Annotated in this window: 43 protein-coding genes; 28 read left to right on the top strand and 15 right to left on the bottom strand. The window is 62.0% G+C overall.

Annotation, left to right across the window (positions count from 1 at the left end):
* Window positions 1–32: 32 nt before the first annotated feature.
* The 3 genes from U873_RS35570 to U873_RS0130675 all read left to right on the top strand — a co-directional run bounded on the left by U873_RS35570 (window position 33) and on the right by U873_RS0130675 (window position 1,894).
* Complete coding sequence (locus U873_RS35570; protein ID WP_081818735.1) at window positions 33–194, top strand: DUF2986 domain-containing protein; 162 nt, start codon at window positions 33–35, stop codon at window positions 192–194.
* A 341-nt stretch (window positions 195–535) separates the two neighbouring features.
* On the top strand, window positions 536–1,288 hold the full coding sequence (lepB, locus tag U873_RS0130680) for a signal peptidase I (RefSeq protein WP_256245215.1): 753 nt from the start codon (window positions 536–538) through the stop codon (window positions 1,286–1,288).
* A gap of 105 nt (window positions 1,289–1,393) precedes the next feature.
* Window positions 1,394–1,894 carry a GNAT family N-acetyltransferase gene (locus U873_RS0130675; protein ID WP_025131890.1) on the top strand — a complete coding sequence of 167 codons (501 nt, stop codon included), beginning with the start codon at window positions 1,394–1,396 and terminating at the stop codon, window positions 1,892–1,894.
* 84 nt (window positions 1,895–1,978) lie between these two features.
* On the opposite strand, the gene U873_RS0130670 is transcribed toward U873_RS0130675, so the two are convergent.
* Window positions 1,979–2,524, bottom strand: a complete 546-nt coding sequence (locus tag U873_RS0130670) for an ATPase AAA (protein WP_025131889.1) — start codon at window positions 2,522–2,524, stop codon at window positions 1,979–1,981.
* A 270-nt stretch (window positions 2,525–2,794) separates the two neighbouring features.
* On the opposite strand from U873_RS0130670, the gene U873_RS0130665 reads away from it, so the two are divergent.
* The gene (locus U873_RS0130665; RefSeq protein ID WP_081818734.1) at window positions 2,795–3,490 is read left to right on the top strand and encodes a tRNA (adenine(22)-N(1))-methyltransferase TrmK; all 696 of its coding nucleotides are present in this window, start codon (window positions 2,795–2,797) and stop codon (window positions 3,488–3,490) included.
* 182 nt (window positions 3,491–3,672) lie between these two features.
* Here U873_RS0130665 and U873_RS0130660 read toward each other — a convergent pair whose 3' ends face one another.
* Both U873_RS0130660 and U873_RS0130655 read right to left on the bottom strand, forming a co-directional pair.
* Window positions 3,673–5,184, bottom strand: a complete 1,512-nt coding sequence (locus U873_RS0130660; protein ID WP_025131887.1) for an NAD(P)/FAD-dependent oxidoreductase — start codon at window positions 5,182–5,184, stop codon at window positions 3,673–3,675.
* Window positions 5,181–6,209: a LysR family transcriptional regulator gene (locus U873_RS0130655; protein ID WP_025131886.1), complete on the bottom strand. Its 1,029-nt coding sequence runs from the start codon at window positions 6,207–6,209 to the stop codon at window positions 5,181–5,183. The genes U873_RS0130660 and U873_RS0130655 overlap by 4 nt, the downstream gene beginning before the upstream one ends.
* A gap of 485 nt (window positions 6,210–6,694) precedes the next feature.
* On the opposite strand from U873_RS0130655, the gene U873_RS0130650 reads away from it, so the two are divergent.
* The 8 genes from U873_RS0130650 to U873_RS0130615 are packed head-to-tail and all read left to right on the top strand — an operon-like array spanning window position 6,695 to window position 26,218.
* Window positions 6,695–6,961, top strand: a complete 267-nt coding sequence (locus tag U873_RS0130650; protein WP_025131885.1) for an acyl carrier protein — start codon at window positions 6,695–6,697, stop codon at window positions 6,959–6,961.
* Between the two features lie 13 nt (window positions 6,962–6,974).
* Complete coding sequence (locus U873_RS0130645) at window positions 6,975–8,324, top strand: NAD(P)/FAD-dependent oxidoreductase (RefSeq protein ID WP_025131884.1); 1,350 nt, start codon at window positions 6,975–6,977, stop codon at window positions 8,322–8,324.
* A gap of 32 nt (window positions 8,325–8,356) precedes the next feature.
* Window positions 8,357–15,730 (top strand): type I polyketide synthase, encoded by a 7,374-nt coding sequence (locus U873_RS0130640; RefSeq protein ID WP_025131883.1) that lies wholly within the window; start codon window positions 8,357–8,359, stop codon window positions 15,728–15,730.
* Window positions 15,731–15,779: 49 nt separating this feature from the next.
* The gene (locus U873_RS0130635) at window positions 15,780–21,110 is read left to right on the top strand and encodes a type I polyketide synthase (RefSeq protein ID WP_025131882.1); all 5,331 of its coding nucleotides are present in this window, start codon (window positions 15,780–15,782) and stop codon (window positions 21,108–21,110) included.
* Window positions 21,111–21,160: 50 nt separating this feature from the next.
* The gene (locus tag U873_RS0130630; RefSeq protein ID WP_025131881.1) at window positions 21,161–22,795 is read left to right on the top strand and encodes an NAD(P)/FAD-dependent oxidoreductase; all 1,635 of its coding nucleotides are present in this window, start codon (window positions 21,161–21,163) and stop codon (window positions 22,793–22,795) included.
* 1 nt (window position 22,796) lies between these two features.
* A complete protein-coding gene (gene pltE / locus U873_RS0130625; RefSeq protein WP_025131880.1) occupies window positions 22,797–23,939 on the top strand; it encodes an L-prolyl-[peptidyl-carrier protein] dehydrogenase in 1,143 nt (380 codons plus the stop codon).
* Window positions 23,936–25,432 carry an L-proline--[L-prolyl-carrier protein] ligase gene (gene pltF, locus U873_RS0130620; RefSeq protein WP_025131879.1) on the top strand — a complete coding sequence of 499 codons (1,497 nt, stop codon included), beginning with the start codon at window positions 23,936–23,938 and terminating at the stop codon, window positions 25,430–25,432. Before pltE ends, pltF begins: the two co-directional genes overlap by 4 nt.
* Window positions 25,433–25,435: 3 nt before the next feature.
* Window positions 25,436–26,218: a thioesterase II family protein gene (locus U873_RS0130615; RefSeq protein WP_025131878.1), complete on the top strand. Its 783-nt coding sequence runs from the start codon at window positions 25,436–25,438 to the stop codon at window positions 26,216–26,218.
* 5 nt (window positions 26,219–26,223) lie between these two features.
* Here U873_RS0130615 and U873_RS0130610 read toward each other — a convergent pair whose 3' ends face one another.
* Window positions 26,224–26,859, bottom strand: a complete 636-nt coding sequence (locus U873_RS0130610) for a TetR/AcrR family transcriptional regulator (protein WP_025131877.1) — start codon at window positions 26,857–26,859, stop codon at window positions 26,224–26,226.
* A 111-nt stretch (window positions 26,860–26,970) separates the two neighbouring features.
* Here U873_RS0130610 and U873_RS0130605 point away from each other — a divergent pair, with 111 nt between their 5' ends.
* The 7 genes from U873_RS0130605 to U873_RS0130575 all read left to right on the top strand — a co-directional run bounded on the left by U873_RS0130605 (window position 26,971) and on the right by U873_RS0130575 (window position 35,284).
* Window positions 26,971–27,984, top strand: coding sequence for an HlyD family efflux transporter periplasmic adaptor subunit (locus U873_RS0130605; RefSeq protein ID WP_025131876.1), 1,014 nt, complete (start codon window positions 26,971–26,973; stop codon window positions 27,982–27,984).
* On the top strand, window positions 27,981–29,744 hold the full coding sequence (locus U873_RS0130600) for an ATP-binding cassette domain-containing protein (RefSeq protein ID WP_025131875.1): 1,764 nt from the start codon (window positions 27,981–27,983) through the stop codon (window positions 29,742–29,744). The genes U873_RS0130605 and U873_RS0130600 overlap by 4 nt, the downstream gene beginning before the upstream one ends.
* 3 nt (window positions 29,745–29,747) lie before the next feature.
* Window positions 29,748–30,896 carry an ABC transporter permease gene (locus U873_RS0130595; RefSeq protein ID WP_051586124.1) on the top strand — a complete coding sequence of 383 codons (1,149 nt, stop codon included), beginning with the start codon at window positions 29,748–29,750 and terminating at the stop codon, window positions 30,894–30,896.
* A gap of 4 nt (window positions 30,897–30,900) precedes the next feature.
* Window positions 30,901–32,019 (top strand): ABC transporter permease, encoded by a 1,119-nt coding sequence (locus U873_RS0130590; protein WP_025131873.1) that lies wholly within the window; start codon window positions 30,901–30,903, stop codon window positions 32,017–32,019.
* Window positions 32,020–32,030: 11 nt separating this feature from the next.
* Entirely contained in the window at window positions 32,031–33,527 is a 1,497-nt protein-coding gene (locus U873_RS0130585) for an efflux transporter outer membrane subunit (RefSeq protein ID WP_029978781.1), read from the top strand.
* 67 nt (window positions 33,528–33,594) lie between these two features.
* Window positions 33,595–34,194, top strand: coding sequence for a LysE family translocator (locus U873_RS0130580; protein WP_029978780.1), 600 nt, complete (start codon window positions 33,595–33,597; stop codon window positions 34,192–34,194).
* A gap of 40 nt (window positions 34,195–34,234) precedes the next feature.
* On the top strand, window positions 34,235–35,284 hold the full coding sequence (locus U873_RS0130575) for a type III polyketide synthase (protein WP_025131870.1): 1,050 nt from the start codon (window positions 34,235–34,237) through the stop codon (window positions 35,282–35,284).
* Window positions 35,285–35,339: 55 nt separating this feature from the next.
* Here the strand turns inward: U873_RS0130575 and U873_RS0130570 are convergent, their stop codons facing one another.
* The 3 genes from U873_RS0130570 to U873_RS0130560 all read right to left on the bottom strand — a co-directional run bounded on the left by U873_RS0130570 (window position 35,340) and on the right by U873_RS0130560 (window position 36,941).
* On the bottom strand, window positions 35,340–35,771 hold the full coding sequence (locus U873_RS0130570) for a hypothetical protein (protein ID WP_025131869.1): 432 nt from the start codon (window positions 35,769–35,771) through the stop codon (window positions 35,340–35,342).
* Window positions 35,772–35,797: 26 nt separating this feature from the next.
* Window positions 35,798–36,010: a hypothetical protein gene (locus tag U873_RS0130565; protein WP_025131868.1), complete on the bottom strand. Its 213-nt coding sequence runs from the start codon at window positions 36,008–36,010 to the stop codon at window positions 35,798–35,800.
* 139 nt (window positions 36,011–36,149) lie between these two features.
* The gene (locus tag U873_RS0130560) at window positions 36,150–36,941 is read right to left on the bottom strand and encodes a LuxR C-terminal-related transcriptional regulator (RefSeq protein ID WP_025131867.1); all 792 of its coding nucleotides are present in this window, start codon (window positions 36,939–36,941) and stop codon (window positions 36,150–36,152) included.
* Window positions 36,942–37,080: 139 nt separating this feature from the next.
* Here U873_RS0130560 and U873_RS0130555 point away from each other — a divergent pair, with 139 nt between their 5' ends.
* A complete protein-coding gene (locus tag U873_RS0130555) occupies window positions 37,081–38,184 on the top strand; it encodes a polyamine ABC transporter substrate-binding protein (protein ID WP_025131866.1) in 1,104 nt (367 codons plus the stop codon).
* A gap of 372 nt (window positions 38,185–38,556) precedes the next feature.
* Window positions 38,557–39,753 carry a contractile injection system protein, VgrG/Pvc8 family gene (locus U873_RS0130550; RefSeq protein WP_025131865.1) on the top strand — a complete coding sequence of 399 codons (1,197 nt, stop codon included), beginning with the start codon at window positions 38,557–38,559 and terminating at the stop codon, window positions 39,751–39,753.
* A 181-nt stretch (window positions 39,754–39,934) separates the two neighbouring features.
* Here the strand turns inward: U873_RS0130550 and U873_RS0130545 are convergent, their stop codons facing one another.
* The 8 genes from U873_RS0130545 to U873_RS0130505 form a co-directional block, all read right to left on the bottom strand.
* A complete protein-coding gene (locus U873_RS0130545; RefSeq protein ID WP_025131864.1) occupies window positions 39,935–42,412 on the bottom strand; it encodes a TonB-dependent siderophore receptor in 2,478 nt (825 codons plus the stop codon).
* A gap of 148 nt (window positions 42,413–42,560) precedes the next feature.
* Window positions 42,561–43,520, bottom strand: coding sequence for a FecR family protein (locus U873_RS0130535; RefSeq protein ID WP_029978777.1), 960 nt, complete (start codon window positions 43,518–43,520; stop codon window positions 42,561–42,563).
* 29 nt (window positions 43,521–43,549) lie between these two features.
* Complete coding sequence (locus U873_RS0130530) at window positions 43,550–44,083, bottom strand: RNA polymerase sigma factor (protein WP_025131862.1); 534 nt, start codon at window positions 44,081–44,083, stop codon at window positions 43,550–43,552.
* Window positions 44,084–44,397: 314 nt separating this feature from the next.
* Complete coding sequence (locus tag U873_RS0130525) at window positions 44,398–45,423, bottom strand: DUF2931 family protein (protein ID WP_157838131.1); 1,026 nt, start codon at window positions 45,421–45,423, stop codon at window positions 44,398–44,400.
* Window positions 45,424–45,630: 207 nt separating this feature from the next.
* Window positions 45,631–46,284: an epoxyqueuosine reductase QueH gene (locus tag U873_RS0130520; protein ID WP_025131860.1), complete on the bottom strand. Its 654-nt coding sequence runs from the start codon at window positions 46,282–46,284 to the stop codon at window positions 45,631–45,633.
* A gap of 179 nt (window positions 46,285–46,463) precedes the next feature.
* Entirely contained in the window at window positions 46,464–46,973 is a 510-nt protein-coding gene (locus U873_RS0130515; protein ID WP_025131859.1) for a flavin reductase family protein, read from the bottom strand.
* 115 nt (window positions 46,974–47,088) lie between these two features.
* Window positions 47,089–48,117: a methionine synthase gene (locus U873_RS0130510; protein WP_025131858.1), complete on the bottom strand. Its 1,029-nt coding sequence runs from the start codon at window positions 48,115–48,117 to the stop codon at window positions 47,089–47,091.
* A 27-nt stretch (window positions 48,118–48,144) separates the two neighbouring features.
* Entirely contained in the window at window positions 48,145–49,128 is a 984-nt protein-coding gene (locus tag U873_RS0130505; RefSeq protein WP_025131857.1) for a DUF1852 domain-containing protein, read from the bottom strand.
* Between the two features lie 725 nt (window positions 49,129–49,853).
* Between U873_RS0130505 and U873_RS0130500 the strand changes: the two genes are divergently transcribed.
* The 7 genes from U873_RS0130500 to U873_RS0130470 all read left to right on the top strand — a co-directional run bounded on the left by U873_RS0130500 (window position 49,854) and on the right by U873_RS0130470 (window position 57,591).
* Complete coding sequence (locus U873_RS0130500; protein WP_177330334.1) at window positions 49,854–50,465, top strand: transposase; 612 nt, start codon at window positions 49,854–49,856, stop codon at window positions 50,463–50,465.
* Window positions 50,466–50,539: 74 nt separating this feature from the next.
* Complete coding sequence (locus tag U873_RS0130495; protein WP_371261372.1) at window positions 50,540–52,183, top strand: ShlB/FhaC/HecB family hemolysin secretion/activation protein; 1,644 nt, start codon at window positions 50,540–50,542, stop codon at window positions 52,181–52,183.
* A 25-nt stretch (window positions 52,184–52,208) separates the two neighbouring features.
* Window positions 52,209–54,026, top strand: coding sequence for a DUF2341 domain-containing protein (locus tag U873_RS0130490; protein ID WP_025131854.1), 1,818 nt, complete (start codon window positions 52,209–52,211; stop codon window positions 54,024–54,026).
* An 11-nt stretch (window positions 54,027–54,037) separates the two neighbouring features.
* Window positions 54,038–54,463, top strand: a complete 426-nt coding sequence (locus U873_RS0130485) for a biopolymer transporter ExbD (RefSeq protein ID WP_011061113.1) — start codon at window positions 54,038–54,040, stop codon at window positions 54,461–54,463.
* A gap of 3 nt (window positions 54,464–54,466) precedes the next feature.
* Window positions 54,467–55,183 (top strand): energy transducer TonB, encoded by a 717-nt coding sequence (locus tag U873_RS0130480; protein ID WP_025131853.1) that lies wholly within the window; start codon window positions 54,467–54,469, stop codon window positions 55,181–55,183.
* A 39-nt stretch (window positions 55,184–55,222) separates the two neighbouring features.
* Window positions 55,223–56,926 (top strand): putative porin, encoded by a 1,704-nt coding sequence (locus tag U873_RS0130475; RefSeq protein WP_025131852.1) that lies wholly within the window; start codon window positions 55,223–55,225, stop codon window positions 56,924–56,926.
* Window positions 56,927–56,943: 17 nt separating this feature from the next.
* A complete protein-coding gene (locus U873_RS0130470; RefSeq protein WP_025131851.1) occupies window positions 56,944–57,591 on the top strand; it encodes a hypothetical protein in 648 nt (215 codons plus the stop codon).
* Window positions 57,592–57,671: the final 80 nt, after the last annotated feature.

The raw sequence follows: 57,671 nt of genomic DNA, 5'->3' as shown, positions 1-57,671 counted from the left end.
TTCGACGAATGCAAAAAGCCGAGTAGAAACCCATGAACCGCCGCAAAAAGATCAAGCAGCTATTAGAGGCCCACGCCAAAAAAGCCAGTGCCAAACTGGCGCCGAAAAACAAGCCGAAGTACATCAGCAAGGCGGACCGCTTGAAGCTGGCGGCCGAGTCCGCTGAAGATTCGCTCCAGTCCTCTGAAAGCTGATCCGGGGGTACAGGCCGCAGCGGCATTCGTGCCTCTGTCAGCGGCAGGCGGGCCAACGACCCATGCCGCGAGGATGGGGCCTTGGCACCTGCCCGGGTCGAGAACATTTGCCGTTCGCCCCCCCAAGGCACAGCAGATTGGCCACAGTTGGCCGATCACTGCCTTTGCACCAGGGCGGTGATGGATGACCCGCCTGTCGAGACGGTCATGCTCCTTTGCCACGAAACCTCTCTGTTCGAGCCGTCCCATCAGGCTTTTGCGTTGCCACATCGGTGGTGAAACCTCAATCAAGCACAGTGAACCTTATGCCTTCTCCTCGATTGCCCTCTGCTGCCTTTGTCATGTCCTGCCTGATCGCCGGCTGGGGGCTGGTGTATGTCGGACGGGTCAAATGGGCGCTGCGTGTCGCCGCCGTGCTGTACGGGGGACTGATCCTGGCGGGCGTGCTGGGATGGCTGGCAAGCCCCAAAGGGCTGTATGGGCTCCTTGCGTTCATTGTGCTGGTCAAGCTGACGTCGGCCATCGCCGCGGCAGTGCTGTGTCGTCGAACCGATGCGGCAACGACGCTGCCCAGCCTGGGCTGCCATCTCCTTTATGTGGCCGCGCTCTCTGTCATCACCCTGGTGCTGCTCTATCCGCTCAGGTCGCCGGTGCTGGGTTATCAGCTGTACCACATCCCCAGTGGCTCGATGGTGCCGACCTTGGAGATCGATGATTACATCGTCACGAACACCCGCTACAGCCAACCTAAGGTTGGCGACATCGTGGTGTACCGGTTCAACGCTACCGAGGCGACCAAGCGTATTGCCGCCGTGGCAGGCGACACCCTGCAAATCGCCAACGGCGAGTTGATCGTCAACGGGCAGAACCTCGGGCTGTTCTTCGCGCCTGCCGACCGGGTTAGAAAGGACTACTCGCTGGACCTGGCGCCGCTCAAGGTTGAATCGGGCCATGTTTATCTGCTGGGCGACAACCGCGATGGCAGTAACGACAGCCGCTTCATGGGCCAGGTCGCACTGGCCGATTTAACCGGCAAAGTGACGGGGATCTGGTTCTCCAAGGACACTGCGAAGATCGGCCGTACGTTTGAGTGAGTGCAGTCATCGATGATTAAGTCGTGATGCTGTGCTGCGCAAGTTCCTGGCGCTGACACCATCAGGGTGTCCGGCTTTCGAAACGCGGTAAAGGAGAGGGCACCCATGGCAAGATTCAAGGTGCGTGAGTTGCGAAGCACCGATGTCGATGGATTGTTGGCATTCGAAGTGCGTAACCGCGAATGGTTCGAATCCCAGATCGATGCGCGTGACCCTGCGTTCTACTCTGTGCAGGGCGTCGGCGAGCACATAGAAGAATATCTGTGCGGCCTGGCGCAGGGGGCCTGGCACCCCTTTGTCATCGAGGACGCCGATGAGCGGATCGTCGGCCGCGCCAATCTGAAAAGCATCAACCCAGCGCAGGGTGTGGCACAAGTCGGCTATCGGGTGGATCAGCAGCTCTGTGGCCAGGGCCTGGCGACGCTGGCGCTGAAGCACCTGATTCAGCAGGCCCAGGTGCGCTGGCAACTGAGGCAACTGGTGGCTTATGTCTTCAAGGAAAATATCGGCTCCAGAAAAGTGCTCGACCGCTGTGGGTTCCTGCTTGAAGAACCTGCTGCGAATCAGCCTGCGCAAAGCGAATACTGCCTCGTTCTTGCGCTTTAGCAGCGGCCTTGCAATGCGCAGGGCAAATCGCTTCCGGAGCGAACACAGGGATGGTGTTGCCGCAGCTGGCGTAACTGCAACGCGCTAGGGTTGCCGCTGGGCGGTGACCTGGGTGCGGGTGGGCAGGCCATTCAGGAATCCTGACAACTCTTGAGCACTGCGTAGATGGATCACCGGAACCTGCGGCCCGATGGCCAGGCGCACCGCCTCGATGCCAGGGCGGTTTACCCGGTCGAAGTTCCAGATGAAGTTGAGGAATTTCAAGAACTCCCGGTCCAATTTCTCGATACAGCCGCAAGGCAGATCCGCACGGGGCCGGTTCAACGCACTGCGCAGCATCACTCGTCTCAAGCAGGTGGCTCGGTGGGTATCGAGCCAAATGACCAGGTCGGCACGAGGCAAGCGCAAATCGAAGGTTCGCCGCGAATAGTTGCCCTCGCAGATCCATTCATCCTCGCAGAGGGCTTGTCGAACCCGGCTGCGGAAAACCTCGCTATCGGCTTCGACCCAGCCAGGCTCCCAGAACAACCTGTCCAGGTGGACCACGGGTAATCCCAGGCGGCTGCCTAGTTTGCGCGCAAGGGTCGACTTGCCGCTTCCTGCGTTGCCCAATATCACGATGCGCCGCATGGTTCAGGTCCTTGCTGTAAACGCGCCAGATTATCAACAACCGGCTGTCCCCGGTATTCAATTTCAAGCCCAGAACTCCTTGGTTCCTGGCAGCTGTCGCCGGCGCTCTATGCGCCAGCCAAGCGGGCAAAATGAGCGTGTGAGGGATGATTGCGACGGATCGAAGCATGAGCTTGATCACATAAAGTTGAAATGCGCGGCGTTGATCGACAGAATCGCCCCCCGATCCGGCCATCGGTGCCGGACGTTCGTAGTGACAAGGGTTAGCAGTTGAATCGACAGACATTGTCCATGCGCCTGGAGCGCGTGGCGGCGCACGTACCCCCAGGTGCACGCCTGGCCGATATCGGTTCGGACCACGGCTACCTGCCGGTGGCGTTGATGCAGCGTGGCCTCATCACCGCGGCGGTGGCGGGTGAAATCGCACTGACGCCGTTTCATGCGGCGCAGCGCACGGTCGGCGCAAGCGGGCTGGCGCAGCGGATCAGCGTGCGCCTGGCCAATGGCCTGGCGGCGATTGAACCAGGCGATGCGGTCACGGCCATCAGCCTCTGTGGCATGGGTGGCGAGACCATTCGCGACATTCTCGACAGCGGCAAGGCACAGTTGAGCGGTCAGGAACAACTGATCCTGCAACCCAACGGCGGCGAGCAGCCATTGCGCCAGTGGCTGATGGAAAACGGCTACCGCATCGTCTTCGAGGAAGTGCTGCGGGAGAACCGCTTCGACTACGAAATCATCGTCGCCGAACGCACTGGGCCTGTGACCTACAGTGCCCGGGAGCTGTACTTTGGCCCGTTGCAGATGCAGGTCCGCAGCCCGGCGTTTCTGGCCAAGTGGCAGCGGCTGCTGCGAGTCCGGCACAAGACCCTGGCCCACTTCGCCCGGGCGCAACAACGGGTGCCCGAGGACAAGGTGCAAGACATTCGCCGACAGGTCCGCTGGATCACCGAGTTGCTGGCTTGATCCCCGCCCCGGGGGAGGTGCTTGCTGGCCTATCGACCCATGCCCGGCGTACAAGCATCAATGGCCGTGCGGGTTCGGACCTGTATCCGGCCCGGCAATTCACGCTGGGGGGCAGGCTTGCAGCCTGCTGGCTGGCGCGGTGTGATGCCGATCACTGACCGGCATCGAGCCCGGCTGGGCATTCAGGTCTTGACGATAAAGCGATTGGAAATCTGCGAATAGCCGAAGGGCAGTAATTCGGACTCATGCTCCTTGATCAGCTCATGCAGCTTCCTGGCCGTGTCCGCCACTGGCGCAGCCAGTTCCCTGGCGCGTTGAACCACCTGGCACGACTGTGCGAACAGGCTTTCGTAGGCCGGTGAGTTCAAGGACAGGCACCCAGGAAAGCGTGCGGCCTGTAGCGCGGCGTCGAACTGATCACAGTCACCGCTGTGTTCCAGGTCACGCAGCAGGCCTTGCAGGAACGCACTGCCCAGGTTGGAACCGCTGAGCCACACCCGATGCCAGACGTTCCACAGGTGAAAGTCGCTGAAGGCCTCATAGGAGCAGGAAACCAACTGGTCATTGGTGCTGACCGCATTCAGGCAATGGCGCTCGACCTCGATGAAATGCTCCCGTTGCCAGCGCTGGGTGCGTGCGGCCTCGAGTACCTTGGGAGCCAGCCGCAGGATTGACTCGAAGGTGGTGATCAACCCTCTGGAGAACAACGGGTCGATGAACCCCGTGGCCTGGGGGAGCAGGCAGAAACGATCTCCAACACTCTGTACGCTGCGGTAGTTGATTCGCGGGGCGTAGATCCATTCCCTGGCATTGACTGCATCCTTGAAGTGCTCGGCGATGGCCGGGTATTTCTTCAGCAGTTTGCGAAACTCGATCTCGGGCGCCTCGGTGGGGCGATACTTGGCGTTGTTGAACTGAAAGCCGACGCTGCACAAGGGGTTGGTGCCCTGTGGGTGGTTATTGAACGGGATGACCCACAGCCAGCCTTCCTCGAAGATGTGATGCAGGGTGCTCTGGAACAACGCAATGGGCGCGCGGCTACGAGACAGGGGGGCAAGCGCGTCTTCGTAGCTCTTGACGTTGAGCATGTGGGTGAAGAACGAGCAGGTGTCGGTCGCCAGCCCCTCGGTGGTGCGCACCCCCAGTTGCCGGGCCAGCGGGGCGCCCTGGGCCGCCGCATCGATGATGAACGCCGCCTGCACCGGGGCGGCATTGGCCAACGCCACCTCGACGCCATCGGAGGTGAGGGTGATGCCCTCGATCTTGATGTTCTGCCGTGATTCAGCCCCATATTTCAAGGCAATCAGCAGGGCGAAATAATCGATGTCCTGACGGAAGAGGTGCGCTTCCGGCACTTTCAGCGGCGGGGCAACCAGATGCTCGGGGGAAGACGCCGCTCCCTGTTGATGCCAGGCAAAGCTGAACCCCAGCTTGATCCCGCAGGCGCTCGAGCCAACATGCTCGATGATTTGATCGGGGGAGGACAGGTGGGCGATTTCAGGGATGTCGAAACGCCGCGAGAGCAGGCGCAACAGCACGCCGCTTTCCGGTGTCGTGGCTTCACCAATGGAAAACCTCGGGTGCTGGGCCGAGTCGAGGATCAGCACGCTCAACCCGGACCTCGCGAGGATCGCGGCGGTCAGCGCGCCGCTGATGCCGCTTCCGATGATAATCACGTCGTACTTGTTCATCATGGCCGGCTCTTTTCCTGCATCGTGATGGATCTGGAATGTGACGCATGTAGCGCGCCGTCGAAATGCAGGGCCGCCAGGGGCCGAGGTGTTTCCTTGTCAAAGGGCAGTTCCCAGTAGGGTGTGCTGCCGATCGAGCGCTTCAGCTCATTGATGAACAGACTGGTCTTTGCCGGTACCACGCTGCTGCGCGCCCGCAGAGCATAGATCGCCCCCTGCCGCGGATCGGCGACGCAATACTCATCGAGAATGGACACCAGTTGGCCGCTGGCAATCTGCTCATGGACCAGCCAGGTGGGTGCATGAATGATTCCGATGCCCTGAAGGGCGCCATCCACCAGCAACTCTGCACTGTTGACCGAAAGCCGGCCGTTGGGGATCAGCTTCTTGATCTGCCCGTCCACCATGAATTGCCAGGTCAGGGAAAAGTTGCTGCAGGTGCTGTGGATCAGGCAGGCATGTTCGTACAGGTCATCCAGGGTCTGCGGGCAGCCGCGCTGGCGGATGTACTCCGGACTTGCACAGAGTACGCGTCGCATGTCTGCAAGTTTCGATGGGATCAGGTCACTGTCCGGCAATATGCCTAGTTTGATGCACACATCGACATTGTCGGTGCTCGGGTCGAGAACTTTGTCATTCAACGAGAAGTCGATTTTCAAGCCGGGATGATGATTCAAGATCCGGCTCAACAAGGGCGCAACATGACGTCGGCCAAACGCCACGGGGGCTGATACTTTAAGAACGCCCAAGGTCGAGGCGGTATGTTCCTTGACGTCAGACCTGGCATGCCCGATGCATTTTGAAATGCTCTTTGCGTGCTCGAGAAAGAGCAGGCCTATTTCGGTAAGAACCAGGCATTTTGTCGAGCGATTGAATAAACAGGTCTCCAGCTCCTTTTCCAGGCTGTTTATTCTGCGCATCACTGATGAGGGAGGGATACCAAGTAGTCTTCCTGTTTCGGAGAAACTACCCGTCTTGGTAACGGAGATATAAAGGTCTATGTCATTGACAACGCCTAGCGCCTTCATTTCTAAATCCTTTTAGATTTTGCTGTGTCTTATTTTTGTAAAGGCAAATTACAAATAGATCAGGACAACCTCCTTAGTACGGCTAGGCTTTTTGTTTGTCAAGCCATGCCGAAGGCCCCGTTTCGCTGCTCCTGAAAAAATTAATTCATAACGTTTCAGTTGCCGGGTGGTCATTTTGACGCAGCCCGTAGCGGCGTTAAGTGCCAGGCTGAGGTTGCGCTATCCGGATGCGGACATAGGTCAAGAGACTAATTGCGCTGGATGGCAAAACTATGCTTGGCCCCCCCTAAAGCATCAGTCGGCGGGTGACCGTCATTGATGTGAAACATTGTTAAGTTCTCTGGCGCCCATGTAGCTGGGGGCTCTTTGCCTTTGCAATTCTGCAAAGGCGCTTTGCAAAACAGGCTATTCACAAGTGCGCTCTTATTGCGGAAGGTGGACGGGTTTTTCCAATCCACGGTTGTTGACTTAAGGAGCGAACGTCTATGGAAAGAGATGAAGTAAAAGAAAAAATTCGTCGGTACATCATGGAAGATCTGATCGGGCCAAGTGCAAAAGACGATGAGCTTAATGACCAGACTCCACTACTTGAGTGGGGCGTTCTGAACTCCATGAATATCGTCAAACTGATGGTTTACATTCGGGATGAGATGGGTGTTTCGATACCAAGCACGCATATCACCGGCAGGTACTTCAAAGACCTGAATGCAATAGTTAAGACCGTCGAACAACTAAAGGCCGAGTGCGCATAACAGGGAGTGTGCAATGAACGATCATGATTATGATGTAGTGATTATCGGGGGAGGCCCGGCGGGTTCGACCATGGCCTCCTACCTGGCAAAGGCGGGTGTCAAATGCGCTGTCTTCGAAAAGGAGTTGTTCGAGCGCGAGCATGTCGGCGAGTCCCTGGTGCCGGCCACCACCCCGGTGCTGCTGGATATCGGGGTGATGGAAAAGATTGAAAAGGCCAACTTCCCGAAGAAGTTCGGTGCTGCCTGGACGTCGGCGGACTCTGGCCCGGAGGACAAGATGGGGTTCCAGGGGCTGGATCACGATTTTCGTTCAGCGGAAATCCTCTTCAATGAACGCAAGCAGGAAGGCGTGGATCGCGATTTCACCTTCCACGTCGATCGCGGCAAGTTTGACCGGATCCTTCTGGAGCACGCCGGGTCCCTGGGGGCCAAGGTGTTCCAGGGGGTAGAAATTGCCGATGTCGAGTTTCTCAGTCCGGGCAATGTCATCGTCAATGCGAAGCTGGGCAAGCGCAGCGTCGAGATCAAGGCGAAGATGGTGGTCGATGCCAGTGGGCGAAACGTGCTGCTGGGGCGTCGCCTGGGGTTGCGGGAAAAGGATCCGGTCTTCAACCAGTTCGCGATCCATTCCTGGTTTGACAACTTTGACCGCAAGTCCGCGACCCAGAGCCCGGACAAGGTCGACTACATCTTCATTCACTTCCTGCCGTTGACCAATACCTGGGTCTGGCAGATCCCGATCACCGAGACGATCACCAGTGTCGGCGTGGTTACGCAGAAGCAGAACTACACCAACTCCAACCTCTCCTACGAGGAGTTCTTCTGGGAAGCGGTCAAGACCCGGGAAAACCTCCATGACGCCCTGAAAGCCTCGGAGCAGGTTCGTCCGTTCAAGAAAGAGGCGGACTACAGCTACGGCATGAAGGAAGTGTGCGGTGACAGCTTCGTGCTGATCGGCGACGCCGCCCGGTTTGTCGATCCGATCTTCTCCAGCGGTGTCAGCGTTGCACTCAACAGTGCACGGATTGCCAGCGGCGACATTATCGAGGCGGTCAAGAACAACGACTTTTCCAAGTCCAGTTTCACTCACTACGAAGGCATGATCAGAAACGGTATCAAGAACTGGTACGAGTTCATCACGCTCTATTACCGACTGAACATCCTGTTCACCGCGTTCGTTCAAGACCCGCGCTATCGCCTGGACATCCTGCAATTGCTCCAGGGCGACGTCTACAGCGGCAAGCGCCTCGAAGTGCTGGACAAGATGCGCGAAGTCATCGCCGCCGTTGAGAGTGACCCGGAGCATCTCTGGCATAAGTACCTGGGCGACATGCAAGTCCCTACTGCCAAACCCGCGTTCTAAACGATAAATACCCAGTCGAAGGAGATGACTGAATGGATGCCCGTGCGCCCATGGAATTTGAACCCATTGCAATCATTGGCAGTGGCTGCCGCTTTGCCAAAGGCGCATCGACTCCCGAGGCATTCTGGGAACTCCTTCGTGCTGGGACCGACTTTGTCGGACCGGTGCCTGACCAGCGTTGGGATACAGAGGCGATCTACGATGAACACGCAGCTGAAACCGGGACGACCTACTGCAAGGTGGGAGCGTTCCTGCCCCACATTGATCGCTTCGATGCACATTACTTCGGTATTAGCGCCTCCGAAGCCAAGGAAATGGACCCCCAGCAGCGCCTGCTGCTGGAAGTCGCCTGTGAGAGCATCGCCCGCGCCGGCATGAGCCGCGAACAGCTCAAGGGCAGCCGGACCGCGGTCTATGTCGGCATGCTGGGCATGGATTACCTGGCCCTGCACTCGCGTGAGGCCGGTATCGAGCAGATCAACCCTTACTACGCCGCAGGCAAGGAATTCAGTTTCGCGGCGGGGCGAATCGCCTATCACCTGGGGGTTCATGGTCCGGCCATGACCGTGACCACCGCCTGTTCCTCCTCCCTGGTCGCCATGCACCTGGCCTGCCGCGCCCTGCAGGCCGGCGAGGCGGACCTGGCCCTGGCCGGCGGGGTGAACCTGATGCTGGCGCCGGACCTGACGATCTACATGAGTCAGATCAGGGCCATCTCGCCCAGCGGGCGCTGCCGTGTATTCGACGCGGCGGCCGACGGCATTGTCCGTGGCGAAGGGTGTGGGGTCACCGTGCTCAAGCGCCTGGCGGATGCCCTGCGTGACGGCGACCCGATCCAGGCGGTGATCCGTGGATCGGCGATCAACCAGGACGGCGCCAGTGCCGGCCAGACGGTGCCAAACGCCAATGCCCAGGCGGCGGTGATCAGCGAAGCCTTGCAGGTCGCCGGGTTGACGGTGGACGACATCGACTACGTTGAGGCCCATGGCACCGGAACACCGCTGGGCGATCCCATCGAGATCTCCTCCCTGGAGCGTGTGTTCCAGGGACGTGAACGCGCGCTGCTGGTGGGCTCGGTCAAGGCCAACATCGGGCACCTGGACGCCGCGGCCGGTATGGCCAGTGTGATCAAGACCCTGATGGTCCTCGAACACGCCGAGGTGCCTGCACAGTTGCACCTCACGCGACTCAACGAACTGGTGGACTGGAAGCGCTCCAGGCTGTGCATACCCACCGAACTCCAGCGTTTGCCGGAGCGGCGGCGCCTGGCCGGGATCAGCGGTTTTGGCCTCAGTGGCACCAATGTGCACCTGATCCTCGAGGATGCTGGCGCCTATCGGCCAGCAGGCGCCAAGGCTCTTTCATCACCAGGGGCCAGGCCGTGGATCCTGCCGGTTTCGGCGAAGTCGGCGGCGGCGCTGGTCGATCAGGCCCGGGCCTATGCGACCCACTTGCCTGAGCAGGACGAGGTGCGGTTGCAGGCCTTTGTCGCCAGTGCGATCCACCGTCGTGACCACTTCGCCTATCGCTCGGCCGTAGTCGGTTCGACGGCCGCCCAGTTGAAGACCCAACTGGCGCAGTTGGCGGCCCCGCGTTCGGCGTGCCTGACAGACGACGAGGAGGAGGTTTGCCCGGTGTTCGTGTTCACCGGGCAGGGCGCCCAGTGGGTCGGCATGGGCCGGGACCTGCTGGAGCGCGAACCGATTTTCCTGGCGATGATCCGCCGCTGCGATCACGCCATGGCGGCGTGGGCCCCGTGGTCTGTCGAGGCCGAACTGCGCAGCGATGCCAGTACTTCCCGGCTGCACCTGACGGAGTTCGCCCAGCCCTGCATCTTCGCCATTCAGGTAGCGATCAGCGAATGCCTGCGCCAGTGGGGCGTGCTGCCCGCGGCAGTGGTCGGGCATTCCATGGGGGAGGTGGCCGCGGCCTACTGCGCGGGGGCACTGGACCTGGCGTCGGCGGTGCAGGTGATCCATCACCGCGCCCAGGCGATGAAGGACACGCAGGGACAAGGACGGATGCTGGTGGTGGGCTTGCCTGCAGAATCCCTTGAACAGCGAGTGGCCGGTGAGCCACAACTGGAGCTGTCGGTGGTCAACAGTCGCAACAGTTGCGTGGTTTCGGGTAGCCCGCAGGCAGTGCAGGCGCTGGAACAGCAACTGAACGGCGAGGGTGTGTTTACCTACCTGATGCCCGCCGAATACGCCTTCCATTCCTATCAGATGGAAGACTGTCTGGCGGCGATCCACGCCGGGCTGCAGACGCTGCCGGTCGAAGCGGCGCAAACGCCCTGGGTTTCCACCAGTGCCCCGGTGGGCGAGCAGATCGTAGCCAATGCCCACTACTGGGCGCGGAATGCCCGCGGTATCGTGCGCTTTGATCGCGCCATCGAACACCTGGTGGCGCAGGGGCACCGATTGTTCGTCGAGGTTGGCCCCCACACGGTACTGGCGGCGTCGATCAATCAGGCCTTGGCCGACAAGGGAGTCGAGGGGATGGTCTGCGGTGCCTTGCACAAGCAGGGCGATGGAGCCCTGGAACTGGCGAACGTTGTTGCCCGGCTGTACGAGAAGGGCGTGGTGCCCGACTGGCAAACCTATCAGCCCAGGGAAGCGGCGCTCGAACTGCCGGCCTATCCCTGGCAGCACCACAGCTACTGGTTCACCCCCGCGCCGGCATCGGCCCAGCCGCTGCCGTTGGCGGACCTGCGAGCCCAGGTGCTGGTGTATGACGCACATGGCAATGTCTGCGCCCAGGCCAATGACGTACTGCTGAGCCAGGTGGTGCAACCGCTGCCAGGGCCGGCGGTAAAGAGCAGCGAACCAGTCGCGGCTTCGCCCAGGGTGGATGTGCGCGCCCAGATCGGCGTGCTGCTGACAGAGATCGTCGGTGCAGCCTGCGCCGATCCCGACCCGGATCGCGGTTTCTTCGAGCTGGGCCTGAGCTCTATTTCCCTGGTGGAGTTCAGGCGCAAGCTGGAGCGGCAGTTTGACCTCAAGTTGTCGGCAACCGTGGGCTTCGACTACCCCACCATCAACCGGCTCGGACACTATCTGGAAGGGCTGCTGTCCAGCAAGACCGAGAGCACCCCGCTCAAGCTCGAGGGGGTGGCGCCTTCTGACGGCGGCGTCGCGGTGGTTGGCATGGCCTGTCGCCTGCCTCACGCCGATAGCCCCGAGGCGCTCTGGACGCTGCTGCTCGAACAGACACCGACCGTGGCTCCGGTCCCGGCGTCGCGTCTGGCGGGGGCAGCCCTGGCGGATAACTTCCCGCGGTTTGCCAGCCTGATCGAACGACCCGAAGGGTTTGACGAAGGGTTTTTCCGGATCTCCCCCAAGGAAGCACGCAGCATGGACCCCCAGCAGCGATTGCTGTTGATGGTCGCCTGGGAGGCCCTGGAGCACGCGGGCATCAGGCAGGAGGCACTGCTGGATCAGCGGGTCGGCGTGTTTGTCGGCGCCAACTCCCATGACTACGAAGCCCGAGTGCTGAACTGCGCTGAGGGGGTGGATGCCCACTACGGCACCGGCAGCTCGTTTTCGGCCATCTGCGGGCGTCTCTCGCATTTTCTCGGTGTGCGCGGACCCAGCCTGACGGTCGATACCGCGTGCTCGTCGTCGCTCACGGCCATCCACCTGGCGTGCACCAGCCTGCGTTCGGGGGAATGCGACCTGGCGATCGTCGGTGGGGTGAATGTCATTGCATCGGCCTCGATCTTTCAATCGATGGGGCAGGCTGGTGCACTGTCGCCGGACGGCATCAGCAAGGCCTTCGATGACAGCGCCGATGGCTACGGTCGAGGCGAGGGCTGTGGGGTGGTGATTCTCAAGCGCCAGGCGCAGGCCGAGCAGGACCGGGACCCGATCCTGGCAACGATCCTCGGTTCGGCGGTCAATCACGACGGCGCCTGTGCGGGGCTGACAGTACCCAACGGGCCGGCCCAGGAGGCCTTGATCCGCGAGGCACTGGCCAATGCCGGGGTCCAGGCTGCCCAGGTCAGCTATGTCGAGGCACACGGCACCGGGACCGTGCTCGGCGATCCCATCGAACTCAATGCCCTGAACAGGGCCTACCGCCAGGATTGCCCGGGCAGTGCGCCGCTGACGGTGGCATCGATCAAGGCCAGCATCGGCCACCTGGAAGCGGCGGCGGGCATCGCTGCGCTGATCAAGGCTTGCCTGGTGGTGGGCAAGGGCCTGATTCCGCCGCAACCGCACCTGCACAGGGCCAACACTCGTGTGGAATGGGCGGCGATGAACCTGCAGCTGGCGCGCCAGGCCGTGGCCTGGCCGGAGCCGGCGCAATCGCGGATTGCCGGCATCAGTGCCTTCGGGTTCACCGGTACCAATGTGCACGTGCTGCTCAAGGGCTGCCAGGCAGCACCGGCAACGCCATTGCCGCGCCCTGAGGCGCCGGTGTCACTGTGCCTGTCCGCCGCCACGCCGGCCGCCTTGTCGGCACTGGCCGCCCGCTATGTAGCGTTCCTGGCCGCCACTGAACAGGCTGCGCGGACCGTCTGTTACAACGCCTTGGTGCGGCGTACGGCGTTCAAGGAGCGCCTGGTCGTGCAGGGACAGGATTGCCGCGAACTGAGCCAGGCGTTGCAGGCCTGGCTTGCCGGCACAACGCTTGAGTCGGGTCTTGTTCCTGAGCCTGGGAGTGCCTGGCCAGCTTTGGCCGAGGCGTTCTCCCGGGGTGACCAGCAGCCCGGCCCTGGGCGCCTGCCGGATGACTGCCCGGCAATCGAACTGCCCAGCTATCCGTGGCAGCTCAACGATTACTGGATCGACGCCAACCTATCGGCACCGCCGATGCCCCACGCATCGGCAGGGTCCAACTCTCCCTGTCTGCAATTTCAGGCGCAACCCGCCGACAGCCTCTGGTACTGGTCGGGCGTGCTGCAACCCCAGGCCGAGTACTGCGACACGCTGGGCAGCCAGGGGCGCAAGGTGAAGGTGCATCTGCTGCTGGACGCGGTGCTCCAGGCTGCGCAGCAAACGCCTCGCGGGGTGCAGCAGGTTCGCGAGCTGGAGATTACCCCGGTGCTGTTGCAGGGCGAGGGGAGCATCATTACGCACTTGACCATCAGCCTCACCGAGGAGCGAACTGCCAGGTTCGAACTGGCCCTGCAAGGCGCCCAGGCGCAGAACCGCCTTGTCTGCCTGCGCGGCACACTGGTCGACTGTGAGGCTCAGCCGGTCGGGGAAACCTGCGCCGATGCGCCGATGCAGGAGGAAGCTCCGCAGCAGGCTTCGGCGGCCTGCCTGGCTGCGTTGTCCGAGTGTGCGCCCGGGGGCCGGCAGCAGGCCTGGTACCGTTTTGCCCCCGAGCTGACGGCCAGCGGGCGCCAAGCCGAGTTGCTGCAAAGCATGGTCGACCTGTTTGAAGGGGCTCACGCCGCAGCCCTGCTGGGTTTGGCTCGTGCCCAGGTGCTGACCGACCTGCCGACGCTGGTGCGGGTCCGGCTGTCCGCAGGCGCCACCGGCAGGCCCGATCATCTGCAGGTCCTTGATGCAGAGGGGTGCCAGGTGGCGTTGTTCGAGGGGCCGCAGTTTGCCTCTCCCGGTTCGTTGTACGGGGCCGATTGCGCCGAGGCCGTGGCGGACAGGCCGATGATTCGTCAGCAATGGCGGGACTACCCGCTGATGGATACAACCACCGTCCGGCGTCAGGGGCACTGGAGGGTACTGGCCTGGCACCGCGATGCGGTGCAACCGCTTGCCGCAGCGTTCGCAGCCCAGGGCTTTGCGGTCGAGGTCAGCGAACTGCAGCACGGGCAACCGTCGCTGGCCCGGGATCTGATGCAGGCGCTGCGTCGCGCAACGGCAGACAGCACCTGCCTGGGGCTGATCGTGGCCGGTGTCGAGGGGGCTGCTGCGGCGGAGGGTGGCAGTATCGGCCAAGCCTTCGCGGCTGCTTCCGGGCAGGTGCAAGCGCTGGCCGTCGCGGTCGCCGGTGCCGGGGCGCAGGCCAAGCCGATCTGGTTCGCCCTCCACGCCAGCGATAGCGCAGGCCCCGCGGCGGCGGCAGCCCTGGCGACCTGGCAGGGCGCGGCACCGATGTTCGCCCTGGAACATCCGGCCTGGTGGGGCGGGCGGGTCACTCTTGCGAGCAGCGACAGAAGAAGCTATGCCAGCCTGTGCCAGTTGCTGCATGGGCAGCCCAGCCATGATCACTTTGCGATCCACGGTGCACGGGTCCAGGTGCAATACCTGTTCGAGGACCAAGCCAGTGGCGCTCGTTTCCTGGAGCCTCCTGCCTTGCACGGCACGGTGCTGGTTCATGCCAGCCCCGGGAGTGACCCGGAGCCGGTACTGGCTGCCCTGGCACAGCGCGGCGTACAGCGCGTGCTGCTGCTCTGTGAAGCGCCCGAGCAACTGCAGCTGGCTGAATCGCCCCCCTTGCTGGTCAGCACCCAGGCAACCGTCGACCGGCAAGCGCTGGAGCGCGCGCTCGCAGCGTTGCAGGCGCAAGACGGCATCGCCGGTTTTGTCCACCTGGGGCATGACTGGCGGACGCTCGCGCTCAAGGAGCAAGCGTTCAGCGCCCGGCTGCAGGAGATGGCCCGGCAGCTTGAAGTCTTGCAATGGGTCGACTCTTTCATCGACAGCCCCCAGGCTTTTTTCCTGATCCTGGGCAGTGTCTCCTCCCTGTTGGGCGGCGCCGGTTTTGCTTCCTGTGCGATTGCCGATGCCTATGGCGCCTGGCTGTGTGCCCAGCGTCAGCGCCGGGGCTTGAATTGCCAGATGCTGCACATCACCCAGAGCGAACAGGAGTTGGAGCACGACCCGGCAGCGCGGGCGGCGATGCACAGCAGTGGCCTGCAGCCCCTGGTGCGTGAGCAGATCGTGCATGCCGTGGCTGATTTGCTTGGGCCTGGCCAGGGCCCGTGCGGCCTGCTCAATGTCGACTGGCAGCAACTCAAGGGGCTGTACCGGAGCGTCCTGCCCTGGCCGTTGTTCGAACACCTCGGCGCGCCGGACGCGGATCAGGGGCAACGCCTGCGCGAGCTCGCCGGCCTGCCGCCCACGCAACAGCGCCGGGCCATGCAGGCGCTGGTCTGCGAAGTCGTCGGGCAGGTATTCGGTTTTGCCGATGGCCTGGCGCTCGATGCCAGGAAGGGCTTCTTCGACATGGGCATGTCCTCGGTCATGTCGCTGGACCTTCGCTCTCGATTGGGCCGAGCGCTGGGTCTCGACCTGCCGTCGACGTTCGGCTTCGAGTACACCTCCATCGAGCAGGTCACGGACTACCTCATCGGCAGGCTCTCGGGCGCCCCTGAGCCGGTGGCGGCGCCCGCATCGGCAACACCTGCATCGCAGCACCAGGACCTGAATGGACTGTCACGGGCCGAGTTGATTGGCGCACTCGAGGACGAGTTGCGGGACATCGCCAACTACTGACCCGGCGGCTGGATCACCACTGCCAGAGAATCATCGATCGAGGCTTTTTATGGATAACGAGACCCGCGACGTAAGCAAGGAACAGCTGCAGGAGAGCCTTGCCCAAGCCATCACCACCATTCGTGCGCTCAAGGAAAAGGTGGCCGGCAAAACCCCGGCCTCCAGCGAACCCATCGCCGTGGTCGGCCTGGGGTGTCGGCTGCCGGGCAGCGCCGACACCCCCCGGCGCTTGTGGAACCTGCTGAAGAACGCAACCGATGCCGTGGGCGACATGCCCAGCGATCGTTTGTACGGAACCGACTACTACGACCCGGACCCGCAGGCCCCGGGCAAGGCCTACGTCATGCGTGGCGGCTTCATTGATGGGGTCGACCAGTTCGACCCGGGCTTTTTCGGCATCTCGCCAAAGGAAGCCCAAGGAATGGACCCGCAACAGCGGCTGGCCCTGGAGGTTGCCTGGGAAGCCCTGGAGAACGCCGCCATCGCCCCCGACAGCCTGCACGGCAAGAAGCTGGGCGTGTTCATGGGGGTCAGTACCAATGACTATGTGCGCCTGCGCCAGCAGTTGGGCCCGATCGAGGACGTCAACGCCTATCAGTTCTATGGCGAAACCAGTTTCGTCGCCGGACGCATTGCCTACACCCTGGGTTCCAGGGGGCCGGCCGTGGTCCTCGACACCTCCTGTTCATCCTCGCTGGTGGCCTTGCATCAGGCCTGCACCAGCCTGCGCAACCACGAGAGCGAGGTGGCACTGGCCGGCGGGGTCAACCTGATCCTCTCGCCCTACGGATTCATCCTGGTGAGCAAGCTGCGGGCAGTCGCGCCCGATGGACGCTGCAAGACGTTCGATGCCGCGGCTGACGGTTACGGACGGGCTGAAGGCTGCGTGATCCTGGCCCTCAAGCGCCTCAGCGATGCCGTGCGCGACCAGGACCCGGTCATGGCCGTGATCGAGGGCAGCGCGGTGAACAACGACGGTGCCAGCAGCGGCATTACCGTGCCCAATATCCATGCCCAGGAGGACGTCATCAGGCTGGCGCTGGCTCAGGCCGGGATCCAGGGCCGCGAGGTGGATTATGTCGAGGCCCACGGCACCGGCACGGCACTGGGCGATCCGATCGAACTGCATGCCCTGCATGCGGTGCTGGGGCCGCAGCGTCCAGCCGAGTCGCCCCTGCTGGTGGGATCGATCAAGGCCAACATGGGGCACCTGGAGCCTGTCGCCGGGGTGACCGGGCTGGCCAAGGTGCTGCTGTGCCTGCAACAGGAAACGCTGGTCCCGCAGGTCCACTTCAATACGCCGAATCCGCGAGTCGAGTGGGACCGCCTGGCCCTGAAAGTCGTTACCCAGCCGACGGCCTGGCCGCGCCAGGCAACAGCCCGGCACGCTGGTGTCAGTTCCTTTGGCGTTACCGGCACCAACGCCCATGTGGTGGTGGGCGAGCCACCGCTCAGGGAACGCGCCCTGGGGCGCCAGAACCCCTGGCAACTGCTCACCATCTCGGCCAAGGGTGAGACGCCGCGGCGCCAGATCGCCGGGCGCTATGAGCGCTTCATCGCCGACAACAGTTCGCTCGAACTCAAGGACCTGTGCTACACGGCGAACCTTGGGCGGGCGCATTTTGGCCATCGCTTCGCCGCCGTTGCCGACAGCCCGGAGGGGTTGCGCCAGCAGTTGGCGGCCTACGCCTCGCGCAAACTCGTGGGGCATGTGTTCGACGGCCGCTGCCAGGGCGCCGCGGCGCCGTTGGCGATGCTGTTTCCGGGGCAGGGCTGCCAGTATCGGGCGATGGCTCAGGCGCTGTATGACAGCGAGCCATTCTTCAAGGCGCAGATCGATGAATGCCGGGCCCTGTTGAGCCCGATGATGGAGGTCGATCTGCTGACCCTGGTCCTGGACGCCGGGGCCGACAGTGACCGTTACCTGGAGCAGACCCGGTACGCCCAGCCGGCGATATTCGCCGTCGAATATGCATTGGCCCGTCTCTGGATGCACTGGGGGATCATTCCCGATGCGTTGTTGGGGCACAGTTTCGGTGAAATCAGCGCCATCTGCGTGGCAGGGGCGATTTCCCTGAGTGATGCACTGCGCATGGTGGAGGCACGGGGGCGCCTGGCGCAGGAACTGATGACGGCGGGCGGGGCCATGTACGCACTGGGGATGAGCGAGGCGTCATTCAACGCCGTGCTCCAGGACCTGCCAGGCACCGCCATCGAGCTGGCCGCGATCAACAGCCCACAGGATGTGGTGATGGCCGGTCCGTTGGCGCAGGTCCAGGCGCTGGCCGAACAGCTGCTCGCCAGTGGCCACAAGGTCCGCAGGCTGGCGGTGTCCCATGGGTTCCACACGGCGGCCACCGAGCCGATGCTCGAATCCTTCCGGCAGGTGGTGGCGCAGGTTGCCTTCAGCGAGCCGCGCCTGCCGGTCATCTCCGGTGTCAGCGGCCGGGCGCACACGCTTGCCAGCCTGCGCTCGCCGGACTACTGGTGCCGGCATACCCGGCAGACCGTGAGGTTCAGCGACGGGGTCGTTGCCTTGCTCGAAGAACTGGGGGTGAAGACTTTCCTCGAAGTAGCCCCCGACGCGATCCTGACGCCGTTGATCGGGCGCCACGAAGGGACGGCCGATGGGATTGCCCTCGCCAGCCTGCGCCGTGCCGGCGATCCACCCAGGGACCTGCGACTGGCCGCCGCGCAGCTTTACGTTGGCGGCCAGAACCTTGACTGGGCCCGGCTGCATGAGCATGACGGGGCCTTGCGCCAACCTTTGCCCAGCTACGCGTTCCAGCGCCAGCGCTACTGGTTTGAGACTGCCGGCAGCGGCGCCGCGCAGCAGGCTCACGGCATGTCGGGGGAGGCTGGGCTGTTGCTCGGGCACCGGGTCAACGCCCCCACCCCGGCATTCGAATCAACCCTGGACAGTGCGCTGTTGCAACGCCTGGGCGGCGAGATCCTCAACGATTTGGCGCTGCTGCGCCCGGCCCGGCTGCTGGCGACCCTGACCGATGAGATCGCCGCGCAGTTGCAGTTGGACACCTACGCAGTGAGCCTTGCGAGCATCACCCATGGCTTGGTGCTTCATCCCGACGATCAGCTGCACCTGTTCACTGAGCTCAAGCCGTTGTCTGCATCGGCCTGGGAAGTCTGCTGCTCTGCCTTGAGCGATGGGGCAAAAGCCGCCGGCGCCGCCTGGCAGCCGGTGTTGTCGCTGACCCTGCAGGCGATGCCCGCGACCGCCGATGAGCCGCTGTCGGCCCCGGGCCATGCGGCCACCCAGGATGCAGGTTTCGTCTACCACCTGCAGTTGCCCGCAGACGCCGACCCCTGCGGCAACCGCCATGGGCAGATCCTCGAGTACCTGGGGCAGGCGGTGCCCGGCGATGCGCCAGGATCGATCACTGGCATCCGCCGCTGGGTCGCCAACCGCTGCGCCACGCACCGCGCGCAGAGCCTGGTCATTGCCGCCAGTGCCGCGCATCCGCAGCAGTTCGACTGCGTGCTGTACGACGCCGATGGCCAGTGCGTGGGGAGCCTGGAAGGGGTGACGTTTGCTGCAACCCTCAGTGACGATCAACTGCGTGGCTCGGTTTACCAGCCGGATGTGCTCTACAGCCTCGACTGGCTCGAGCGCCCGCGCCAGCGTACCGAGGTGCCGCCACAGGATCGGCTGTTCACTCTGGTCAGCGATTCGCCGGAGGCTGCCCGGCCCCTGGCTGAGCACCTGCAGCGTGCCGGCCACCGGACGCGGATCACCAGCCTGCAGGTACTGCTCGATGCTGCCCGGGTCGCGCTGGCCCAGGACCCGAACCTGCCACTCACCGATGACGCGCAGGCGTTGGCAGCCGAGATCATCGTGCTCGACGGCACGCACATCGAGGATGCCGGCGAGACCACCCAGGACAGCCTGTCGAGCCTGCTGGCAACGCTGTACCACCCGCTGCTGGAGCTGTTCAAGGCGCTGATCGCTCTGGGTCAGCGCGGCGGCAGGTTGTGGCTGGTTACCCAGGGGGCGAACGCGATTGGCCTGGAGCGCGGCCAGGCCCTGCAAGTGGCGACCGGCCCCTTGTGGGGGCTGGGCAAGACCCTGGCCCTGGAGCATCCCGAGCACTGGCGAGCACTGGTCGACCTGGCACCCGGGGACCCCGAATGGGCGCGGGCACTGGCCGAAGAGGTCAGTGACCCGGACGGCGAGGACAAGATCTGCCTGCGCCCGGGCAAACGCTACGTGCAGCGTCTGAACCACTTCAGCGCCGCGCAGTTGCCGGCACAGGCCTATGCACCCTGTGCACAGGGCAGCTACCTGATCACCGGCGGGATGGGCGGCATTGGCCTGGCCATGGGCCAATGGCTGCTGGACCAAGGCGCTGCCAGGGTGGTCATCACCGGCCGGCGTCCCCTTGAGCAGGTCGCGGCGGGCCTGGACCGCTTTGGTCCGGCGGCATCGCGGGTGCACTACATACAGGCAGATATCACTTCACGCCAGGACATGCTCCGGGTGTTCGCCGTGCTGGCATCGTCGGGAGCAGGGCTGAAGGGGATTTTCCATGGGGCGGGGATCTCCATCCCGCAGGATCTGCAGGACATCGACAGCACCAGCTTCGATCAGGTCATGGGGCCCAAGGTCGAAGGTGCCTGGCTGTTGCACGAGCTGTCCCAGGGACTGGAGCTGGATTTCTTCGTCATGTGCTCGAGCATCGCCAGCGTCTGGGGATCGCAGCACGTGGCCAGCTACGCCGGCGCCAACCAGTTCCTCGACAGCCTGGCGTGGCATCGCCGGGCCATGGGCTTGAGTGCCCTGGTGATCGACTGGGGGCTCTGGGCCGCAAGCAGCCACCTGTTCGACGAGCAAGTGCTGAATTTCCTGACCAGCGTCGGACTGAAGCAGATCGCGCCGGCGCAGAACATCGGCCTGCTGTCGCGGATCCTCGCCAGCGACCTGCCCCAGATGGTGGTGTCCGGAGTCGACTGGAACCGCTTCAAGCCACTGCTCGAATCCCGCGGGCCGCAACCTCTGCTGCAGTACATCCGCGCCCAGGTTGCCGTCTGCCGACCTGGGGAGAGCATGCACGCCGACATTCTGCAGCAACTGGAGGGGGTGGATGACGCCGGCGCCCTGGCACTGCTCGATGACTACGTCTGGGAGCAGTACGCGCAGTTGCTCGGGGTCAAGACCGAGCAGGTCCGGGCCAAGCTCGAGGATGGCGGCAGCCTGATGGACTTCGGCCTGGACTCGTTGCTGGTGATGGACATGGTCGCGCGCTGTCGTCGAGACCTGAAGCTGGAGATCAAGGCCCGAGAGTTTCTCGAGTGCCCGGGCCTGATGTGGCCGGACTTCCTGGCCCGCTCGATAAAGGAACAGGGCTGCCTGGTCGAGGCCTGACGGCCTGCGGTGAGTGCAACCCTGAGCAATGATCTGTGATTGAGGTGAATATGAATGACCAGCCGTTTGGCCAGGCGCCAAACCATTACGATATTCTCTTGGCGGGCAACAGCCTGAGCGTACTCATGCTCGCAGCTTGCCTGGCCAGGAACAATGTACGGGTTGGCCTGTTGCGCAACCGCCACCTGCCGCCGGACCTGACCGGCGAAGCGACCATTCCCTATACCTCGATGATCTTCGAGCTGATCGCCGACCGCTATGGCGTGCCGGAAATCAAGGATATTGCCCGCACCCGCGATATCCAGCAGAAGGTGATGCCGTCTTCAGGGGTCAAGAAGAACCTCGGCTTCATCTATCACCGGCCTGGCCAGGCCGTCGACCTGGGGCAGGCGCTGCAGTTCAACGTGCCTTCCGAGCACGGCGAGAACCATTTGTTCCGGCCTGATATCGACGCCTATCTGCTGGCCGCGGCGGTGCGCTATGGCGCACAGCTGGTGGAGATCGACGACAGCCCGGAAGTCGTGCTCGAAGTCGATGGGATCAAGGTGGCGACGGCCCAGGGGCCGTGGGTCAGTGCCCGGTTCATGGTCGACGGCAGCCCGGCCGGGCATCGAATCGCTGGTCAGGCGGGGCTGGATTGCCGGCCCGCGACGCTGCAGACCCGCACCCTGGAGTTTTCCACCCACATGCTCGGAGTGGTGCCATTCGATGAGTGCGCCCACGGGGATTTTCCCGGCCAGTGGCATGGCGGCACCCTGCACCATGTGTTCGATGGAGGCTGGATCGGCGTCATTGGGTTCAACAACCATCAGCACTCGCGCAATCCTTTGGTCAGCGTGCTGGTGTCGCTGCGCGAGGAGGCCTGCCAGAGTACCGACGGCGACCAGGTCCTGGCTGGACTGATCGAGCAATACCCCGGCCTGGGCAAGCACTTGTCCGGCGCCAGGCGGGTGCGCGAGTGGGCAGTGCGCGAGCCTGAACGTGAGGTCTATCGCACGGCACTCGAACGTCGCTGCCTGATGTTCGATCAGGGCGCCGCGAGCAACGACCTGTTGTTCTCGCGCAAGCTTTCCAATGGCGCGGAACTGGTCCTGGCCCTGGCGCACCGCTTGATCGAGGCGGCGCACAGCGGTGACTACCGCAGCCCGGCGTTGAACGACTTTGTCATGACCCAGGACAGCATCATCGCTTTGAGCGACCGGATCGCGGCGGCGGCCCATGTCGCGTTCCGTGACCCCGAGCTGTGGAATGCCTTCGCCCGCGTGTGGTTGCTGCAGTCGATTGCCGCCACCATCACTGCGCGCAAGATCAACGATGCCTTTGCCAAGGCCTTGGACCCGCGAGTGTTCGATGACATCGACCGCCTCGCCGAGGACGGTTTCTGGATGCCTCTGTATCAAGGGTACAAGGATATTCTCAACACTACGCTGGGCCTTTGTGATGACGTCAAAAGCGCCAAGGTCTCGGCTGCGCAAGCTGCAAGCAGCATTTTCTCGGCGCTTGCCAATGCCAGCTTTGTTCCGCCTATTTTTGATTTTGCTAATCCTCACGCTCGTGTCTATCAACTGACCACCCTGAGAAAACTCAAGGCGCTCTGGTGGGGCCTGATGCAGGTGCCTTCAGAGGTCGGGCGGCTGATCTTCTATCGATCCTTCAGAAAACCTTCCATGCGCAAGGAGAGTTGAAATGGACTTCAACTATGACGCCACCCAGAAAGAACACGCAGCAATGATCGCGCAGGTGTGTGCCGAGCAACTGGCGGCCTGCAGCAACCAGCATTCGCCATATTTCACCCAGCAGCAGTGGAGCATCTGCGGCGAGGCCGGGTTACTGGGGCTGTCGATTCCCAAGGAGTACGGTGGCCAGGGCCTGGGGGCGCTGTCGACGGCCATTGCGATGCACGCATTTGGCCTGGGCTGCACGGACATGGGGCTGGTATTTGCGGCGGCCGCGCACCAGTTTGCCTGTGCCATGCCGATCGTCGAGTTCGCCTCGCCGGCAACCAAGCGCGATGTCCTGCCGAAACTGGCCAGTGGCGAGTTCATCGGCTCCAACGCCATTACCGAGCCCGAGGCGGGCTCGGATGCGAGCAATCTGAAGACCCGGGCCTTGCCTCAGGCCGATGGCAGCTATCGCCTCAGCGGCCACAAGAGTTTTGCCGGTAATGCGCCGATCGCCGACATCTTCGTGACCTACGCCACCACCCAGCCCGAGTATGGCGCCCTGGGCGTCAGTGGGTTCATCGTCAACTGCAACACGCCGGGCCTGCGAGTCAGCGAGCCCCTGGGCAAGGTGTGCCTGAAAAGCTGCCCGGCTGGCGAGGTGTTCTTCGATGACTGCATGGTCCCTGGGGTCCACCGCCTGGGCGAGGAGGGGCAGGGCCGGCAGGTGTTCCAGAGTTCCATGGGATGGGAGCGCGCCTGCTTGTTCGCGGCTTTCCTGGGGATGATGGAGCGGCAGCTGGAACAATGCATCGAGCATGCGCGCACGCGGCGCCAGTTCGGCAAGCCGATCGGCGACAACCAGGCGGTCTCCCACCGTATTGCGCAGATGAAGCTGCGCCTGGAGTCGGCCCGCCTGCTGCTGTTCAGGGCGTGCTGGGGCATGGACCAGGGCGATCCGGGACAACTCAACATCGCCTTGTCGAAGCTGGCCATCAGCGAAGGTGCGCTGGCCTCCAGTATCGATGCGGTGAGGATCTTCGGCGGCCGGGGCTGTCTCGAGTCCTTCGGTATCGAGGCAATGCTGCGCGATTCCATTGGCACCACGATCTTTTCCGGCACCACCGATATGCAACACGAAATCATCGCCCGGGAGCTGAGACTATGACGCTGATTCATGAACGAGTGATGCGCAGTGCCGCGCGCTATCCGCAGCAGATGGCGGTGGTGGATGAACAGCAAGGCCTGAGTTATGCGGCGCTGGAGCGGCGGACCGCTGAGTTCGCCGCCATGCTCTGTGCCCTGGACGTGCGCCAGGGGCAGCGGATTCTGCTCTGGGCACACAAGTCGGTCGACCTGGTGGCGCTCATGCAGGCGGCCCTGCGGCTGGGGGTGGTGTACGTGCCCGTGGACCCGCTGAGCCCGGTGTCGCGCCTGGAAAAGATTGCCCGCGATTGCCAGGGGGTGCTGATCATCTGCACGGCCGCGCACCTGGAAGAAATCGCTGGCGGCGAACTTGCCCAGGCCCGCTGCGTGGTGCTGGACGACCCCACCAGTGCGCGCTACTGGCGCAGCATCGATACCCGCTCCAGCGTCATGGCGAAGGTCGAGATTCAGCCGGACGACCTGGCCTACATCCTCTACACCTCAGGCTCCACCGGCACTCCCAAAGGGGTGTCGCTCAGTCACGGCAATGCCCTGGCGTTCGTCGACTGGGCGTGCGAACGCTATGGCTTCAAGGCCAACGAGCGTTTCGCCAACCACGCGCCGTTTCATTTCGATCTCTCGGTCCTGGACCTATATTGCGCGCTGAATGTGGGCGCTACGGTGCACCTGGTGCCTGAGGCCATGGCTTTCTCGCCGCGGCTGCTGACCGACTTCATCGGCTCCCACGAGATCACGGTCTGGTACTCGGTGCCTTCGGTGCTCATGATGATGATGCAGGACGGCGGCCTGCTGACGGACCTGCAAGGCACCCTGCGGGTACTGCTGTTCGCCGGCGAGCCGTTCCCGATCAAACACCTGCGCGAGCTGCGCGCAGCTTATCCCGAGGTCCGCCTGGCCAATCTGTTCGGCCCTACGGAAACCAATGTCTGCACCGCGTTCGAGGTCGATGCCATTGATCCTCAGCGTTTGCTTCCGGTACCGATCGGTACGGCGGCATCGGGCAACCAGGTGTGGGCGCAGAAACCCGACGGCAGTCGCTGCGCCCCGGGGGAAGAGGGGGAACTGGTGGTCCAGGGGCCCACGGTGATGCTGGGGTATTTCGCCCTGCCGGAACAGCAGGGGCCCTACAAGACCGGCGACATGGTCAGGCAACTGGCCGATGGCAACTACGAATACCTGGGGCGCCGCGATGACATGCTCAAAGTGCGTGGCAACCGGATCGAGCGGGGTGAAGTGGAAGCTGCGCTACTGGCCCACCCCCAGGTCAGCGAGGCTGCGGTGCTGGTGATCGGGGAGGGGATGAATGCCCAACTCTGGGGAGCGCTGGTGCCCCAGGCGGGGGCCAGCCTCTCGATCATCGACCTCAAGCGCCACTGTGCACAGTGCCTGCCGCGTTACATGATCATCGACAAGATGCTGTGCCTGGAGGCGCTGCCGCGCAACGCCAACGGCAAGGTCGATCGCTTCGCCCTGGCCCGGCGAGTGGAGGGTTGAGCGATGTCGACGCCATCATCCATCGCCCGGGAAGTCTGGTTTCCCTATGCCAGCCGGCCACGGGGCAAGATGCGACTCTTCACTTTCCCCTATGCCGGCAGCGGGGCGTCGGTCTTTCACCGTTGGTTTCTGCCGCTGTATGACCAGGTCGACCTGTATGCCCTGCAGTTGCCGGGCCGTGAGGGTCGCAGCCAGGAGCACCGTTACTGTGACATGCAGGCGGCGGCCAATGACGTGGCCGATTGCCTGGAACAGTTCAGCGATGACATTCCCTGCTGCTTCTTCGGCCATAGCATGGGGGCGTTGCTGGCCTTCGCGGTCGCCAGTGTCCTGCAACAGCGGCAGCGACAGGTGCCGCTGCAACTGATGCTATCGGGCATGGTCGCTCCCCATGTACCGCAGCGGGTCGCGCCCTTGCACCAGTTGCCGGCGACCCAGGCCACCGCGGTGCTGCAGGCCATGGGCGGGGTTCCTGCAGTGGTGCTGGCCGAAGAGGACCTGATGCAGATGTACCTGCCGGTGATCCAGGCCGACATCCAGATGGTCTACTCCTATGCCCAGGCTCAGGCCCGGCCGCTGGACATCGACATGGTCTGCCTGAGCGGTACCCAGGACCTGATCGCGCCGCCCGAGCAGATGCAGCAGTGGCGAGGCTATACCCGGGGCCGCTTCGAGCAGTTCGTGTTTGCCGGAGGCCACTTCTTTCTCGATGGACAGGTTATGTCGCGGATCAAGGCGGTGCTGGGGAGTGCCCTGCACAATCAGCCGGGCAGTCTGGTGGGATGAACCGTTCAGTGGGCAATGGCGGCGAGTCCGGACCGGGCAAACAGCTTGAGGTGCGCTTTCAGGGCGTCTGCATCGTGTTGCAGCACGGCCTGGAGCGGGCTGGGCTGCTGGCGATCGATCACCGCCAGCATCAGGCAGGGGGCGATGATGCTGATGGCGCAGCGCGCCAGCGCCGGGTCGCCGGACGGAAAGCCGGTGATCTGGCTGATGATCGTTTCCAACAGGCGAAACTTGGGCATCACTTCTTCTTGGACAAGGCTGGAGAAATGGACGGTAGGCGCGAGTATTTCCCGTGCACAGACTTTGCTTTGCCAGCTTTGCTCATCGAGTACCCGGCTGACGATGGCATCAATGAACACGTCGAGCTTGCCCAGTGCCGGTTCGTCGCTCCCGGCCAGTTGCGACAGGGCTTCGAAACTCACCAACTGCTTGTGTCCTTCGATCAAGACCGCCTTGTACAGGGCCTCCCGACTGCCGAAGTGGTAGTTGATGGCGGCCAGGTCGGTGCCGGCTTCTTCACTGATGAGCTTGCTCGCGGTGTTGGCATAGCCATGCTGGGCAAACAGGCGGGCAGCCACCTCGAGAATCCGGATCCTGGTGTGCTCGCCGTCGCTTCTGCTGGATCTGCGTCGAGTGCTCATGGCGTTCCTCATGGTTGGACATAGGGGTTGCTTCACCGCCAGTATCTGTTATTTTTTAGATTAAATTCAAATTGAATTTAAACTAGGTCTTGGTAAACAAAGGATTCACGGATGAAGAAGCAGTGGATTGCAGGGGTTGCCGTACTGCTGGCGGTAACAGCAGGTGTTTCCTGGTTTCTCCTTCGCCCCGAGGAACAGCACGATCGCCTGAAGCTTCATGGCAACGTCGATATTCGTCAGGTCTCCCTGGCGTTCGATGGCAGCGAGCGAATCACCGCGCTGTATGCCGAGGAGGGCGACCTGGTGCAGGCGGGCCAGGTGCTGGCCGAACTCGACACGCGCACGTTGCGCCTTGAAATCAGTCGTTCTCAGGCCCGGATCGGCGTCCAGGAGCAGGCGCTGCTGCGTTTGAAAAATGGCACGCGCCCCCAGGAGATCGAACAGTCCAGGGCACGTCTGGATGCCGCGCAGGCACAAGTGCAACTGGCTCGGTTGGAGTCGCAGCGCTTGCGTCGGATCGCCGCCGAGACTCAGGGCAGAGGCGTCAGCCAGCAACGCCTGGACCAGGCGTCGGCACGCCTGCAGGTCGCCCAGGCCCAGGTGCAGGAACAGCGCGAAGCCTGGTCATTGGCCAAGATCGGCCCGCGCAATGAAGACATCGCCCAGGCATCGGCGGACCTGCAAGCCACCAAGGCCGACCTGGAGCTGCTGCAACATTATCTGGCACGCGCTCAGCTCAAGGCGCCTACCCAGGCACGGGTTCGCACGCGCCTGCTGGAGCCGGGCGATATGGCTTCGCCGCAGCGACCGGTATTCGCCCTGGCCCTGACCGACCCCAAGTGGGTGCGGGCCTATGTCAATGAGCGTCAATTGGGCCATGTGCGGCCGGGTCAGGTGGCGCAGGTGTTTACCGACAGCTTTCCGGAGCAGTCCATCGACGGCAAGGTCGGCTATATCTCTTCGGTCGCTGAATTCACCCCCAAGTCGGTGGAGACCGACGACCTGCGTACCAGCCTGGTCTACGAGATCAGGGTGCTGGTCAAGGACCCCGACGACCGCCTGCGGCTAGGCATGCCGGCGACGGTCTACCTTGAGCGTTCTCCGGCCGTCGGGACCGCGCCATGAGCGCGTCGGTGGCAACGGTCCAGGCTGTCGATCTGGTCAAGCACTTTCGCGTCGGTGCGCGCCAGCAGACGGCCCTGGAGGGTATTTCCCTGGACATTCCCCAGGGCAAGCTGAGCGCGCTGGTGGGGCCGGACGGGGCAGGGAAAACCACGTTACTGCGGCTGATTGCCGGATTGATGAAGGCGGACCAGGGGCAGCTGAATGTGCTGGGGCTGGACGTCGCCGCGCACCCCCAGCAGGTACAGGACCGCATCAGCTACATGCCGCAGAAATTCGGCCTGTACGAAGACCTGACCATCCAGGAAAACCTCGAGCTGTACGCCGACCTGCATGGCGTCCCTGCCCAGCAGCGCGATGAACGATTTGCCCGGTTGCTGCAGATGATGGACCTGACGCGATTCCGCGGGCGCCTGGCCGGGCAGTTGTCCGGCGGCATGAAACAGAAACTCGGGCTGGCTTGCACGCTGGTCCGTTCGCCCCAGCTGTTGCTGCTGGACGAGCCCACGGTGGGAGTCGACCCGCTGTCGCGCCGGGAGCTGTGGAGCATCATCGAGCAATTGATCGAGCAGGAAAACCTCACGGTGCTGATCAGCACCGCCTATATGGACGAGGCTCAGCGTTGTGCTCAGGTCTTCGTCCTGTATCAGGGACGGCTGATTGCCCAGGGGCCGCCAGCACAACTCTGTGAGCTGGCGCAGGGGCTGTGCTATGGCGTCGCCCCCCGCTCCGGCAACCCGGCCAGGCTGCTGCAGGCGCACTTGCTCGATGACCGCGAGCACATCGTCGATGCCGTGCCCGAAGGCGGCAAGGTGCGATTCATCCGCAATGCCCAGGTGCCCCTGCAGGACATCCCCTCCCTGGACGGGCTGAGCGCCCCCGAGGCCCTGCAAGCGCGTCTGGAAGACGGCTTCATGGTGCTGCTCAGGCAACAGGTGGCAGCGGTCACGCTACCCTTTGACACGCCACCCTCCGGCGATAGCCAGGACGCCGCCGATGCCGGCCGCGCGGTGGTCATCGAAGTTCGTGACCTGGTGCGCAAGTTCGGCGACTTCACCGCGGTGGCCAGCACCTCGTTCGAGGTTCTCAAGGGCGAGATATTTGGCTTGCTGGGGCCCAATGGCGCAGGCAAGACCACGACCTTTCGCATGCTCTGCGGCCTGCTTCCCGCTTCCAGCGGGCAGCTGGAAGTGGCTGGGGTCAATTTGCGTACCGCGCGAGCGGCGGCGCGCCGCAAGATCGGCTACGTGTCGCAGAAGTTCGCCTTGTACGCCAACCTCTCGGCCCTGGAGAACTTGCGTTTCTTCGGCGGCGCCTATGGCCTGCACGGTGCGCAGTTGAAGGCGCGAATGGCGCTGATGCTCGAACAGTTCGACCTCGACGAGCACAAGCACCTGCGCAGTGGTGAGTTGCCTGGTGGCTACAAGCAGCGCCTGGCGATGGCAGTCGCACTGCTGCACGAGCCTGAAATCCTGTTTCTCGACGAGCCCACCAGCGGCATCGATCCCCTGGCCCGCAGGGCTTTCTGGCGACGTATCACCGCCCTGGCGCAAAGCGGTACCACCATCGTCATCACCACCCATTTCATGGAAGAAGCCGAGTACTGCGACCGCATCGTGATCCAGGATGCCGGGCGGTTGCTGGCCCTGGGCACCCCGGAGCAGGTCCGCCACCAGGGCGATGAGTCGCTTGCCGACATGAACAGCGCCTTCATTGCCGTGGTCGAGCGTGCTCGAGCGCAGGCCAGTGCCAGGGTGCAGTGAGGAATGAGCATGTCCGATTTCAATGGAGCTGCATCAGGTTTCAGGCGCCGCCTGATGGCACTGACCAAAAAGGAGTTCCGCCAATTGCTGCGGGACAAGAGCAACCTGGCGATAGGCATCGTCCTGCCCATCGTCCTGATCCTGATATTCGGTTACGGCCTGTCCCTGGATATTCGCAATTCGCCTCTGGCGGTGGTGATGGAAGACAGCTCGCCCAGTGCTCGCAGCGTCGTGGCCAAGCTTGAGAGCTCGGATTACTTCTCGGTGATCCGGGTCACCAGCATGGCCGATGCACAGGCTTTGATGGACCGGCGTCGGGTCGATGGCATCGTGCGCATACCGGCGGACTTTTCCCGCCGACTCGAGCGCCAGGATGCGCGCTTGCAACTGCTGCTGCATGGCGCCGACGCCAACAGTGCGGCGACGCTTGGACGCTACGTCAGGGGGGCGCTGAATGTCTGGCAACAGCAGCAGCTTGACCGTGCCAGGCCGTCACAGGCTGCAGGGCGGGTGCTGCTGGTCGAGCGGATGTGGTTCAACGCGGCCAACAGCAGTACCTGGTATTTGGTGCCCGGGCTCATTGCCCTGATCATGACGCTGGTGGGGGCGTTCCTGACCTCACTGGTGCTGGCCCGGGAGTGGGAGAGGGGAACCCTCGAATCGCTGTTCGTCACCCCGGTCAGGTCGATCGAGATACTCCTGGCCAAGATCATTCCCTACTTTCTGGTGGGCCTGCTGGGCCTGATGATGTGCCTGGTGTCCGCTCGACTGCTGTTTCAGGTGCCGATCCAGGGCTCGCTGGTGCTCTTGCTACTGAGCTCGATGCTTTACCTGGTGGTGACCCTGGGCATCGGCCTGCTGATCTCGGCGAAGACCCGCAACCAGTTCCTGGCGAGCCAGATCGCAATCATCTTCAGCTTCCTGCCGGCGCTGATGCTGTCGGGCTTTCTCTTTGACTTGCGCAATGTCCCGACCTTCATCCGCATGGTCGGCTCGATCCTGCCGGCGACCTATTTCATGGAGTTGGTGAAGACCCTGTTCCTGGCGGGCAACAACTGGCCGCTGATCGCCAAGAACCTGGCCATCCTCACGGCCTACGCCTTGTTTCTGTTGAACGCTGCACGGCTGTGCACCCGCAAGAAGCTGGATTGACGCCATGGACAAGCTGATGAGTTTCATACGCGAATTGCTGTTCCTGTTTCAGAAAGAGTTCCTGGCCATCGTCAAGGACCCGGCCAATCGGGTGATCCTGATTGCACCGGCGATTGTCCAGTCACTGCTGTTTGGCTACGGCGCCACCTACGATCTGAACTACGTGCCCTATGCGGTGCTGGACCAAAGCCAGGGGCGGGCCTCGACGGAGCTGCTGGCGCGTTTCGATGCCTCGGGTGTGTTTGCCCGGGTGGCGACCTTGAACAGCGTGGGCGAGATTGCCCCGGTGATCGACCAGGGCAAGGCCCTGCTGGTGCTGCAGTTCTCCTCGGACTTCGATGAGCGCTTGAGCCGGCATGACAATGCCGGCCTGCAGCTGGTGCTGGACGGGCGCAACTCGACGACCGCGGGGATGGCGGCGGGGCACATTGCCAATCTGGTGGCTGATTTCAACCAGCAGTTCCTGGCGTTGGAGAATGCGCCTGTACGCCTGGAAACCCGGGCCTGGTTCAACCCCAACCTGCAAACCCGCTGGAACATAGTGCCCGGCCTGATCGCCGCGTTGAGCATGATCCAGACCTTGATGCTGGCAGCGCTGTCGGTGGCCCGAGAGCGCGAACAGGGGACGTTCGACCAGTTGCTGGTCACCCCCCTGACACCCTTCGTCATTCTCCTGGGCAAGGCGCTGCCATCGGTCCTGATCGGCCTCCTGCAGTCAAGCCTGATCCTGGCCATTGGCTTGTTCTGGTTCGAGATCCCGATGATCGGCTCCGTGCTCGATTTGTACCTGGGGCTGTTTGTCTTCACCTGCGCCTGCGTGGGCATCGGCCTGTCCATCTCGGCGCTCTCGGCCAACATGCAGCAGGCCATGGTGTACACCTTCGTGCTGATGATGCCGCTGATTCTGCTGTCCGGGCTGATCACCCCGGTGCACGGCATGCCCCAAGCGTTGCAGGTGCTGACCTACCTGGACCCGCTGCGCTTCGCCATTGACCTGGTCAGAAGGATCTACCTGGAGGGGGCGACGCTGGCCGACGTCTCCTGGAATCTGGTGCCCATGCTCGCGGTCGCGCTGGTGACCCTGCCACTGGCGGCCTGGCTGTTTCGCAATCGATTGGTGTGATAAGGAACGTCATGAAAACGACTCACTCTGGATACCTGTTCAACGGGCTGGCGGCGGCCTTGATGATGGCTCTCAGCGCCTGCACCCTTGGGCCCGATTTCAAGGCACCCGTGGTGCCAAGCCCGGAAAAATGGACTGACTGGCACAGCGGCCCGGTGACGCCGGTGGTGTCGGCAAAGAACACCGCGAGCGTCGTGCCGGGGACCGAGGCCAACTGGTGGCGGGTATTTGCCGATCCTGTCCTGGATCAGCTGCAGGCCCAAGTGCGCGAGGGCAACCCGGATCTGCACACGGCCATGCTGCGATTCGCCCAGGTCAGGTTGCAACGCCAGATTGTCTCTTCCCTGGAGACCCCAGAGGTGTCCTTCACGGGCGCTGCAACCCGCAACCGGCAAAGCCGGTATGCCCCGAACAATCGCATGCTCGAAGCACTGGGCAGCGACCGCGAGGCCCTGGAGAAGGTCCTGACCGACCCTTACAGCCTCTACCAGGCCGGGTTCGATGTTTCATGGGAGCTGGATCTCTGGGGCCGGGTGTCGCGCCTGGGCGAAGCCGCCCAGGCCGAAGTCGACGGCGCGGCGGCGACGCTGGACGATGTGTTGCTCAGCGTGCAAAGCGAGCTGGCGAGAAACTACATCGAGATGCGCACCGCGCAGCGCCAGACCCGTCTGCTGGAGCAGGAGCTGCACGTGCTGGACGCGCGCCTGCAGGTGGTCGTGGTACAGGCTCGCGAAGGTGATGAGGATGGCTTCGCCGTCGAGCGCCAGCAGTCGAGGCTGGCGGCGCTGAATGCACAGATACCGGGTTGGAAGGCCCTGCACACCCAGGCCGCGAACCGTATTGCAGTGCTTCTGGGGGAGCATCCCGGGGCCCTGGAAACCTTGCTGGCGGATCGTCCGGACACCGCCCTGGGGAGCCCGCTGCCCAACCTGCAGCTGGGCGTACCGGCAGAGCTGGCGCGTGAGCGTCCGGATATCCGCGCTGCACAAGCCCGGCTGCACCGGGCCACGGCCGGCATCGGGGTGGCTGAAGCGGAGCTCTACCCGAGCGTGACGCTGGGCGCCGACTTCGGTTTTGAATCCTACAAGGGCGGCAAGTTTGCCGACTGGAGCAGCAGGGCCTGGTCGGTGGGGCCGCGTCTGGACCTGCCGCTGTTCGATCGCGGACGCCGCAGCAAAACGGTGGTATTGCGCAAGCTCGAGCAGCAAGAAGCGGCCGTGGCGTTTCAGCAAACCGTCCTGGCGGCCTGGCAGGAGGTGGATGATGCCCTCAGTCGGTATCACCACGAATACCAGCGTGCGGCACACCTCCAGGACAGTTATGAGAGCAGGGCTCGCACCTACCAGTGGACTCGTGTCAGGTCTGCCGCCGGGGATGCCAGTTACCTGGAGGAACTGGAGGCGCAACAAATGCTGCTCGAGGCGCAGCGCGACCTGGTCAATAGCGACAGCCAGCTCAGGACCCACCTGATCAGCCTCTACAAATCCATGGGCGGGCGTTCCTCCTGACCCGTCGCAGCACCGCAGCACAACCCTTTCGGACTGATTTTTCCTAACGGAATAGGAAACCCTGCAAATGGATGACCTCTACAAGATCGCGCTGTTTTCATCCCTGATACTGGTGGTACCGGGGCCTTCGAACACCCTGTTGTTGGCCTCGGGCTTCAAGTTCGGCGTGCTGCGCTCGCTGCCGCTGGTGCTGATCGAGATGCTCGGTTACACCGTGTCAATCTGCACCTGGGGCTGGGGGCTGGTGCTGCTGTCCCACGACTACCCGTGGCTGATCCACCTGATCAAGCTGCTGTGCGCGTTCTATATCGCGGCGCTGGCTCTGAAAACCTGGAAGACCTCGACCGCCGGCGCCCAGCACACCGAACGCTTCGAGAGCTGGCCCCGGCATTTGCTGATCGCGACCCTGCTCAACCCCAAGGGGCTGATCTTTGCCAGTGTGATATTCCCGGCCCGGTCCTTCTCCAGCGTGGGGGAATTCCTGCCCGCGTTGTGCGCGTTCTTCCTGGCATTGGCGCCCATTGCCTTGCTCTGGGTCTCGTTGGGGGCGGGGATTCGCGCCCAGTACCTGGGGCGTGTCTCGGGGCCCTTGTTCTCGAGGGGAACCGCCATCGTCCTGGCGCTGTTTTCCGCCACGCTCACCTACACCGTGGTTCGCGCGGTATAAGCCCGGGCCTTGACCGGCCAGCCTTCAACAAGGAAGTTCGATGCCGACCCTTTGTCTGCCTCATGTACTGTTTCCGGAGCACAGGATCAGCCAGCAACAGATGATCGAGCATCTGCGGCGGCTGCACGGCGATCAGCCAGGCACGGCGTTGTCCGAGCGCATGATCCGCAACAGCCAGGTGCAACAGCGCCACCTGCTGCTGCCGCTGGATGAACTGCTCCAGCAGTCCGACATTACCCGGCGCAGCATCCTCTATGAGCGCGCTGCTAGAGACATGGCGTGCGCCGCGGCACGTCAGGCACTGGTCAATGCCGACCTGACCCCGAGCGCGATACGGATGGTGATTGTCACTTCCTGTACCGGGTTCATGATGCCGTCCCTGACCGCCCACCTGATCAACGACCTGCGCCTGCCGGCGACGACCGTGCAATTGCCGATTGCCCAGTTGGGCTGTGTGGCCGGCATGGCGGCGATCAACCGGGCTCGGGATTTTGCCGCCCTGGATGTCGACAACCATGTACTGATGGTTTCCCTGGAGTTTTCCTCGCTGTGCTATCAGGCGGGGGACAAGCAATTGCATTCGCTGATCAGCGCGGCGTTGTTCGGCGATGCCGCCGGCGCCTGTGTCTTGCGTGCCGATGACCGAGCGCAGGGGGTCCGGATCACGGCTGGACGCTCGTACCTGTTGCCCGACAGCGAGCATTTCATCAGGTACGAGGTAAAGAACAGCGGCTTTCATTTCGCGCTGGACAAGGCCGTCATGCACTCGATCAAGGACATCGCTCCGGTCCTTGAACGGTTCAACCAGGATCACCAGCGGCAGGGCTGTGCGGACAATGACTTTTTCATTTTTCACACCGGTGGCCGCAAGATCCTTGATGAGCTGGTCATCCACCTCCAGTTACCTGAGGACAGTGTAGGGTTGTCCCGAACCAGCCTGGCCGAGGCTGGAAACGTGGCCAGCGTGGCGGTGTTCGACGTGTTGCGCCGCCAGTTCGAATCGCCCCCCAAGGCCGGTAGCAAAGGCCTGATGGCCGCCTTTGGCCCGGGCTTCAGCGTCGAGATGAGCCTGGGCCAATGGCATGCCTGAGGGGCAGCGAGCGGCGTGGGCGGGCGGGGCATCCAGGCCTCAAGGTGAAGGCTGTTCAGACCTGCCTGGCAGCAAAGGTCTCGCCGACCATGATGATCGACCTGCCTTTTGCAGAGGTGCTGGTGAGGCTGTTAATCACTAACGCCAGGGGACTTGGGTCCCGGAACAGCGCGAAAAACAACTCGAAATACAGGTAGTCGTCAATCAAGGCGGCTGCCACTTCGGGTTGACTCTCCAACAGCTCCTGAAAGGTCGGGTAATTCAGCCGCTCGAGCCCCGGGATGTCTGCAAAGCCTTGCTCAAGGTCGTCTGTCCTGCATTCGCTGATGAAGGTGTCGGCACATTCGAGGAAGTGTTGTGGAAAGTCGCTGTGCTCCAAGATCAGTTCATAGGGTGTTGTATCAAGACTGACGGCTTCTCCGAAGCCGAGGCTGCGGTAGCTGAGGGTACGAGGGTCGATGGGTTTGCCGGCGGATGTGAACTTCATGGGGCAACTCGGCTTTTCTGTGGGCCTCAGGCAACCCGAGGGTTCGGGCCTGTGATTTTCCTGACCTGCCTGGCGCCGGCAAGCGCGGCGGGCAGGATGAGCAGGCAGGAGGTGAAATACCCCCAGTCCATTTGGCTGCCCGCGATGAACTGGGCAGGGAGCAATTGTGATATCAAGAAGCCGAAAACAATCAGGACCAAGATGCTCGAGAGCAGGCTGAAGAGAATCGCGTTGAACATTTTTTCCTTTACGTCCGTGTTGCAGGGCGAGGGGGTTGCCAGGGAGGTCTGGATCCTTGTCGCTGGCGTGGATGACAGGCCATTGATCATGCGCCGAACGGGGGCTGATGCAGAGAATGCTCCGGCGGCTTCGCTGCTTTCAACTTGAAGCAAGGGCCTCGTGTTTGGGCATGAAAAATCGGGCAAACAGCTCGGACTGTGACTTGATGTTCAATTTGCCGTAGATATTGCGACGGTGGACTTTTATCGTTTCTGACGAAAGGGAAAGTTTCCCCGCAATCTCCTTATTGGAGAAACCACTCAGTAACAACCTGAGTACATCACTTTCCCGGGCTGTTATCTGGGTGCCGAGGCGGGTGATGGTTTCCGGCCAGAGAGGGGGCGCGGCGAGGTTCTTTTCCACCTCCGTCTCGAAGCTCATGCGCTGGTGCATTAACGCGCTCACCCAAGGCTTGATGAGATCAAGCATCGTAATCTGCTCTTGATTGAAGCGAACGCTGCTGCCAATGGAAATGCACAAGGTTCTGTCGGCGTCGAGCTGGACGTTGTACTGCGCCTCATCTACGGAAATATACTGCTCGAAATACTGATGGTAGTACTCGGTCTCAATGAAGTACTCAGGCGCAATATCCAGCAGATGAAAGAATCCGCTTTGCGGGTTTTCTCGATTGGCTATGTAAAAAGGATCCAGCAGGTACAGCCCCTTCACGTAGCGATGGATAAAGGCATCGACTTCCTCTGCATCGGCTATCTCCGGAAGACTGACAACTTGTACATGTTGGTTACTGAAGATCAGTACAACCCAGTTATCGATCTGCACATACTCATTCAGGGTGCGAACAAGCGAGCTCCAGAACTCTGGACGGTTCAATTGCATGATCAGTTTTCCAATCGAACGGTGCCAGGCCAGGCTGTGAAGGTCGAGTGGCATCTTCTACCCCTTTAGGGTTAGGGAGTCGTGGGTCTGAGGTAAGTATTCGTAGGTATTTACTATTCGGGAATGCCCCGTATATTCACTGCCAGGATTTGCGATGGCCATGAAGGCACATCGTTTTTTACAAGGATGTTGCATGAGAAATTCACCTTTGCGAACCCTTTTTTCGGTCTCGCTTCTCTGTGCAGGGATAAGCACATCTGTCGCAGCGGCAGGGCCTGGAGTGTATCTGTATAACTGGTTCGGGCTCATTGCTCCCGAGACGCCGAAGGCGTTCGAGCAAGAGACCGGCAACAGGATCCATATGGATGCATTCGACAGCGCCGAAATCATGCAGAGCAAGGTCATGGCCGGGCGCACGGGGTACGACGTGGTGGTGGCCACTTCCAATGTGTTGCCCAGCCTGATCCAGGCGGGAGTGCTGCAGCCGCTGGATCCCGCCCAACTGAGCAATTTGTCCCATATCGACCCTGACATTCTGTCCCAGCTTGCGGTCAATGACCCGGGCAATCGCTATGCCGTGCCGTATCTATGGGGCACCACCGGGATTGGCTATGACATTGATAAGGTCAAGGCGGCACTGGGCGACAAGGCTCCGGTGGACAGTTGGGACCTGATCTTCAAGGAAGAGAACATCAGCAAGCTGAAGTCCTGTGGCGTGGCCATGCTTGATTCTCCCAGCGAGATCATTTCGATTGCCTTGCATTACCTGGGATTGCCCAGCAACAGCAGGAACCCGGAGGACTATCAGAAAGCTCAAGCCCTGCTGTTGAAGATCCGCCCTTACATCCTCTATTTCGACTCGTCGAGGATCGACGCCGACCTGGCGGACGGCAATATCTGTGCGGTGGTGGGGTGGGCCAATGGCGCCCTTGCTGCCCAGGCCATCAATGAGAAGTCCAACACCGGGCGCAGGATTACCTACAGCCTTCCGCGCGAAGGCGCGCTGGTCTGGTCGGAAAACCTGGTGTTGCTGAAGGATGCCCCCCATCCCAAGGCGGGCATGGCGTTCATCAACTACATGTTGCAACCGGAAGTCATTGCCAAAACCTCAAACCACACTCTTTATCCCAACGCCAACAAGGACGCCACCGAGTTTGTCGAGCAGAAGCTGCGGGACAATCCGTGGATTTATCCAGACAGGAATACCCTTGCCACACTGGTGCCTCTTGAGCCGCTGCCATTGAAACTGGAGCGTATCCGCACCCGGGTCTGGACCAAGGTGAAGAGCAGTATTTGATAGCGGCTTGATGGATCACTTGCGGTTTCCAACAGTGTCTTGTTGCAGGCCATGGCCATGGCCATGAACAAGGACGCGGGACAGCAGGTCGAGGCTATCGCTGTGCGGGTTTCAAGATGCCAGTGGGAGGGCGCTCGAAGTGCAGCGTCGCGGGTACTGCATCCTTGAATTCCCGCAAGGGCGTTCCCGGGTACTGAACGAGGTGCTGCCAGCGTTGACGCTTGCCGGCAATGGCTGTTGCGTCGCTGCTGGGGCGAGTGGGCTGCCGAGCCCAGGTTGCAGGTTCTAGTTCCGGACCGGATTGGTCCGGTGTCCTGACATCGCTGTCTGCGACAGCATCCATTCAACATCTATGCAAGAAGAGAACAGCGGATGTTCAGCCCAGCCAATCAGACGCCCTTGAGTTTGACAATCGATGGCTTTGAGCCTGACTTTCAAGTACTGGCCTTCACCGGGGAAGAGGCGATCAACAGGCCTTACTTCTTCAATCTGGAGCTGGTGGGCGAGGAGGCCGGCCTGGATCTCCAGCGCCTGTTCGACACAGAGGCCTTTCTGGCCTTCGGCACTCAGGGTGAAGGCATTCATGGGCGGGTCTATCACATTGCCCAACGCGGCAAGGGGCGCTACAACCTGGCCCTGGTTCCGCACTTGTCCTACTTGCGCCACCGGCTTAACCGCAGGGTCTATCAACAGTACTCAGTGCCGGACATCGTTGCCTTGATACTGGAGGAACACGGGATTCTGGGAGGTGCCTATCGCTTTCATCTACGGGCGACTTACCCCAAGCGTGAGTGCTGTACCCAGTACGACGAAACGGACCTGCACTTTATCCAGCGCCTGTGTGAGGAAGAGGGGATTCACTTTCACTTCCAACACAGCCCCCAGGGCCATGTGCTGGTGTTTGGCGATGAGTTGGCCGCTTTTCCCCGGGGCGCACAAGTCACCGCCAAGAGACAGGGGAACGATAGACCGACCAAGGCGCAACGGGGCCAGCCATGCCATCCGGGCCTGGCGGCGTTTGACCGTGCAGCGCTGGAGCACGGCCACGAGACTTATCTTCACACTGAAGGGCGAGGCGACCAGACCTGGCTGGCCAGCGGCCAGGTTGTGCCGATCTCGGGCACGTTGGGCCAGGAGCGGAACGACCTCTGGCTACTGACGCGGGTCATCCACGAGGGCAAGCAACCCCAGGTGCTGAGGGACAAGACTGCCCTAGGCAGCACTGGCAGCCAGGACGACTTTGATCAGGGGTATCGCAACCGCTTCACCGCCCTACCTTGGGATCGGCCCTATCGTCCGCCTGTGGCTCACCGCAAGCCCCTGGTGCCCAGCACTCAGACCGCAGTGGTCATTGCAGTGGAAGGCGAAGAGGCGCGCCCCGCCCGGGTCAAGGTCAAGTTTCCCTGGGACCGCGAAGGTCGGTTTGATGACAAGAGCAGTTGTTGGCTGGACGCCTCTCACTGGCAGTGTGAGGCGATTCTCCTGGGGCCGGGGACTGAAGTCATGGTCACATTTATCGACAGCGACCCTTGCCGTCCGTGGATCGGCGCCTGCCCGTGCTGCGGCTGAATGCCAAGCGTTCTTGGCGCGCTCTCCAGGGCAGTTGGGCAGCGCCCAGAAGATACTGTTTGGTGGGGCATGCAGGGCAGGGCGCTTGAGCGGCATGACCAGCACAGAAGCGCGGAGATGCTTATCGATGATGGTTACGAACATACCCCGCCCGCGGCGAAGTATGTTCGACTGCCCCGGCTTAGAACTGTGGCTTGTAGGTCACACTGAACATCAAGTTCCGCGGATCACCGAAGTAGTTGTTGCCCGTCACCTGGCTGTAGGAGGGAATGAAGTAATGCTTGTCGAACATATTGTTCAGGTTGACCGCTAGCAGCACCTCATCGCTGGCGTCGTAGGCTATGCGTGAGTTCCAGATGGCAAACCCGGCCTGCTCGAACGCGCGGTCAAAACTGATGGTGCTGCTTTGGGCATTGACCCCGGCGCCAACGCTGACCTTGTTGAAGTCCCCCGGCAAGCGGTAGTCACTCCAGATGCGCAGCATGTGCTTGGGGGTGGAGGTGGCGAATACCTTGCCCTTGAGTTTGGTATCTTCCAGAAACGTGGTGGTGTTGTAGGTGTAGCTGCTGGCCAGTTGCAGGCCCGGTGCGACTTCACCGCTGAGCTCGGCTTCGATGCCCTGGCTGCGGACTTTCCCCGAGGCCGTCGAGCAGTACCAGCCATTGCACGCCTCGTCGCTGTTGATGTCGGTTGTGAGGTCGGTCACGGCACGGTTCTGGTGAATGTAGCGGAACAGCGACAACGCTGTGTTGAGCTGGCCATCCATCAGTTCGCCCTTGATCCCCACTTCGTAGTTCTTGCCTTCGACCGGCATCAGTGCGGACTTTTCCTTGGTCAACTGCACCTGGGGAATGAATACCTCGGCGTAGCTGCCATACACCGACCACTGATCATTGAGTGCATACACCAGGCCCGTGTAGGGCGTGACCTTGCCACTGGTCTTGACCGAGTTCTTCTCACCGCCTTCCTGCAGCTTGCGGGCCGAGTAGTTGTCCTGGTCGAACTTGTAGTCGTACCAGCTGGTGCGTGCGCCGAGAATCAGGGTCAGCGGCTCGGTCAGCTTGACCCGCCAGGAGCCGTAGATGCCTTTTTGCCGCACGTCATAGGTGCTGAGCGCCAGGTTGGCCTGGTCGGCAATGGAGTCATAGCTCGGTTGAGGGCGGTGATGGTCGATGTCGCTGATGTCCGCGCCAGGTGTAAACCTGCGGGCATAGCCGTCGTTCGTGGTGTATTTGGAGTAGTTGGCGCCCAGCACCAGGCTCTGCTTGAACGACAGGGCTTGGAAATCGCCGTTGATGAATAGGTCGAGGCCGCGGCTCTTGCCGTAGAAGTCGGTGGCGAAGTCGGAATAGCTCGGGCCGCTGGTGGTCCCGGGCTGCACGGCACCGGCGATGAACTGATAGGTCGCTGCGTTGGATTCGTTCATCCCGGTCGCCGCGACCTTGAGCTTCCAGTTGTCGTTGAAGTGATGCTCCAGGTCCAGGTACAGCGCCGTCTGGTCGTTCGCCGAACGGTTCCAGGTCGAGCCGGTGTAAGTGGAGCGCGACAGGTCCAGGGCCTTGCCATCGGCGTAACGCGGCAAGGCAATGAAGTACGGACGGCCATGGCTCTTCTTGTTGCTGAAGCCGACTCCCAGCACGGTGTCGTCGCTCAGGTCAAAATCCAGGGCACCGTACAGGGTCTGCTCCCAGTTCCACACGTAATCGGAAAAGGAATGGCCTTTCTCGTAGTTGACCACCGCTCGGCCGCGAACCGTTGCGGCTTCGTTCAGCGGCCCACCCACATCGGCCTGGGAGGCGTAGCGGTCCCAGCTACCGGCCTTGGCGCTCAAGGTCACGGTCGGGACGGCTTGCGGACGCTTGCGCACCATGTTGATCGCGCCGCCGGGGCTGTTGGCCCCCTGCAGCAGAGCGGCCGAGCCGCGCAGTACTTCCATGCGGTCGTAGATCACCATGTTTTCGGTGATGTAGCTGCCCAGGGCATAGACATTGCGCGGCACGGGTACGCCGTCGTACTGCAGGGACTCGATCTCGAAGCCCCGGGCGAACATGAACATGCCCGGCCCCGGCGACTTGACCGAAGCCAGGCCCGGCACCGCTTCCACAGCCTGGGTCAGGGTGCTGATGTTCTGGTCATCCATGGCCTTGCGGGTCAGCACGCTGACCGACTCCGGAATCTCCTTGAGTTTCTGTGTGCTCTTGCCGATGGTCACCGCCCCGGTGGTGTAGGAGCCGCTGTCTTCAGTGGTGGTCCCCAAGCGTTGCGCATTCACCTGGGTGGTTCCCAGCTCCAGGGCCGAGCCGGTGGCTCGAGGTTGTTCCAGCGTCACGCTGTCAGCGTCGATGAACCGGGCCTGCAGCGCCGTGCCGGCCAGCAGCCGGCTCAGGGCTTCGTCCTTGGCAAAGCTGCCGTGCAAGCCGGGGGAGTGCAGGCCTTGGGTCACCTCTGCCGAGACCAGCACCTGGACCCGGGTTGCCGCCGAAAAGGCCGCCAGGGCCGCATCCAGGGATTGCCCCGGAATATCGAAACGGTAGAGCTGAGCCTGCGCCGCGGCGCTGGTCTGCGCCTGGACCGGCAAGCCCACGAGGGCACAGCCCAGGGCCAGCGTTAACAAGGTCGGCACGCCGGGCAGGCGCCGGGCAGCAATCGGATGTCCCATGGATGTTCCCCAATGATCGAAGTCGATGTGGCGGCGCGGCACTACTTGAGAGTGCTTATTGTTTACGCCTCAGTGATCAAGGACGACGCGCCACGGGAAAACCCTGAAACTATTTGAGAATTATTTGCAGGCGCGGCGAAATGCCCCATCAATCGCCACGCAGGACCAGCAGATACGGGGTGTAATGCTCGGCGCGCAAACCCAGGGTGTAGACCAGTGCCTTGAGCACGGCATCCGGTTTGTCGATGTCGAACACACCGGATACCTGCCGATTGCGCAGCTCATCCCCCAGTACCAGGGTGTGGCCCGGCCAGTAGCGGTTCAACTCGGCCACCACCTCGGACAGCGGTTGCTGGCGAAACACCAGTTGGCGCTGGCGCCAGGCCAGACCGACCAGGGGATCGAATCCATGGACCGGGGTCAGGGCCCGGTCCTGATACTCCACGGCACGCCCGGGTTCCAGGTAGACCGGTTCGCCGCTGCCGGCATTGACCTCGACCCGTCCTTCAGCCACCTGCACCCGGGTCTGTTCAGCGCGCCGGGCGACACTGAACTGGGTACCGAGCACTTTCACCCGGCCAGCACCGGACTTGACGACAAAGGGCCGTGTCGGGTCCTTGGTGACCGCGAACCAGGCCTCGCCGCGCAGCAGGCGGATTTGCCGTTCACCATCGCTCATGCGGACCTGTACCGCGCTGTCGGTATTGAGCAGCAGCTCGGAACCGTCGGCGAGCAGCACCCGGCGCTGCTCGCCGGTGCCGGTGGCGTAGTCGGCGCGCAGGCGGTCGAGCCAGGGCGTTTGCACTGCCAGCAGCCCGACCATCAACAGCACCGCAGCAGCGCAAGACCACTGCATCCATTGTCGGGCCGCGGGTTTGCGCCAGCGCGCCTGCTGCTGTTGACGAATGGCCCGCGCGGGGGCGCGCAGGGCGCCAAGCAGCGCCTGGACCTCCTGCCATGCATCCTCCTCGGGCTGCCCTTGAGCCAGCCACAGGGCGAAGGCGTCGAGGTCGCTCGCGCTCACGTCCTCGGCCTGCAGGCGGAAGTACCAGCCCGAAGCCTGAGCAAACAGATCGTCGTCAAGCGACGGCGCAACGGAGTCGGTCATCAGTGATTCCACGGCTACGGGTTCGCGAGTCATGGCCGCGATCCTCGGGAGTCGCCCGCCAGCCGTGCCTGGATATAGGCCCGGCAATCGATCAGCGCGCGACGCAATTGGTATTCGACACTCCGCGGGCTGATGGCCAGACGTTCGGCGATCTCCCGATAGGAATATTCGTCGACATGATAAAGCAGGAAGATCTGCCGGGTGGCCTCGGGCAGGGCGTGAATCGCATCCTGCATCAGGCTTTCGTCCTGATAGGCAGACAGCTGTTCGACCGCCGAGGGGCTGTCGCAGGGCAGTTCTTCGCTGGGCTCGCCGACTTCCAGGCGCTCACGGCGGATGGCCTGGCGCTGATGATCACGCACCAGGTTGCTGGCGATGGTGAAGAGGAAGGCCGGCAGGTTTTCGATCTTTTGGCCGGACTCCAGGCGGGCCAGGCGCAGGAATGATTCCTGTGTCAGGTCGGCGGCCACCTGGGCGCTACCGGTGCGGCGGGTGACGAACGCTTCGAGGGCCTTCTTCTGTTCGGTGAACAGGCGCGCAATCTGCTTATTCCAGGAGGGCACAGCACTACCTTGATCAAGGGGCGTTCGGGAGCGCGCACGCTAGCAGAAGATGCGAGTGATTCGCAATTGATATGTTTTGCGGGGGACGCCGGGGTGGCGCTGTTCAGGGGATGGAGAAGGCGGGGCCCATATGGCAAGAGTCGGGGAGTTACCGGTGATTCCTCAGAGCCTGACGGGCTGGCAAGAGCGCTCTCGACTCGCCGAAGCGCCAATGCTCGGTGCGGGCGGTTTCATCGCTTTCACGGTTCGGCTTGTTGATCGGAGGCGGCAAGCGGCGCGACGCAGCCGCTCCTGGGTTCATGAGAAATGCCTGATCATTCGATTTTACGCGAGAGTCTGATTGTGGCTTTCGTAATCGGCAGTTGTTGATCCGCCGACTTCAATGCCAGAGACAGCCTGGTATTGTCTGAATTGACTTTCATTATGAGGTCGATGTTTGTTTCTTGGCCGAGCTTCTGGAAAATTTCAAACATCTCTTGCTCATCATAAGCGTCAATCCATACGCCATACCTGTTTGCTGCCGCGTCTTGCCAGTAGAAGGCAGTGAACTTGGGGATGGCTCTTTTTTCATATTGATTGTTCAGCAAACTGTCGCCGAAAAGGCTTTCCTGTTCACCATTGAAGGTGTGCATGCCGAAGTCCATCCAGTGACCGCCATCGGGCAACACAACTACCGGCTTCCAAACGTATTTTTCTCGGTATGTGTCATAGACCTCCGCCGCGGGATAGCCTTGGGCTCGTATTTTCTCTCTGATGGCCGGGGTGAAGGTTTTATAAGCCGGGTCGTTCAGCATGCGCTCTGCATAGCCGTCCTTGAACATGTACTGTGCATTGCTGTAGGCGTCCTCTGGCTTGATGATGACGCTCTGCGCACTGAATGCGCCGACTTCCTTTTGATTGCCAGGCCCGGACAGCCAAAGCACGACTCGTCCCTTGGGCGCCAGGCCTACTTTAAAAACGCTGTAGGTGTCTTTCTTGTGGGTGTCCTGGTCGATAAAGCCTTGATCAAAGAGGTGTTCGATTCTCTCTTTGTCCAACGCCCATTTGCCGGTATAGAACTTTTTCTCTACCAGGGAGTACCAGGTGAACTCCAGTTGATACGGGGCTGCTTTTTCCCTGGCCCCCACACTCATGGTCCCGCCACCGTTGCCCCAGCCTGTATTCTGGGTGCCCCAGATCGAGTCAAAGGCGAAGCTATAGTCCTTGGAAACTATCGCGCCGCTATAGACTTCCATCGGGTACTCCTGCGGGGCCGATACCGTTCCCGACCAGTCATAGCCTTCTGCGGTACTTGTGTGCTTGCAACCGAGCAACGAGAAACAGCACAGGATGGAAGTCATTATTGTTTTTTGAGTTTTTGCTCGCATGTGCCGTCACCACTTCCTTGTTGATAGGGGGCTTTATTGGCCGGCATTTTACCTGGCTTCAAGTTGAACGGAGGACTGGCCGTCCAGTACCTTTTACCAAGCACTCACAGGTCGAGAATGCCTGCTTAACCGGTGGCACCAGACCCCGCATCAACTCCCTGGAGACAGATTGCGAGGCGATCATTCATCGTCCCCGTAGTATTTGACGCCAATACGGATGATGTCCCGCCCCTGATCCTTGCGATGGTGGTTGGTGTCGCGCAGGGAATAAATGCAACCACAATACTCCTGCTGATAAAAACGTTCGCGCTTGCTGATTTCGATCATCCGTGCCGAGCCGCCACCCTTGCGCCAGTTGTAGTCCCAATAGCTAATTCCAGGATACTTTTGCGCGCTGCGGATGCCACTGTCGGTGATTTGCTTCATGTCTTTCCAGCGTGAGATACCCAGGGAGCTGGAAATCACACTGAAGCCGTTCTCATAGGCGTAAAGCGCCGTACGCTCGAAGCGCATGTCGAAGCACATGGTGCAGCGCACGCCGCGCTCGGGTTCATGTTCCATGCCTCTGGCACGTTCGAACCAGTTGTCTTTATCGTAATCGGCATCGATAAACGGCACTTTGTGATCTTCGGCAAAACGGATGTTCTCGTCCTTGCGCAACAGGTACTCACGCTCCGGGTGGATGTTCGGGTTGTAGAAGAAGAGGGTGTAGTCGATGCCCGAGGCGCTGATCGCTTCCATCACTTCTCCTGAACAGGGCGCGCAGCAGGAGTGCAACAGCAAGCTGTCCGCGCCATTGGGAAGGCTGAGTTGAGGCCTTTTGATGCCTGTCATGGCGGTGTGTCCCGGGAATAGCAAGCCAAATGAAAAAGCCGAGCACGCGAAAGTGCTCCGGCAGCTTGTAGGCAAAGGCCCCAGGGGGCCTCAAGAGCGGCTCCGATGCCATGAGGCTTCACGGACGGGCAAGACGCTCGATTGATTGCAGTGTCAAAGAGGGGCGCGCCAGTACAGGCTCACACCGCGCCATGGGCGGCGAGGTTGCAGTATTGCCCTTTGAAGTACAGCAATGGCTGCGTAGCAGCGGCTTCTTGCAGGTTCAACGCTTTGACTTCACCAATCACGATCAGGTGATCCCCTGCGGCATGTTCGGCGTGAATTTCGCAATCGAGCCAGTGCAGGCTGCCGGCAATGATCGGGTTCCCCAGCGGTGATTCCTGCCAGTCGACCCCGTGCCACTTGTCCGTGCCTTTGCGTGCGAACTGGTTGGAGATCCGCACCTGTTCACCGGAGAGAATGTTGACTACGAATCGTCCTGCCTGGCGGATTTTGGGATAGCTGGCCGAACTGGACATTACACTGAACGACACCAGCGGTGGGTTCATCGACACGCTATAGAACGACTGGCATGTGAAGCCAATCGGCTCGCCATCAATGTGCGATGTAATCACCGTGATTCCGGAGGCGTAGTGCCCGAGCGCTTGGCGAAAGCTCAATGGCTCGATAGCCGTACTAGGAAGTGACATGGTAGATCCTGAATATTGAGTACCGCTCGAAAATGCCAGGGAAGGCCTGAAGTCGTTCGGTAGTTTTCAATCTACCGCTGTACCTCTTCAGGACACTTCCGGCTTTAGCTGAGTACTAGTTCGAGAGTTCTCTGCGGACGATTTCGGCGCCTGCACTCAATGCCTTCAACTTGCCCCTGGCGACTTGACGAGGCAATGGGGCCATGCCGCAGTTGGTGCAAGGATAGAGTTTGTCGGCATCTACAAACTGCAGGGCTTTTCGCAGGGTAGTGGCCACTTCCTCAGGCGTTTCAATTGCATGGTTTGCCACATCAATGGCCCCTACCATCACTTTTTTACCGCGAATGAGCTCAATGAGATCCATGGGCACATGAGAGTTGTGACATTCCAGCGAGATGATATCGATACTGGATTTTTGCAGCTTGGGGAAAGCCTCTTCATACTGCCGCCACTCTGACCCCAGGGTCTTTTTCCAATCGGTATTGGCCTTGATGCCGTAGCCATAACAAATATGCACGGCCGTTTCACATTTAAGGCCTTCGATTGCCCGCTCCAGGGTGGCCACTCCCCAGTCATTCACCTCGTCAAAGAAGACGTTAAAGGCCGGCTCGTCAAACTGGATGATGTCGACGCCCGCAGCTTCCAACTCCCTGGCTTCTTCATTGAGGATCTTGGCGAATTCCCAGGCGAGCTTTTCGCGACTCTTATAGTGGTTGTCGTACAGCGTATCGATCATGGTCATGGGGCCTGGCAGCGCCCATTTGATGGGTTGTTGGGTTTGCTGACGCAGGAACTTGGCATCTTCGACAAAAACCGGCTTTTGCCGAGCTACAGCCCCCACGACCGTTGGCACACTCGCATCATAGCGATCACGAATCCTGACGGTTTCGCGCTTCTCGAAATCAACCCCGCTCAGGTGCTCGATAAACGTGGTGACAAAGTGTTGGCGCGTTTGTTCACCGTCACTGACGATATCGATGCCTGCTTGTTGTTGCTCTTGCAATGACAAGCGCAGGGCATCCTGCTTGCCCTCGATCAGCTCCTCATCTTGCAGTTTCCAGGGAGACCAGAGTGTCTCGGGTTGTGCAAGCCAAGAGGGTTTAGGCAGGCTGCCAGCAGTTGAAGTGGGCAACAGTTTTTTCATGAAAGATGACCTTGTATTTTTAATGGATCAAAGAGCGTAATTGGCGGACCACTGCTCAAGAACGGCCTGGTAGGGTTTGATGAAGTTTTCTTCAACAAATTTTCCCTGCTCGATAGCCAGGCGACTGCGTTCTTCGCGGTCATAGACAATCAGCGTCAGTGAGTAGTCCTGGTGCTTCAAGCTGGGCTGATAGGACTTTCCTGCCGCTGAGTTCGCATTGTAAATTTCAGGGCGGTAGATCTTCTGGAAGGTGTCCATCGTGCTGATGGTGCTGATCAGTTCAAGGTTGGTGTAATCACCGAGCAAATCGCCGACAAAATAAAAGGCCAAAGGCGCAACGCTGTTCGAAGGCATGAAATAGCGAACCTTCAAGCCCATCTTGTTGAAGTACTCATCAGTCAGAGAGTATTCATCCTGCTGGTATTCCACCCCCAGTACGGGATGTCGGTTTTCAGTCCGATGATAGGTCTTGCTGCTCGAAACACTCAGGCATATGACCGGTGGCTTGTTGAAGTTTTCTTTATAGGCGCTTGAGTTTAAAAAGCATTTGAACAGCTTTGCATGCAGCTCTCCAAAGTTGTCCGGAGTGCTGAAGTTTGCCTGGTCCTTGTTGTGCCCCAACAACACTACGCTAAAGTCGTAGTCTCGCACGTAAGAGGAAAAGTTGTTTCCTGCAATGCCCTCAATACGCTCGTCAGTCCTGCGATCTATGATGTTGGTTTTCAAGATTTCAATCAGCGGGATGGCATTGCCATTCTTTTCACCCTCAATGTCCATCTCCACGGAAATGATTTCAAGCTCGACTGCATAACGGTCGCCCTTGGGGTTGTCCCAGTGCGCCAAGGCGTTGAAACGGTTGTCAATCATTCTCAAGGTCTTGCGCAAGTTCTCTTGGCGACTCTTGCCACGGGCCAGGTTGGCAAAGTTGGTGGTGATGCGGGTGTTTTCCGATGGGTGATAGTTTTCGTCGAAAGAAGTGCTTTTAATGGCGAATGTAAAGTCTTTGTTCATTGTGACTTGGCACCCTGGTAGTTTGAGGCGAAATCGGAATTTGTTAGTTGCACCTTTCAGTGTGTTCAAATTCTCTTGTCTGATTTCTGCTCAATGGTATTTAATAATCTGTAATTGAGATGTATTTTATGTCGGGCCATGGATTGAGTGAAAATGAATTGATTTCACTGAATCTTTAGCCGTGTTCATGATGGCTGCAAGGTTGTTTGCGCAAGTTTCTGTCTTGCAGCATTTACTGGGTGATATTGGCTTTTGTGGCGGCCGTTTCATTTGAGGGCGGATAACCCAGCACCTTGAAATCCAGTGGGCCGTTGAACTTTGAGGGGCTCTGCTGCCAACACCGATTGGCGGCTGGCGCAACAGCGCAAGCCACACGCCAGAGTCGATTGCGCATCGCCCGGGTCGCGCCTTTTTCATTCTTATCAATGTGAACGAGCTGTTTTCCGTGAGTACCCGCATGCCGCTGAAGGAGGGCGCTCGGGTTGCGCGGGTACCGACCCTGCTCTGTCTCGCCTGCAATCCTGCCTAAGCCGATGACGGCCTTCTGCAACACCTCCTCAACTCGCCACTTCCTGCGCCATCCCCAGCCCCTCTCACTTTGTGAATGAAGCTTTTATGACAAAAGTTCGGTAGCACATCGCCACGCACGTCTTGGCTATGTAACGCGCTTGAGGGGGCCGCAAGGCCACTTTTTTAAGCCGAGGCGGGACGCCGGGAGTGAGGCTATGGGGACTATGGAACGCTACTCGAAAGTGGGCATGCAGGAGCTGGATCAGCGACTGTCGAAGATCGTGGAGGCCGCGCGCAAGAAGCCGGTGTCGGTCTATCGCTACGGTGCGCCGTGGGTCTGGATCGTGTCCCAGGATGACTGGCAGGGCGCCTTGAAGGAAGTGTCGAGCTATATCCCGCCAGGGCATTCGCTGGTGCTGCTGCGCCCGCAGATCGATGACTTGCTGGATCAGCACCGTCCGCTGTTCCAGGCCCTCGACGCCGAGCCGGGGATGCTGATCGCGCCGCGCACGGTGATGCACATTCTGTTGCTGCAGTTGCTGTATTCGGTGCCCAGCGAGCAGCAGTTGTACGAGCAGCTCAGCTACAACCTGCTGTTCCGCTGGTTCGTCGGCCTGGACCTGAATCAGAAGGTCTGGAGCTTCAACGTCTTGAGCCGCGACATCGCCACGCTGTTGAACAACCCGCGAGCGGTGCAGTTGATCCAGAAAATCATCGGTGAAGTGTTCTGCGGCGCCTTGCTGCAAATGCCGGAGTTCTCCCTGAACTTCGCGTTGCTGCACACCTGGCTGGCCCGCCACGAAACCACCTCGACAGCCAGTAATTGAGTCGGCCAAACGCCGTGCAATCGGCGACGGCCAGGGGCGCCTGGGCGCCAATCTTCGGACATCTAGGGGGCGGTGTGGAGCATCTGTTGAAATCAGGACGGCCGGGCAGTAGTGGGCGTTGGTGGCCGTTGTGCGGCTGGCTGACCCTGCTGGCGCTGGTGCCGGCGGTGCAGGCCGAGGAGGGCGAGCCGGTTCCGGCACAGGCCGCTCAGGAGGCGGCGCCGGCGCGGCTGGTGGACGTCAATGAGTACTTCGTGCGCGGCAATACCGTACTCGATGCCCGGGCCATCGAGGAGGCGGTGTATCCGTTTCTCGGGCCGCAGAAGGCCTTGAGCGATATCGAGGGCGCCCGGGATGCCTTGCAGAAGGCCTATCAGGCCAAGGGTTACCAGTCGGTGTTCGTCGAGCTGCCGGAGCAGAAGGTCGAGGACGGCATCGTCTATCTGCAGGTCAGTGAAACCAAGGTCGGCCGGGTGCGGGTGGTCGGGGCCAAGCACTATTCGCCGGTGGATATCCGCGAGCAGGTGCCGGCGCTGAAGGAGGGCCAGGTGCCGGATTTTGCCACGGTGCAGAACCAGCTGTCCGGGCTCAACCGTGGCGCCGGGCGCCAGGTCATGCCGGTGGTGCGCGAGGGCCAGCGCCCGGGGACCATGGACGTCGACCTGCAGGTGGAGGACCAGAACCCCTGGCACGCCAGCGTCGGCCTGAACAACGACTACAGCGCCGACACCGAGAAGCTGCGCAGCGTGGCCACTGTGGGTTACGACAACCTCTGGCAACTGGGCCACAGCGTGTCCCTGACCTTTTTCACCGCCCCCCAGGACACCGATAACGCCAAGGTCTGGTCCGGTTCCTACACCGCACCGCTGAACGAGCGCTGGAGCCTGCAGTTCTCCGGTTATCAGTCGGACAGCAATATCGCCACCATCGGCGGCAGCAACGTGCTGGGCAAGGGCCATTCCTATGGGGTGTCGGCGATCTACAGCCTGCCCACCGCAGGCCAGTGGGCCAACTCGCTGTCGGTGGGGGTGGACTTCAAGGACTTCGACGAAGAGATGCGCTTTGGCCGCAGCAGCGACCAGATTCCGCTGAAGTACGCGCCGCTGACCTTCGGCTACAACGGCTACCGCTACAGCGAGCAGTCGCAGCTGGGCCTGGGCTTGAACCTGGTCATCGGCACCCGGCGCTCCTTCGGCTACGGCAGCGACGCCAAGGAGTTCCAGTACAAGCGCGACGAAGCCAGCGCCAGTTTTTCGGTGCTCAAGGGCGATCTGAACTTCACCTACACCTTCGCCAATGACTGGCAGTCGGCGACCAAGGGCGCGTTCCAGCTGGCCTCGGGGCCCCTGGTGTCCAACGAGCAGTATTCCGCCGGTGGCGCCACGTCGGTGCGCGGCTACCTGGCCGCCGAGCGCACCGGCGACGAGGGCTACCTGCTGTCCCAGGAGCTGCGCACGCCGTCCCTGGCCAAGTTCCTGGGCAGTTATGTGCAGGAGTGGCGCTTCTACGCCTTTGCCGAGGGCGCGCGGATGCGCCTGCACGAACCCCTGGTGGAGCAGGAAGACGAGTACAGCCTGGCCAGCGTTGGCCTGGGCACCCGCGCCAGTTTGAGCAAGTGGCTGTCCGGCAGCCTGGACTGGGGCTATCCGCTGCTGGACGGACCCAATACCCAGAAATACGACCCGCGCGTGCACTTCAGTGTGCAGGCGACGTTCTGACGCCTTCTTACGGAGAACCCTTCACATGCAACGCTTATTCCTGAGCCTGTTGATCTGCCTGGGCTTCGTGCTCCCGGCCACGGCCCATGCCTGGTGGCAGGACGACTGGCACTACCGCAAGCAGATCTCGGTAGACACCACGCCCCAGGGCGCCGGCATCAACGAGAACCTGGGCCGCACCGCGCTGCTGGTGCGGCTGCACACCGGCAACTTCACCTTCGACGGGGTCAAGGAAGACGGCGCCGACCTGCGCTTTGTCGCCGCCGATGACAAGACCGTGCTCAACCATCAGATCGAAAGCTTCGATCCGCTGATGGGCATGGCGCTGATCTGGGTCGATGTGCCCCAGGTCCAGGGCGGCCAGCGCCAGGACATCTGGATGTACTACGGCAACCAGAAGGCGCCGAGCACCGCCAATGGCCAGTTGACCTTCGACCCCAGCTACACCGCGATCTATCACTTCGACGGCAGTAACGGAACCCCAGCGAAAGACACCACCGCCTATGGCAACACCGCACAGAACGCAGTGGGTGCCAGCATCGACGGGGTGATCGGCCGCGCCTTGCAGTTCAGCGGCCAGCCGTTGCTGTTGCCGGCCAGCCCGTCGCTGCAGCACAACGCCGGTGGCGCGTTCACCTTCAGCGCCTGGGTGCGCCTGGACCAGGCCAATGGCGAGCAACTGATCCTGGCCCGTCGCGAAGGCGCCGGCAGCCTGCTGGTCGGGGTCAACCAGGGCATGCCTTTCGTTGAAGTGGACGGCCAGCGCGCGGTGTCCACCCAGCCGTTGAACCCGGGCCAGTGGCAGCACCTGGCCCTGAGCGGCGAGGGCAGCAAGCTCGGCCTGTACGTCAACGGCCGGGAAACCGCGAGCCTGGCCCAAGCCATCCCGACCTTCAATTCAGTGCTGGCGCTGGGGGCCGACCTGCCGCCGGCGGCCGGGGCCGAGGCCAGTCATTTCCTGCCGTTCACCGGGGCCATGGACGAGGTGCGCCTGTCCAAGGTGGCGCGTACGGCAGCATTGATCCTGGCGGATGCCAGCGCACAGGGCGCCGAATCGAAGCTGGTGGCCTACGGCGTCGATGAGGAACAGTCGGGCTTCGGTTTCGGCAGCCTGGGCTTCCTGCTCAAGGCGGTGCCGGTGGATGCCTGGGTGATCATCCTGGTACTGGTGGGGATGATGATCCAGTCGTGGGTCATCATGCTGCGCAAGAACCGCATGGTCAGCCGGGTCAGCGCCGCCAACCAGGTGTTTCGCGAGCAGTTCGCCAAGGTCGGCACGCGCCTGGAGATGTTCGCCGACGACCACGACCTGGCCCAGCGCCTGGTGGACTCCTCGCTGTGGCGCCTGTACCAGGTGGCGGTCAAGGAGATCCGCACCCGCCGCGAGCAGGGCGCCGATACCTCGTCGGTGTCGGCGGCCACCATCGAAGCCATCCGCTGCTCCATGGACGGGGTGCGCACCCGGGAAAACCAGCAGCTCAGTTCCAAGCTCTCGACCCTGTCCAACGCCATTGCCGGCGGCCCCTACATCGGCCTGTTGGGCACGGTACTGGGGATCATGGTGGTGTTCCTCGGCACCGCCATGGCCGGTGACGTCAACATCAACGCCATTGCACCGGGCATGGCCGCGGCCCTGCTGGCCACCGCCATGGGCCTGTTCGTGGCGATCCCGGCGCTGTTTGGCTACAACCGCCTGATCACCCGCAACAAGGAAGTGGGTGCCGACATGCGGGTGTTCGTCGACGAGTTCATCACCCGCCTGGCAGAGCTGCATGGCGAGAGCCAGCACAGCGAAGCCGCGCACTGGCGGGTGGCCCACAGCAACGCGTCGGTTCCGGCCTGAGGAGAACTGCCATGGCTTCCGTGAATGCCTCCCACGATGACGAAGACGACGCAGCGGTGGACAGCATCAACATCACGCCCCTGGTGGACGTGCTGATGGTGGTGCTGGTGATGTTCATCCTCACCGCCACCGCCCAGGTCTCGGGCATCCAGATCCACCTGCCCAAGGCCAGTGCCTCGGTGTCGCTGTCCGAGGCCAAGACCAAGGCGATCTCGGTCAATGACGGCGGCCAGGTGTTCCTCGACGCCTACCCGGTGACCCTGGGCGAGCTGGAAGAGCGCCTGCGCATCGAGAAGGCGCAGAACCCGGATTTCCCGATCATCGTCCGCGGCGACGCCACGGTGCAGTACCAGAAGGTCATCGAAGTCCTCGACCTGCTGCGTCGCCTGGAGTTGTCCCAGGTCGGCCTGGTCACCGGCAAACCGAGCCAGGGCTGAGCCATGACCGCACAACCACCAATCCAGCCACCGCCGGTGCAGCGCAAGCCCGCCCCCCTGCGCCTGTTGAAATGGGGCGCCGGGCTGCTGCTCGGGGCCGTGGCCGCCTGGCTGCTGTGGCAGTGGGCCAATGACATGGCCGGGGTGCGCCGCGAAGCGCCGAAGGTGCCGACCATCATCCCGTTGCCGCCACCACCACCGCCTCCGCCGCCACCGCCGGAAAAACCCAAGGAGCCTGAACCGGTGGAGGAAAAGGTGCCCGAGCCCGAACCCACGCCGACCCCGGAAGAGGTCAAGCCCGAGGAGGAGGCGCCGCCTTCGCCGGCGGACGACCTGGCCAACCCGATGCAGATCGACGGCGACGCCCAGTCCGGCAATGACGCCTTCAACATCGGCGCCGGCAAGGGCGGCGGCATGGCCGGTTCCGGCGGTGGCGGCCTGGGCACCGGGACCTACAAGCAGTACCTGGCCTCGATGTTCCAGAAGGTCCTGCGTGATGACCCGGAACTGCGCAAGAAGGCCTATGCGGTGCAGGCCGACCTGTGGCTCGGCGCCGATGGCCAGGTCACCCGTGCCGAGCTGGTGAAGTCCAGCGGCGACGCGCAGACCGATGAACAGGTGCTGGCTGCCTTGCGTGCCACGCCGCGCTTGAAGGAGCGCGTCCCGGCTTCCCTGACCCTGCCGGTGCGCCTGTCCCTGAAGGGCCGGCGTCCGGATTGATCGAACCCCTTTTGCAGTTTCTACAGGAGTTGTGTGCAGATGATTTCCACCGTGAATCGATTGACCCTGGCGCTCGGCATGGTCGCCCTGACCCTGGCCGGACAGGCCGTGGCCGCTGCGGCCGCGCCCTCGGAGAACGCCACGATCAACCTGATCCGTCTGTTGGTGCAGCAGGGGGTACTGAAGCAGGAGCAGGCCGACGGCCTGATCGCCCAGGCCGAGAAGGAAGCCCAGCAGGCCCGCCAGGCCAGCGCCGCAGTTGCCGTGGCAGCCAGCGGGCCCGCCGCGGCACCGGGGGATGTGCGGGTGCAGTACGTGCCGGCGATTGTCCGCGAGCAGATTCGCGACCAGGTCAAGGCCGAGGTCATGGCCACCGCCAAGCAGGAGAACTGGGCCCAGCCCAACACCTTCCCGGACTGGGTGTCGCGCATCAGCTTCGACGGCGATATCCGCCTGCGCAGCGAATCGCGGTTCTTCGACGACAACAACAGCAACGAGCTGGTGGACTACGCCAAGCTCAATGACAACGGCCCCTACGACGTCAACAAGGACACCAACACCCGCCTGCCGCCGCTGCTCAACAGCCGGGAAGACCGCGACAACCTGTTCCGCCTGCGGGCGCGCCTGGGGATGAAGGCAGTGATCACCCCGGAGTGGACCGCGGGTATCCGCATCGGCACTGGCTCGGACAACAACCCGGTGTCCACCACCCAGACCCTGGGCGGCGGGTTCGGCAAGAAGGACATCTGGCTCGACCAGGGCTACCTGACCTGGAAGGCCACCCCGGACCTGACCCTGACCGGCGGGCGCTTCGCCAACCCGTTCTATTCCACCGACATGATGTATTCCAACGACCTGAACTTCGACGGTGTGGCGGCCATCTTCAACCACAAGCTCAACAGCGACTGGGGCCTGTTCGGCACCCTCGGCGCGTTCCCCGTGGAATACACCAGCGACACCGCCAGCAGCAACGGCTGGGACAAGGAAGAGAGCGACACCAAGTGGCTGTTCGGCGGGCAGATCGGCGCCAACTGGAAGATCAACCGCAGCAACAGCCTCAAGGGCGCCCTGGCCTACTACCGCTTCGACGACATCGAAGGCCAGCGCTCGAGCCCCTGCGCACCCTGGGCCGGGGCCCCGGGCTGCGACACCGACGGCTCGCGGGTGGCCTTCATGCAGAAGGGCAACAGCGTGTTCCTGCTGCGCAACATCACCCCCAATCCGGCCACGCCGGGCCTGACCCCGCAGCCGCAGTTCGTCGGCCTGGCCTCCAAGTTCGATGTGCTGGACCTGAACCTGGCCTGGGACACCGAATTGCCGGATGACCTGCGCCTGCGCAGCCAGACCAACTTCATTCACAACCTGGCCTACGACAAGGGCGAGATGCTCAAGCGCAGCGAGGGCCAGATCGTCAACAACATCAACCGCGACGGCCAGTTTGAAAGTGGCGGCAATGCGTTGATGGTGCAGTTCACCCTGGGCAACGCCCTGGAGATGAAGAAGGCCGGCGACTGGAACCTGCTGGCCGGCTACAAGTACATCCAGCCCGATGCCTTGCCGGACGGCTTCAACGACTCCTCGTTCCACCTCGGCGGGACCAACGCCAAGGGCTATTTCATCGGCGGCAACTACGGCATCGACAAGAACATCTACGCCAGCGCTCGCTACCTCAATGGCTCGGAAGTCTATGGCCCGCGCTACGAGGTCGACGTCATGCAGCTTGAACTCAACACGCGCTTCTAAGCGCAGGGAGGATCGTTATGAACAGCCGAGCGAGGGCAGGGGCCGCAGGCCTGTTGCTGGTCTGGGGGGCGCTGGCCGCAGGGCCTGCCGCGGCCGAAGGCATGGAAGAGCGCCTGCGTACCCAGCTGCGCAGCACCACCCAGCAATTGCAGGCCCTGCAGAGCGAGCAGGCCCAGGCCAGCGCCGCACGGGATGCGGCACAGAGCGCGGCCAAGGACGCCCAGGCCCAGGTCAAGCAGCTTAGCGCCGAGCTGGCCAAGGCCCGCGGCGTGGCCGAGCAGTTGGCTGGCCAGCAGCAGACCCTCCACAGCCAGGCCCAGGCCCAGGCGGCGGCCAGCAGTGAACAGTTGGGCAAGTTCAAGAAGGCCTACGACGATTTGCTGGTACTGGCCCGGGGCAAGGAGGCCGAACGGGCCAGGTTGCAGGCGCAATTGGCCGAACGTGACACACAAGTGCAGCAATGTGCGGTCAAGAATCAACAGATGTACGGCATCGCCAAGGAGATCCTCACGGCCTACGAGAAGATCGACGTGGCCGAGGTGGTGAAGATCCGCCAGCCGTTCGCCGGCAGCGCCCGGGTCAAGTTCGAAGAGCTGGCTCAGGGTTTTGGCGATGAGCTCTACACTAACCAGTTCGATGCGCCGAAGGCGGCGCTCGCTCACTGAACAACAGGGAAGAATCAGCCATGACTCAAGGCACTCTGATCAACAGCGTTTCCATCGACAGCCTCACCGACCTGCTGCAA

The sequence above is a fragment of the Pseudomonas sp. PH1b genome, from assembly GCF_000633395.1.
Classification (GTDB): Bacteria; Pseudomonadota; Gammaproteobacteria; order Pseudomonadales; family Pseudomonadaceae; genus Aquipseudomonas.
Note: the sequence above shows the minus strand (reverse complement) of the source record. Positions and strands in the feature narration are given on the sequence as shown.

Coding starts and splice junctions, on each gene's coding strand:
- U873_RS35570 (WP_081818735.1), top strand. CDS start 33: ATGAACCGCCGCAAAAAGATCAAGCAGCTATTAGAGGCCCACGCCAAA.
- lepB (WP_256245215.1), top strand. CDS start 536: ATGTCCTGCCTGATCGCCGGCTGGGGGCTGGTGTATGTCGGACGGGTC.
- U873_RS0130675 (WP_025131890.1), top strand. CDS start 1,394: ATGGCAAGATTCAAGGTGCGTGAGTTGCGAAGCACCGATGTCGATGGA.
- U873_RS0130670 (WP_025131889.1), bottom strand. CDS start 2,524: ATGCGGCGCATCGTGATATTGGGCAACGCAGGAAGCGGCAAGTCGACC.
- U873_RS0130660 (WP_025131887.1), bottom strand. CDS start 5,184: ATGATGAACAAGTACGACGTGATTATCATCGGAAGCGGCATCAGCGGC.
- U873_RS0130655 (WP_025131886.1), bottom strand. CDS start 6,209: ATGAAGGCGCTAGGCGTTGTCAATGACATAGACCTTTATATCTCCGTT.
- U873_RS0130650 (WP_025131885.1), top strand. CDS start 6,695: ATGGAAAGAGATGAAGTAAAAGAAAAAATTCGTCGGTACATCATGGAA.
- U873_RS0130645 (WP_025131884.1), top strand. CDS start 6,975: ATGAACGATCATGATTATGATGTAGTGATTATCGGGGGAGGCCCGGCG.
- U873_RS0130640 (WP_025131883.1), top strand. CDS start 8,357: ATGGATGCCCGTGCGCCCATGGAATTTGAACCCATTGCAATCATTGGC.
- U873_RS0130635 (WP_025131882.1), top strand. CDS start 15,780: ATGGATAACGAGACCCGCGACGTAAGCAAGGAACAGCTGCAGGAGAGC.
- U873_RS0130630 (WP_025131881.1), top strand. CDS start 21,161: ATGAATGACCAGCCGTTTGGCCAGGCGCCAAACCATTACGATATTCTC.
- pltE (WP_025131880.1), top strand. CDS start 22,797: ATGGACTTCAACTATGACGCCACCCAGAAAGAACACGCAGCAATGATC.
- pltF (WP_025131879.1), top strand. CDS start 23,936: ATGACGCTGATTCATGAACGAGTGATGCGCAGTGCCGCGCGCTATCCG.
- U873_RS0130615 (WP_025131878.1), top strand. CDS start 25,436: ATGTCGACGCCATCATCCATCGCCCGGGAAGTCTGGTTTCCCTATGCC.
- U873_RS0130610 (WP_025131877.1), bottom strand. CDS start 26,859: ATGAGCACTCGACGCAGATCCAGCAGAAGCGACGGCGAGCACACCAGG.
- U873_RS0130605 (WP_025131876.1), top strand. CDS start 26,971: ATGAAGAAGCAGTGGATTGCAGGGGTTGCCGTACTGCTGGCGGTAACA.
- U873_RS0130600 (WP_025131875.1), top strand. CDS start 27,981: ATGAGCGCGTCGGTGGCAACGGTCCAGGCTGTCGATCTGGTCAAGCAC.
- U873_RS0130595 (WP_051586124.1), top strand. CDS start 29,748: ATGAGCATGTCCGATTTCAATGGAGCTGCATCAGGTTTCAGGCGCCGC.
- U873_RS0130590 (WP_025131873.1), top strand. CDS start 30,901: ATGGACAAGCTGATGAGTTTCATACGCGAATTGCTGTTCCTGTTTCAG.
- U873_RS0130585 (WP_029978781.1), top strand. CDS start 32,031: ATGAAAACGACTCACTCTGGATACCTGTTCAACGGGCTGGCGGCGGCC.
- U873_RS0130580 (WP_029978780.1), top strand. CDS start 33,595: ATGGATGACCTCTACAAGATCGCGCTGTTTTCATCCCTGATACTGGTG.
- U873_RS0130575 (WP_025131870.1), top strand. CDS start 34,235: ATGCCGACCCTTTGTCTGCCTCATGTACTGTTTCCGGAGCACAGGATC.
- U873_RS0130570 (WP_025131869.1), bottom strand. CDS start 35,771: ATGAAGTTCACATCCGCCGGCAAACCCATCGACCCTCGTACCCTCAGC.
- U873_RS0130565 (WP_025131868.1), bottom strand. CDS start 36,010: ATGTTCAACGCGATTCTCTTCAGCCTGCTCTCGAGCATCTTGGTCCTG.
- U873_RS0130560 (WP_025131867.1), bottom strand. CDS start 36,941: ATGCCACTCGACCTTCACAGCCTGGCCTGGCACCGTTCGATTGGAAAA.
- U873_RS0130555 (WP_025131866.1), top strand. CDS start 37,081: ATGAGAAATTCACCTTTGCGAACCCTTTTTTCGGTCTCGCTTCTCTGT.
- U873_RS0130550 (WP_025131865.1), top strand. CDS start 38,557: ATGTTCAGCCCAGCCAATCAGACGCCCTTGAGTTTGACAATCGATGGC.
- U873_RS0130545 (WP_025131864.1), bottom strand. CDS start 42,412: ATGGGACATCCGATTGCTGCCCGGCGCCTGCCCGGCGTGCCGACCTTG.
- U873_RS0130535 (WP_029978777.1), bottom strand. CDS start 43,520: ATGACCGACTCCGTTGCGCCGTCGCTTGACGACGATCTGTTTGCTCAG.
- U873_RS0130525 (WP_157838131.1), bottom strand. CDS start 45,423: ATGACTTCCATCCTGTGCTGTTTCTCGTTGCTCGGTTGCAAGCACACA.
- U873_RS0130520 (WP_025131860.1), bottom strand. CDS start 46,284: ATGACAGGCATCAAAAGGCCTCAACTCAGCCTTCCCAATGGCGCGGAC.
- U873_RS0130515 (WP_025131859.1), bottom strand. CDS start 46,973: ATGTCACTTCCTAGTACGGCTATCGAGCCATTGAGCTTTCGCCAAGCG.
- U873_RS0130510 (WP_025131858.1), bottom strand. CDS start 48,117: ATGAAAAAACTGTTGCCCACTTCAACTGCTGGCAGCCTGCCTAAACCC.
- U873_RS0130505 (WP_025131857.1), bottom strand. CDS start 49,128: ATGAACAAAGACTTTACATTCGCCATTAAAAGCACTTCTTTCGACGAA.
- U873_RS0130500 (WP_177330334.1), top strand. CDS start 49,854: ATGGGGACTATGGAACGCTACTCGAAAGTGGGCATGCAGGAGCTGGAT.
- U873_RS0130490 (WP_025131854.1), top strand. CDS start 52,209: ATGCAACGCTTATTCCTGAGCCTGTTGATCTGCCTGGGCTTCGTGCTC.
- U873_RS0130485 (WP_011061113.1), top strand. CDS start 54,038: ATGGCTTCCGTGAATGCCTCCCACGATGACGAAGACGACGCAGCGGTG.
- U873_RS0130480 (WP_025131853.1), top strand. CDS start 54,467: ATGACCGCACAACCACCAATCCAGCCACCGCCGGTGCAGCGCAAGCCC.
- U873_RS0130475 (WP_025131852.1), top strand. CDS start 55,223: ATGATTTCCACCGTGAATCGATTGACCCTGGCGCTCGGCATGGTCGCC.
- U873_RS0130470 (WP_025131851.1), top strand. CDS start 56,944: ATGAACAGCCGAGCGAGGGCAGGGGCCGCAGGCCTGTTGCTGGTCTGG.